We start from the raw sequence: 55762 nt of genomic DNA on the forward strand, positions 1-55762 counted from the left end.
CCAGCCGCCGGTGAGCTCCACCGGCTTCTCGGTGACTCGTCGCTGACCGACCCGGCTGGCGATCTCGGCCAGCCCGAACACACCCAGCGCGACCGAACCCCTGTCGACCTCCCCGTCGTAGGTTCGGGATCACGCCATCCGAATCAGCCGCGCGCCTGACGGTCGTATGCCGCGTAGCTCCGCTGCGTAGCGATGTGGCCGGCGACGTGCTTGGCGTCGTGCCATACGCCCCAGATGAAGCTCGAGCCGCGGCGGGAGAGCCAGGGGAGGCCGACGAAGTAGACGCCGGGCTCGGTGGAGACGCCTCGGCGGTGGGCCGGGCGGCCGTTCTTGTCGAGCGCGTCGACCTGGAGCCAGCCGTAGTCGGTCGCGAAGCCGGTCGCCCAGATCACCGTGGTGATGCCGGCCTCGGCCAGGTCCAGGGAGAGCAGGGGCGTGGTCGCAGCTGAAGGGCTGGGGCCGAGGTCGCGGGCCGAGGGCTCCTCGGGCAGGTCGATGCCGTTGCGGGTGACGTACTCGTCGGCGGCGTCGAGGAGGGCGAGGTAGTTGGCGTCGCCTTGGGCGATGTTCTCGGCCAGGTCCTCGCGGAAGGTGAGCGTGCCGGCGTCGTAGGTGTCGGTCATGCCGACGAGCTGGATCCCGCTCGCCTCGAGGGATCGGAAGTCGACGGTGTGGCCGCCGCGCGCGCCGCTGACGGCAATGGTGACGTGCTCCGCGCCGGCCGCCGGGGTCTCCAGGTCCCAGAGACCGAGGACGCCGAGCCACCAGCAGAAGTCGCGGCCGCGGTAGCTGCGCGGGGGACGGTCGTGCGGACCGACCGAGAGGTGGACCTGGCGGCCGGAGCGCTGCAGCTCGTCGGCGATCTGGACGCCGGAGGAGCCGGCGCCGACGACGAGGACGTTGCCTTCGGGAAGCTGGTCGGGGTTGCGGTAGTCGCTCGAGTGCATCTGCACGGCGACCGCGCCGTCGGGGACGATCGGCGGGTAGACCGGCCGCTGGAACGGGCCGGTCGCAGCGACGACGTACCGCGCGTCGATGACGCCGTCGGAGGTCTCGACCCGGAAGCCCGGCCGGCCCTGGTTGCGGGTCACCGAGGTGACCTCGACACCGGTCCTGATCGGGGCGGCGATCTTCTCGGCGTACGCCTCGAAGTAGGCGGCGACCTGGTCCTTGGTGGCGAACGCTTCCGCGTCGACGTCCTGGAACTCCAGGCCCGGGAACCGGTCGTGCCAGGCCGGGCCGTTGGCGACGAGCGAGTCCCAGCGCATCGTGCGCCACCGCTCCGCGATCCGGTCACGCTCCAGCACGAGATGGGGGACGCCGTTGTCGCTCAGGTGCTCGCTCATCGCCACGCCGGCCTGACCGGCGCCGACGACGAGGACCTCGATCTGTTCGTTGGACATACTCAGATCCTGAGCCGCCGCGTTGCCCGTGTCCAACAGATGTTGTTGGCCTTACCCATCGGATCGACCGATGCAATCCCAGCCTGCGCCACTGCATCTGTTTCATTGGTGATAGTCCTTGGAAACATCTGTTGGACACATGCTCTCTGACGAGGTGGACTGGTCGTCGTGGAGACCAACAAACCCAGCAGCATCGTCGTCGGCGGGCACACCCGGATCCGCCCGTTCAACACCAGCGTCACCTACCCGGAGCAGAACCTCGACAACGACCTGTGCCAGGCCGTCGTCGCGGGCAACACGGTCTACGTACGCGGTCAGATCGGGCAGGACCTGGACACCAGCGAGTCGGTCGGCATCGGCGACGTCGAGGCGCAGACCGAGCAGGCGATGGCCAACATCAAGATGCTGCTCGAGGAGGCCGGTGCCGAGATGGAGCACCTGGTCAAGCTCACCATCTACATCGTCGACCCGCGCTACCGCGAGACCGTCTACCGGACGATCGGCCGCTGGACGAAGGGCGTGCACCCGATCTCCACCGGCATCGTGATCTCCGCCCTGGCCCGCCCGGAGTGGCTGGTCGAGGTCGACGCGATCGCGGTCATTCCCGAGGTGGCGAAGTGACCTTCTCCGTCCTCGCCACCGACGGCAAGGGGGCCGTCGGCATCGCCGTCACCTCCTCCAGCCCGGCTGTCGCCGCGCGCTGCATCCACCTGCGTCCCGGCGTCGGCGGCGCCTCGTCGCAGAACATCACCGACCCGCGCCTGGGCACCGAGCTGCTCGACGCGCTCGCCTCGGGGCTCGACGCCCGGGCCGCGCTCGCGTCGGTCACCCAGGGCCGCGAGCACATCGACCACCGCCAGCTGACCGTGCTCGGCCTCGACGGCGCCGGTGCGGCGTACAGCGGGTCCGGGTCGCTCGGTATCCACCACCACGCCGTCGCGCCACAGGTGGTCGCCGCAGGCAACCTGCTGGCCGGCACCGAGGTTGTCGACGCCGTCGTCGCCGGCTTCGAGGCCGCGACCGGGGACCTCGAGGAGCGGCTGCTGGCCGCCCTCGAGGCCGGGCTGGCCGCCGGCGGCGAGGCCGGACCGCTGCACTCGGCGGGCCTCTCGGTCGTACGCGACGTCGCCTGGCGGGTCACCGACCTCCGCGTCGACTGGAGCGAGCGCCCGGTCGAGGAGCTCCGCGACCTGCTGAAGGTCTGGATGCCGCAGCGTGACGACTACGTGACCCGCGGCCTCGACCCCACCGTCGCCCCGTCCTACGGCGTGCCCGGGGACGAGTGAGTCGATGACCACTTCGAAGCAGTACGCCGCGACCACCGTCAGCAGCGACGCCGAGCGCCTCATCAGGCTCTCCGAGCAGCTGCACGCGAACCCCGAGACCGGCTGGGAGGAGCACAGCTCCTCGCGCTGGGTCGCGGAGTCCCTCGAGGAGGCCGGATTCACCGTCACCCCGGCCTACCTCGGTCTGGAGACAGCCTTTCTGGCGACCTTCGGCAGCGGCCCGTTCCGCCTCGGCCTGTGCGCCGAGTACGACGCCCTCCCCGGCCTCGGCCACGCCTGCGGCCACAACCTGATCTCCGCGATCACCGTCGGCGCGGCCCGCGCGCTCGCCCCGCTGGCCGACGCCGCAGGGCTCACGATCGAGGTCTACGGCACCCCTGCCGAGGAGGGCGGTGGCGGCAAGATCGAGCTGCTCGAGCGTGGCGCCTTCGCCGGGCTGGACCTGGCCATGATGGCCCACCCGGCTCCCGTCGATGTCGCCGAGGCCGAACCGTTCGCGGTGTCCCACTCGCACGTCGAGTACCGCGGCAAGGCGGCCCACGCGGCCGCCTATCCCGAGCAGGGCGTCAACGCCGCCGACGCCTTCACCATCGCCCAGGTCGCGATCGGCCTGCTCCGCCAGCAGCTGCCGCCGACCGTGCGGGTGCACGGCGTGATGACCAACGGGGGAGAGGCGCCCAACGCCATCCCCGCGCGGACCGAGGGCCGCTGGTACGTCCGCGCCGAGAGCCTCGCCCAGCTCGCCGAGACGGAGGAGAAGGTCTGGCGCTGCTTCGAGGCCGGTGCCCTCGCCACCGGCGCGAAGCTCACCGTCGAACCGGAGAGCAAGCCGTACGCCGAGTTCCGCACCTTCGCGCCCGCGCTGGCGGCGTACCGGCGCAATGCCGAGGAGATCGGCCGGGTCTTCGACCCAGGAACCCCCGCTCGCCGGATGAACCGCGCCTCCACCGACATGGGCAACGTCTCCCAGGTCGTGAACGCGATCCACCCCTACGTCGGCATCAACTCCGGGACCGCCCTCAACCACCAGCCCGAGTTCGCCGCGCACTGCGTCGGCGGGGACGCCGAGAAGGCGCTCCTCGATGCCGCCACCGCGCTGGCCTGGACCGCGCTCGACGTCGCCGAGGAGGCGACCGCACGATGACCACCGTCGACGCCCCGCCGACCCGCACCGAGCACGACTCCCTCGGCGCGTTCGAGGTCCCGGCGACCGCCTACTGGGGTGTTCACACCGCCCGCGCGCTGCGGAACTTCCCGGTCAGCGGCACGACGGTCGGGAGCCACCGCTCGCTCGTCGCGGCCCTCGGTGCGGTCAAGCTCGCCGCCGTCCGCGCCAACCACGAGCTTGGGCTGCTCGACGACCGTCGCCACGACGCCATCGCCGCCGCCGCGCAGGAGGTCCGCGACGGCGACCTCGACGACCAGTTCGTCGTCGACGTGATCCAGGGCGGCGCCGGCACCTCGACCAACATGAACGCCAACGAGGTCGTCGCCAACCGGGCGCTCGAGATCCTCGGGCTGCCGTTCGGCAGCTACGACGAGATCCACCCGCTGGACCACGTGAACCGCTGCCAGTCGACCAACGACGTCTACCCGACCGCCGTCCGGCTCGCCCTGGTCGGCGCGATCGATCGCCTGGTCGAGTCCACCGAGGCCCTCGCCGACTCGTTCGCCCGCAAGGCGGCCGAGTTCCGCGCGGTCCCCAAGATCGGACGTACGCAGCTCCAGGACGCCGTCCCGATGACGGTCGGTCAGGAGCTCGGCGCCTTCGCGATCACGCTGCGCGAGGAGCTGGCCCGGCTGGCCGACTCGCGGGTGCTGCTGTGCGAGATCAACCTCGGCGCCACGGCGATCGGCACCGGGATCACCGCCCACCCCGACTACCGGCGGCTCGCCGTCCGGCACCTCGCCGAGATCACCGGACTTCCGGTGGTCGGCGCGGGCGACCTCGTCGAGGCGACCAGCGACACCGGCGCGTTCGTGCAGGTCTCCAGCGTGCTGAAGCGGATCGTCGTCAAGGCCTCCAAGATCTGCAACGACCTCCGGCTGCTCAGCTCCGGCCCGCAGGCCGGGCTCGGCGAGCTCCGGCTCCCCGCCCGCCAGGCCGGGTCGAGCATCATGCCCGGCAAGGTCAACCCGGTCATCCCGGAGATGGTCAACCAGGTCGCCTTCTGGGTGATCGGCAACGACCTGACCGTCACCATGGCGGCCGAGGGCGGCCAGCTCCAGCTCAACGCGTTCGAGCCGGTGATGGCACACGGCCTGCTCCAGGGCTTCACCTGGACCGCCGCCGCCTTCGACTCGCTGCGGGAGCTGTGCGTCGACGGGATCACCGTCGACGCCGCCAAGCTCGCCGCCGCTGCCGCCGGCAACGCCGGCCTCGCCACCGCCCTGACCCCGCTGCTCGGCTACGCGCGCTCCGCCGAGATCGCCAAGGCCGCGTTGAGCGGTGCGGGCGACGTACGGGACCTGGCTCTTGCCGCCGGTGGGCTCGACCCGGTCGTGCTCGACGCGCTGCTGCGTCCCGAGACGCTCGCGAACCTCGACCCAACCGGCGCCGACAGCGTCAACGGGGCCAAACGAGAGTGACTTCGGGCAGGATGGCTCGCATGGCCGAGCCGTCCTTCACCCTGACCCAGCTGCGCTACTTCGCCGCGGCTGCGGAGCTGGGCAGCATGACCGCCGCGTCGCGGCAGCTCGTGGTCTCGCAGTCGGCCGTCTCGACGGCCGTCGCCCAGCTCGAGAAGGAGCTGGGCGTCCAGCTGTTGCTGCGCCACCACGCGCGCGGGCTGACCCTGACGGCCGCCGGCGAGGAGTTCTACCGCGAGCTGCGCAGCTACCTCGTGCACACCAGCGAGCTGGTCGAAGTGGCGCGCTCCGCCGGCCAGGCGCTCGTCGGCGACCTCGCCATCGGCTGCTTCACCACCCTGGGCCCCTTCGAGCTGCCCCGGCTGCTGGCCGCCTGCGAGCAGGACCATCCCGGCATCCACGTCTCCGTCGTCGAGGACGAGCACGCCGCGCTCAAGCACGCGCTGCGCTCGGGCAGCTGCGAGCTGGCGCTCATGTACGGCTACGACCTCGACGACGACATCGACCACGTCCAGGTCGGCCTCGCGGCGCCGTACGTCCTCATCGGCAAGGGCCACCGGCTGGCTCGCCGCAAGAAGGTCGCGCTCGCCGAGCTCGAGGAGGAGCCGATGGTGCTCCTGGACCTGCCGCACAGCGGCCAGTACTTCGAGCGGCTCGTCGAGTCGGCCGGCTTCCGCCCGCGGATCCGCCACCGCAGCGCCGGCTTCGAGACCGTCCGGGCGATGGTCGCCAACGGCCAGGGATGGTCGGTCCTCAACCAGCGTCCGGCCAGCGACACGACGTACGACGGTGCGCAGATCGTGACCCTCGAGATCACCGACGAGGTCGAGCCCCTCGAGGTCGTGCTGGCCTCGATGAAGGGCGTACGCCTCACCGCCCGCGCCCAGGCGTTCGTCCGCTCCTCGGGCCGGGCAGCACGACGGCGGGAAGGCCGCTGACGCGACCTCCCCGCCGTGGGAGTGCTCGGTGCCTCAGGCGTGCGAGGCGAGCGCCAGCTCGCTCGGTGCGAGCTTGCGGCCGCGCGCCAGCAGGTAGTAGATCGGCGCGGTCGCGACCAGGCCGATGATCCAGCTCAGGTCGGCGCCGTTGAGCCTGTCCGCGACCGGCCCGGTGTAGAGCGGCGTCGCCATGAACGGGATCTGGACGACGATGCCGATCACGTAGGCGAGGATCGCCTGGCCGTTGAAGCGGCCGTAGATGCCGCCGTCGGCCGCGAAGATCGAGTCGAGGTCGTAGTTGCCGCGGTGGATCAGGTAGAAGTCGATCAGGTTGATCGCGGTCCACGGGACCAGCACGACGAGCAGCGCGAGCACGATGTCGACGAAGTGTGAGATGAAGTTGCCGGAGACGCCGATGGCGAAGTACGTCGAGGCGGCCATCACCACCAGCGAGAGCACCACGCGGCTGCGGGCGGTCGGGATCCAGCTGGCGACGAACGTCTGCACGCAGGTGATGACCGAGAGCACGGTGCCGTAGAGGTTGAGCGCGTTGTGGCTGATCACCGAGAGCAGGAACAGGATGAGCAGCGGCGTACCGAACGCGCCGGTGGTGTCGCGCACCCCGGTCATGACCTCGACGCCCGGCTTCATCGCCAGCGCCACGATCGCGCCGAAGACGAACGGCAGGATCGAGCCGAGGGTGCAGCCGAGGTAGGTGGCGGTGAAGGTCGCCTTCACCCCGACGCTCGCCGGCAGGTAGCGGGAGTAGTCCGAGACGTACGGCGCGAACGCGATCTGCCACAGAGCACCCAGCGAGACCGTCGCGAGGAACCCGGCGGTGCTGTAGCCACCCTGCGTCCAGAAGCCCGCGGGCACGCCGGAGACGAAGATCGCGACGGTGCCGAGCACGATCCCGATGCCGAGGACCCAGGTGGCGACCTTGTTGAGCGAGTGGATCACCTTGTAGCCGATCACGGCGATCAGGCCCGAGCCGAGCGCCCCCAGGACGATGCCCGCCTCGACCGGGATCGGGTCGGCGATGCCGTGCAGCGACTGGCCGGCGAGGACGATGTTGGAGGCGAAGAAGGCCAGGTACATGACCGCCGCGATCACCACGACGATCAGTGCCCCGTAGGAGCCGAACTGGCCGCGGCTCTGGATCATCTGCGGGATGCCCATCTGCGGGCCCTGGGCCGAGTGCAGTGCCATGAAGACACCGCCCACGAGGTGGCCGACCACGATGGCGACCACGCACCAGAACAGATCGAGGCCGAAGACGGTGACGCCGGCGGCACCGGTGACGACGGGCAGGGGCGCGATGTTGGTCCCGAACCACAGGGTGAAGAGGTCGCGCACCTTGCCATGGCGGTCCTCGGGTGGGACGTAGCCGATGGTGTGCTTCTCGACGACTGGCTGGTCAGACATGGTCATTCTCCAAAGGGTGTGAGGCGCCCCACCATGGTCGTGACTCGGCAGTTCCTCTGGCAAACGAATCCTTTTGGCGCAGAGCATCGGCAAAACCGATGCACGTCCGGATCAAGATCAAACGCGAACCAAAAGCGCCACATTCCCGTGCTCGCCTTCTTAGGTAAACCTTCCTAAGGTGAGGCTTACCAATTGAAAGGACGGCCGTGAAGCCTATCTCAGCTGTTGTGGTCTCGGTCTCTGTCGCCCTCCTCGGAGCGACGCTCACCTCGTGCTCCTCCGGCGACGCGCTCGTCGTCTACAACGCTCAGCACGAGCAGCTCATGGAGGAGCTGGTGCCGGCGTTCGAGAAGGAGACGGGGATCGACGTCGAACTGCGCAACGGCAAGGACCTCGAGCTCGCCGCACAGCTGGTCGCGGAGGGCGAGAAGTCGCCCGCCGACGTCTTCCTCACCGAGAACTCCCCGGCGATGGCCGCGGTCGAGCGTGAGGGCCTGCTGGCCACCCTGCCGGACGACGTGACCGCGCCGATCCCGCAGCAGTACCGTCCGGAGAGCAATGCCTGGACCGGGTTCGTGGCCCGCTCCACCGTTCTCGTCTACAACACCGACCAGATCACCGAGGCCGAGCTGCCGGCCTCGCTGCTCGACCTGGCCGAGCCGGAGTGGAAGGGCAAGATCTCCTTCTCGCCGACCGGCGCCGACTTCCAGGCGATCGTCGCCGGCGTCCTGGCCCTCGAGGGCGAGGCGGCCACGAAGGCATGGCTCGAGGGGATCAAGGCCAACGGCACCGTCTACGACGGCAACAACGTCGTGCTGGAGTCGGTCAACGCGGGCGAGGTGCCGGTGGGGATCATCTACCACTACTACTGGTACCGCGACCAGGCCGAGTCCGGCGAGGTCAGCGACAGCTCCGAGCTCCACTTCTTCGGTAACCAGGACCCCGGCGCCTTCGTGAGCGTCTCCGGTGCGGGCGTGCTGGCCTCGGCCGAGCACAAGACGGATGCCGAGGAGTTCATCGGCTATCTCACCGGCAAGACCGGGCAGCAGGGGCTGGCCGACAGCTACGCGCTGGAGTACCCGCTGAACCCCGCGGTGCAGCTCGACCCGCCGGTCAAGCCCTTCTCCGAGCTCGATCCGCCCGCCGTCTCGGTCTCCGAGCTCGACAGCGACGCCGTGGTCGAGATGATGACGGAAGTCGGGTTCCTCTGAGCAGCGTGCATCTCGGCACGTTTCCGGCCGCCTCCTCAGGAAGGTGGCTGATGCCGGCGGTGGCCGGCGCGATCGCCGCCGTCTGTCTGCTCCCGGTGGCGTACGTCGTGTGGTCGACCGCCTCGCTGGGGCCGGCGGAGGCGTACGACTTCCTGGTCCGGCCGCGCATCGGTGAGCTGCTGTGGAACACCGGCCGGCTGCTCGTCGGCGGGGTACTGCTCTCCGTCGTCTTCGGGGTCAGCGGGGCATGGGTGGTCGAGCGGACCTCCCTGCCTCTGGCCGGCTGGTGGCACGGAGCGCTGTGCGCGCCGCTGGCCATCCCGGCCTTCGTGAACGGCTATGCCTGGGTCGCCACGACCCACGCGGTCCAGTCCTATCTCGGGGCCGTGCTGGTCGTCTCGCTCTCCTACTATCCGCTGGTCTACCTGCCCGCGGTGGCGGCGCTGCGACGCCTCGACCCGTCGCTGGAGGAGGTCGCCGCTTCCCTCGGGCGGCGGCCACGGGAGGTGTTCCTCCGCGTGGTCCTGCCTACCGTCGCACCGGCGGTGCTCGGTGGTGCGCTGCTGGTGGGGCTGCACCTGCTGGCCGAGTACGGCGCGCTCCAGCTGCTCAACTACCCGACCCTCACGACCGCGATCCTGCAGCAGTACGGCGCCGCCTTCAACGGTCCGGCAGCCACCCTGCTGGCTGGCGTGCTGCTGCTCGCCTGTCTCGGGCTGCTGGCCCTGGAGATGCTGATCCGCGGTCCTGTCCGGCGCGCCCGCGTCGGGAGCGGCACCGCCCGCCCTTCCCCCCGGCTGCGGCTCGGGCGGGGGACCGCGCCGGTGGTCGTCGCCCTCGGGATCTTCGTCGCGCTGGCCGTCGGTCTGCCGGCCGCGAGCCTGGTGCGCTGGTTGGTCCGGGGTGCCTCGGCCGAGCTCGACCTGAGCCGCCTGCTGCCTGCCGCCGGCACCAGCATCGCGCTGGCCGCGGTCGCCGGAGTCGTCGCGACGGCCGCCGCGGTGCCGGTCGTCTGGCAGGCCGTCCGCCGTCGGACGAGCTGGTCGCTGGGCGTCGAGCGGGTCGCGTACGTCACCAGCGCGCTGCCCGGTGTGGTGGTCGCGCTCGCCCTGGTCACCGTCGCCATCGGCTGGGTGCCCGGGCTCTACCAGACGCTGCCGCTGCTGGTGGCGGCGTACGTCATCCTGTTCCTGCCACGCGCGCTCGTCGCCGTGCGCGGGGTGCTGGAGCTGGTGCCGCCGCGGCTGGAGGAGGTCGCGCTCAGCCTGGGGCTGAGCCGGGCCGCCGCGATGCGCCGGGTGACCTTGCCGCTGCTCCTGCCCGGGCTGGCGACGGCGACCGCGATGGTCGCGCTCGCGGTCTCCACGGAGCTGACTGCGACGCTGCTGCTGGCCCCGATCGGGACCACGACGCTGGCCACGGAGTTCTGGAGCGAGGCGTCCTCGGTCGCGTACGGCGCCGCGGCGCCCTATGCGCTGGCGCTGGTGCTCCTCGCGATGCCGGCGACGATCCTGCTGGGTCGCTCGTCGAGAGGGGAGGCCCGATGAACGCGGCGTTGGAGATCAGTGGGCTGCGGGCCGGACACGGTCGGCGCGAGGTGCTCGACGGGCTCGACCTGACCGTCGAGGGCGGCGTGACCGCCGTCCTCGGTGCCTCGGGCTGCGGCAAGACCACGCTGCTGCGGTGCGTGGCGGGGTTCATGACGCCGACCGCGGGGGAGATCAGGATCGGTGGCCGCTCGGTCGCCGGGCTGGCGCCGCGCCGCCGCGGGATCGGGTACGTCCCGCAGGAGGGCGCCCTCTTCCCGCATCTCGACGTCGGCGGCAACATCGCCTTCGGGCTGCGCCGGAACGTGGGCCGTGCCGAGCGGCAGGACCGTGTCGCCGAGCTGCTCCGGCTGCTCGAGCTGCCGGCCGAGCTGGCCGATCGGCATCCCCACGAGCTCTCCGGCGGCCAGCAGCAGCGCGTCGCCGTGGCTCGCGCGCTCGCGCCCCGGCCGCACCTGGTGCTCCTCGACGAGCCCTTCTCCTCGCTCGACGCGGGGCTGCGCGAGGAGTCCGGGCGTGCGGTCGTGCGGGCGCTGCGTACGGCCGGCGCGGCAGCGCTGCTGGTCACCCACGACCAGGGCGAGGCGCTCTCGCTGGCCGACCAGGTGGCCGTGATGGCCGCCGGGCGCTTCCTGCAGGTCGGCTCGGCGGTGGACGTCTACCTGACCCCTGAGCATCCCGGGGTCGCGGCCTTCCTCGGCTCGGCGACGCTGCTTGCCGGTGAGGTGGGCGGCGACGGGCGGGTCGACTCGCCGCTCGGCGAGGTCGCGCTCACCACGCCGCGGCCCGCCGGGGCGGTGACGCTGGTCGTCCGCGCGGAGCAGGTGCAGGTCTCGGCCGACGCCACCTCCGGCACCAAGGGCGTCGTCGAGGAGGTCTCCTTCTTCGGCCACGACGCCACCATCCGGGTGCGGCTGAGCGATGACGTACGCGTCACCGCCCGGGTCCCGGGCACCGGGATCCCCGACATCGGAGCCACGGTCGCGCTCGAGGTCGTCGGGCCGCTGGTCGGCTACGCCGGGGACGCGCGATGAGCTCGACCTTCGCGACCGGTGCGCACCTGCTCCGGAACGGGCGGCCCGGGGACCCGGCGGTCATCACCGACGAGACGACGCTGACCTACGCGGAGCTGGAGCAGGCGGTGATGGACCGGGCGGCTGCCTATGGTCCCCACGGGGTCGTGCTGCTCGAGGCGGGCAACGACCTGGACTCGGTGATCGGCTACCTGGCCGCCCTCGCCGCTCGTCGGCCGGTGCTGCTGACGCCGCCGGGTGGTGATCATGCCGAGCTGCGGACGCGCTACCGGGCGGCGTTCGACGGCCGGGCAGATCTCCATCCCGACCTCGCGCTGCTGCTGTCGACCTCGGGGTCGACCGGGTCGCCGAAGCTGGTCCGGCTCTCCCGGGACAACCTGACCGCCAATGCGGCCAGCATCGCGGCGTACCTCGGGCTCACCTCCGCCGACCGGGCGATGAGCTCGCTGCCGCTGCACTACTGCTACGGCCTCTCGGTCCTCAACTCCCACCTGAGCGTGGGAGCCGCGGTGATCCTCACCGACCTCTCGGTCGCCGACGAGTGCTTCTGGGACGTCGCGGCGCGTCACGGCGCCACCTCGTTCGCCGGCGTTCCCTACACCTTCGACGTGCTCGACACCTCGGGGTTCGCCGACCGCTCGTTGCCGTCGCTGCGCTACATCACCCAGGCCGGCGGCAAGATGCCGGCCGAGACCGTCCGTCGCTACGCCGCGCTGGGGGAGTCGCGTGGGTGGGACCTGGTCGTGATGTACGGCCAGACCGAGGCCACCGCCCGGATGGCCTACCTCCCACCCGCCCTCGCCGCGAGCCGGCCCGAGGCGATCGGCATCCCGATCCCGGGCGGGCACTTCCGCCTCGATCCCGTCGACGGTCCCGTAGGCGAGCTGGTCTACACCGGGCCGAACGTGATGATGGGGTACGCCGAGAGCGTCGCCGACCTCGCCCGCGGACCCGAGCTCACCGAGCTCCGCACCGGCGACCTGGCCCGTCAGGCCGACGACGGGCTGTGGGAGATCACCGGCCGGCGCAGCCGGTTCGGCAAGATCCTCGGACTGCGCGTCGACCTCGACCGGATCGAGTCCGAGCTCGGGTCTGCGCGTGCCGTCGCTCCGGGTGGCCGGCTGCACCTGTACACCGACGATCCTGGGTCCGCCGACCGGTTGCCGGAGCTCGTGGACGGAATCGTGGCCCTGCCGCGCGCTGCGGTCCAGGTCCACCGGATCGATGAGGTGCCGCGTACGCCGAACGGCAAGGTCGACTACGCCACCCTCAACGCCTGGGCCAGCGTGGCGGACGCGGCCGGGCCACCAGATGCGGGGCTGGCGGAGGGTGCGGACGCCGAGGCGCTGCGTTCGGTCTATGCCACGGTGCTGCGGCGTCCCGATGCGACGGTGGCCGACAGCTTCGTCTCGCTCGGCGGCGACTCGCTCTCCTTCGTCGAGATCGCCACCCAGCTCGGCGAGCGGCTCGGCACCCTGCCCTCGGGCTGGCAGCACCGGAGCATCGCCGAGCTCGCCGCGAGCGCGCGGAGCCCGCGGCGCTGGCTGCGGCCCGTCGAGATCCCGGTGCTGCTGCGCGCGGTGGCCATCGTCGCGATCGTGGGCAGCCATGCGGACGTGTGGACCCTGCTCGGCGGCGCGCACATCCTGCTCGCGGTGGCCGGGTTCAACCTCGCCCGCTTCGGGCTCACCGCTCCCACCCGGACCCTGCGCGCGCGCCGCCTGCTCCGGGGCGCTGCCGCGGTCGCGCTCCCGGCGGGGCTCTGGGTGGCCGCGGTGGCTCTGGTCAGCGACCGCTACCACTGGCCGACCGCACTCGGGCTCAACCAGGCGCTGGGCAGCGACGAGTGGACCCGCGACTGGCAGCTGTGGTTCCTGGAGGTCATCACCTGGTCCTTCGCCGGTCTCGCCCTCCTGCTGCTGGTGCCCGTCCTCGATCGGTGGCAGCGGCGCCACCGGTTCGGTGCGGCTGTCGTGGTGGTGGGTGCGACCCTCGCGGTGCGGTATCTGTGGGTCGGCATCGAAGCCGGCGTGACCGAGCGCTACACGATCGGCTGCGTCCTGTGGTGCCTCGCGCTGGGCTGGGCGGCGGCCGAGGCACAGCGGCCCTGGCAGCGTGTGCTCGTCGCGGTCACGGTCGTGGTCGCGACGTACGGCTTCTTCGGTGACCCCGTCCGGGAGGCCACGGTCGCCCTCGGCATCCTCGTCCTGCTGGTCCCGTGGCCGCCTCTGCTGCCCTGGCCGCTGGCCCGGCTCGCCGCCGTGCTCGCCGCGGCGTCGCTGTGGATCTACCTCGTCCACTGGCAGATCTATCCGGGTCTCGAGGCCGCCGGGCTGGGGTGGCTGGGCGTCCTCGCCTCCATCGCGGCCGGCGTCGCCGCCGCCCTCGGCCCGGCGGCCTGGGTCGCCCGAGCCCGGGTGGCTAGATTGACCGCGTGAGGATCACGGTCGTACGCGGGGACATCACCGAACAACAGGTCGACGCGGTCGTGAACGCCGCCAACTCCTCGCTGCTGGGCGGGGGAGGGGTGGACGGGGCGATCCACCGGCGCGGCGGCCCGGCGATCCTCGAGGAGTGCCGGCGGCTGCGGGCCGGACATCTCGGCGGCGGTCTACCTGTGGGGCAGGCGGTCGCGACGACCGCCGGCGACCTTTCTGCGAGGTGGGTGATCCACACGGTCGGGCCGGTCTACACCGACGGCCAGGACAACAGTGCCCCGCTGACCTCGTGTTTCCGTGAGTCGCTCCGGGTGGCCGACGAGCTCGGGGCGCACACGGTTGCGTTCCCGGCGATCTCGACCGGCGTCTACCGCTACCCGCTCGAGGAGGCCGCGTACGTCTCCCTGTGGACCCTCGCCCGGACCCCGACCTCTGTCGACGAGGTGCGTGTCGTGCTCTTCGACCAGAAGGCGTACGACACCTTCGACCGCGCCCGCGAGGCCCTCGATCCTTCCGATGCCCAGGTCGAGGCTGAGCTGCGGAGCGTGCCGGAGTCGAGGTGGCGTGAGGCCTTCGAGGCCGCCGATGCGCTGACCGCTGAGGACCGTGACTTCGCCTGGGGTGGCGGGCAGAAGACCGAGAGCGGCGCGATCCAGATGCCGTATCCCGCCTACAGCGACCAAGTCCGTCAGCTCTATCGCTCGCTCCCTGGTGCTTCTATCGACTGGATGAAATGGATGCGCGGCAACCCGCATCTCTCCGACCCCTCGCTGCTCGCTGCCGCGCCGGTCGCGGACGCTGCTCGGCTCGCTACGGTCTACGTTCGTGGTGAGCGGTTCAACGACGGTGTCTTCGGGCGTGCACTTCAGGACGGGGCCATCGACGCGATCGTCGCTCGGTTGCGTACGTGGTCCGAGAGCGAGCGCTGAGCAGCGATGACCCATATCTCGGGACCGAAGGGAAGCTTTGTGAGCACTCGCACTGTCGTCATGGCGCTCGCCATCGCGCTGATGGCGTCGTCGTGCGCGGCCAACCGGGGCGACCAGCTGGCCGATGAGCTGAGCGAGCGGCTCGAGGGTGTCGATGGCATCGTGCGGGTGGAGGTCGGGGGCAACAACGTGCTGCCGTTTGCGGGTGACGCCAGCGGAACCATCGTCCTGGAGGACGGGATCAGCACGGCGCGGGCCGCTGAGATCGCCGCGATCCTCGAGCCCTACGTGTCCGGGGAGAGTCCCGACTACGAGCTCACTCTCGGGATAGACCGCGTCGATCTCCAGGTGAGCCCATCGGAGGAGAGCAACGCGAGCGGGTTGCGGTTGCTCGACGAGGTGCGGCAGCGCACCGATCTGGGCAGCGCGACGATCGCCTACGGTGCCGGGTCACAGGCCTGTGTCGTCGAGGCGCAGGCGAGTACGGATCCGGTGGCTGTCTATGAGGGCCTGGTTGCGCTCCGGGCCGCGACGCCGGGCTGTGAGCGCGCCGGTGTGCTAGTGGCCCACGGAAAGGATCAGAGCGTCACCGACGCGGCCGACTACTGGGAGCACGTCGACACGTTGCCTGAAGCGGTTTCGATGACGGACCCGATCGCTGGCCTCCGCGAGATCCGGGATCGGCTCGACGTCGTGAGCTATGCGATCAGGCCGGGCTCGCTGGTGCTGGAGATGAGTCGCGGCGAGGATGTGGTTGCGGCCGACGAGCTCGCGCGCCAGACGCCCGGTCAACGCGTCAGCGTCAGCGGCGGCAAGATCAACGCTTGGAGCCGGGACGTCCCCGCTGCTCAGCTCGTCCTCGATCTCGCTGCGCTCTCGTCGGTGGGGTCGGTCAGCAGCGATGCTCGCGGTCTCCAGATCGGTGGCGTCGAGCTGGACGATGTCGTCGCCATCCATCAGCAGGTTGCACGGGAGCCCGAGGCCGCCGGTCTCAGCCGGATCTCGATATCCGGCACCGTCGCCGGGGATGAGCGATACCAGATTGCCGGACCCCCGGACGTGGTCGCTGAGCGGGTTGCTGCGGCTCCGCGGCTGGCTGCGTACGCGCCGTTCGCTTTGGCTGATGACGACCTCTCGGTGACCGTGGCCGTCGATGAGGTGCCCGACATGGTTCGGGTGATCAAGCCGCTCGCTGGTTTCGGGACGCTGGTCACCGTCCGTGACGACCAGGGGCGGGAGGTCACCTTCCGCAGCGCCGGAGACAAAATCGAGGTGTCCGACGCGGAACGGCGCGAGGAGGTTCGGGCTTTGCTGGACGCGATCTGGAGGGCTTGGGAAGGGTGATCGGGCGCTTGCTCCGGACTTTCTTCGGGGTTGGGGTGGGCCGCCGACCCGTTCTTGGAGGATCTTCTCGATCCGATCCGGCGTCAAGGACGGGCCTTCGGCCCGCCGGCTTCGCCGGCCGCTTCGCGGTCCTGGACTCCGGACCAGATCGAGAAAAGATTTGGCTGGCTATCGGGGCGGCGGCCGGGGTGTGGCGCGGAGATAATCTTGCGCGTTCGGGTTGGCGTTGATGGGGCGTGAGGGTGGCCCTTCGGGCCACTTACCATCCACAGATGCGAGGCCGTTCGCTCACCGCGAAAACGGTGGTTGACCAGGGAAAATAGATGGCCAGAGCCGGGCGGGCGGCGTAGAATCGGACCCATCACAGCACACCTCTGAAAGGGGAGGACGGCGATGAGTCTCGGCCGCTCGATCGACCACTGGGGCACCAACCCCGGCGACGCGATCGACGCTGCGTTGAAGGCCATCGAGACCGCCCTCCAAGAGCTGCTGGCCACCGACCCCGCCTACTGGCGCACGGGCCAGAAGAAGGACCTGCTGGAGCGGTTGGAGAAGCTCCAGGCCCAGCAAGCCGCGTTGAAACTGCGGGTGCTCGCGTCTGCCAGCGATATCGCCGAGGAGACCGGCGCCAAAGACGCCTCCGCGTGGATGCGCGCTGAGCTACTGGTCGACAAGGCCACCGCGCGGTCGCAGATCAAGCTCGCAACTGGTGTCGCGAAGTACGACCTCGTCGCCGCCGGTCTCGCCGACGGTGTCGTATCTGAGGACAAGGCGAAGGTGATCACCAAGGCGCTCGACAAGATCGAGACCGACCCGGTCGCCAGTGCCGAGGACCTGGTCCTGGCCGAGAAGCTGCTGGTCGACTACGCCACCCACCTGACCTCCAACGAACTCCACATCGTCGGCATGCGGATCCTGGCCGAGGTTGACCCGGTCCGCTTCGAAGACGCCGAAGCCAAAGCACTGTTGGCTGAGGAAGAGCGTGCCCAGCAGAAGACCGCGTTGCGGGTGTGGGACAACCACGACGGGACCGTTGGGTTCGATGGTGTGTTGCCGGTCTCGATCGGGATGAGGTTCAAGCGGCTGGTCGAGGCTTGGGCTCAACCCCGCAAGCAGCAACTCGTCGGCAAGGGTGCGCCCTTGCCCCCGTGGGAGCGGCTCATGGGCCAGGGCTTCGCCCGGCTCCTGGAGACCATCGACCCGGCCTCGCTGCCTAGGCACGGCGGTGACGCCACCACCATCAACGTGGTGATCAGCCTCGAGGAGCTCCGCAAAGACCTCGGCATCGCCACCCTGGGCTACGACGAGAACAACGGCACCACCATCTCCGCGGCCGAGGCCCGGAGGATGGCGTGCAACGCCACCATCATCCCCTGGGTCCTCGGCGGCGACAGCGAAGTGCTCGACGCCGGCCGAGGCAGCAGGTTCTTCCAGCCCATCCAACGCAAAGCACTTCGGCTGCAGCAGAAGTGCTGCCAAGCCGAGGGCTGCGACATGCCGCCGGAATGGTGCGACGCGCATCATCTAGAACCCTGGGCCGCCGGCGGAAAAACAGATCTCAAAGACGGCGCATTGTTGTGTCCCCACCATCACCGCCTGGCGCACAACCCGGCGTACGTCCATGAGCGACTACCCGATGGCACGATTCGATTCACTCGCCGTCCCTGACTGCGTCGTCGGATACCCGCCGGAAGTCGCCGATTAGGCGTTCTAGTTTCGAGGCATGAGTACGCATGTCGACATCGATCCGGCCATCCTCTACTTCGGTACGCCGGTGGTATTGCTCTCCACTCTCAACGAGGACGGCACCACGAACCTGATGCCGATGTCGTCGGTCTTCTGGCTGGGACGTACGGCGGTCCTCGGGATCGGCGGGTCATCGCAGACGGCGCGCAACGTGAGGGAGCGGCCTGAGATCGTGCTCAACCTCCCCAGCGTCGACCTGGTCACCCAGGTCGACCGGCTCGCGCTGACCACGGGCAATGCGGCGATGTCGGCGGCGAAGGCCGAGCGCGGGTATGTGCACGTGTCCGACAAGTACGCGCACGCCGGGTTGACGGCGTACGGATCCGACACGGTGCTGCCGACGTCGGTGGCGGAATGCCCGGTGCACATCGAGGGGACGGTGGCGGCGCTCCACGAGCTCGGTGAGCCGAAGCTGCTCGCCGTCGAGGTCGCGGTGACCGCGGTGCGGGTCGCCCGGGAGCTGCGTCTCGATGGCCATGAGCACCGGATCGATCCTGATCGCTGGCGGCCGTTGGTGATGAGCTTTCAGCAGTTCTACGGGCTGGGGGAGCGGGTCCACCCGTCGCGGCTGGCGAGCATCGACGAGGAGCTCTACCGGTGACCGGCGCCGGATCGACACGTCCGTGCACCGGATTGTGGTCCGCGTCGACATAGACCTGTGGCGGGCGTCACATCTACGGTCGGTCTGCCTGCCGGGAGGCGGCGGGCTGGTCTCGCTCAGGAGGATCGGTCATGGGTCTCGGGTTTCGGATCTCGTCCAGGCTTCGGCAGCAACGGATCGGCGCCGCGCTCGCGGGCCTCGGCCTGGTGCTGGCCGCCGGAGCAGCCATCGCGGTAGCGCCACCCGTCGAACCCGCGGCCGCCGCCGGCACGTGGTCGGCGAGGACGGCGGGCGGGATGACGACCCAACTGTACGTTCCCAGCACCGCTCCGACGCTCGGCACCGGGCGTGCCCTCATGGTCAACCTGCACGGCTGCGTCCAGACCTCGGCCGCCCTGCGCGACGGCGGCAACTGGGCCGCGACCGCGGACGCCCGCGGGATGGTCGTGGCGGTCCCCGCGGCACCTAACGGCGGCGTACTCCTCGGCTGCTGGGACTACTACGACAGCAACCACTCCCGGACCTCGCCGGGGCGGCACGACGACAACCTCCTCCAGCTGGTCAGCGACCTGCTCGCCGATCCGGCCCTGGACATCGATCCCGACCAGGTCTATCTGTCCGGGCTGTCCTCGGGCGGCGGCGAGACGATGGTGATGGGCTGTCTCGCGCCCGACGTGTTCGCCGGGATCGGGATCAACGCCGGCCCTTCGGTCGGGACGACCTCGGGGCAGATCGGCTCGGTGGCGGTGACTCAGTCGCAGGTCACCAACACCTGCCGTACGTTCGCCGGCTCCGCCTCCTCGGGGTTCGGCAGCCAGCTCACCTCGGTGATCTACGGCTCCAACGATCCCACCGTCGCGCCCGGCTACAACACCCTGAACGCGCAGGTCATGGCCGGGATCTACGGCGCCGGGTCGCAGTCGTCGTTCTCGCTGTCGGGACTGGCCGGCAACAACACAGCCGGCTCCGGCACGCTGTGGTCGGACGGCACCGGTCCGCGCGTATCCCTGATCCAGAACACCGGGATGGGACACAACTGGCCGGCCGGTGGCGGCCCCGGTGGCTCGTACGTCACGACGAACTCGATCGACTACCCGGCGTACGTCACGGACTTCTTCTTCGACAACAACCGCCGCGTCGAGCGGGGCACCGAGCCGACCGACCCGCCGACGGAGGAGCCCACCGACCCGCCGACCGAGCCGGGCCTCTACTGCGGCTCGGCGACCAACGCCCAGCACGAGGCCGCCGGGCGCGCGCACTCCTACGGCACCAACCCCTACAACCCGTTCTACGCGAAGGTGTCGGAGGACTATCTGGGACAGGGCGACGCCACCGTGACGACCCTGCAGGAGTCGGCGGGCGGCCGCTTCGACGTGGTCACCGCCTGCTGACCGGTCACGACTCGCGGAGTCTGAGGCGGCCGAAGATGCGGTTCAGCCAGGGCGGCAGGTACCAGTTGGCGTTGCCGCCCAGGCGCATGGCCACCGGGACGAGGACACCGCGGATGATCGTGGCGTCGACGAGGATGGCTACGGCCGTACCGATGCCGATCATCTTCAGATACATGACCTCGCCGGAGGCGTAGACGGCGAAGGATGCCGCGAGAGTGACGGCGGCTGCCGTGATCAGTGGGGCGGAGCGTTGCAGGCCGAGTAGCACGGCTTGCCGATTGTCGCCGGTTCGGTCGTACTCCTCGCGGATGCGGGAGACCATGAACACCTCGTAGTCCATCGACAGCCCGTAGACGACGCAGAACATGAGTATCGGGAACGCGGGGTCGAGGGTGCCGATCGGGGTGAAGCCGAGGAGATCGGCGAACATCCCGTTCTGGAAGACGACGGTGAGCACCGCGAACATCACGGCGATGCTCACCATGTTCAGGAGCACTGCCTTCAGCGGGATCAGCAGGCTGCCGCTGAACAGGAACAGCAGCACGAACGTGACCATCAGGATCAAGACGCCGGCCAGCGGGAGCCGCTCCATCAGTGCGTCACGGAAGTCGACCAGCTCCGCCGGGTCACCCCCGACCACCTGCTCGGTGAAGGGGCTGTCCAGGGAACGCACCTGGTCGACGAGCTCGGACGGGACGCCGGCGTCGAGCGCAGCGCGTGACGGGACCACCTCGAGACGCTGCCCGCCGGCCTGGTCGAGGCGGTCGGGTGCAGCGGCGATGCGGGTGCCGTCGGCGAAGACCCCGGCGGGGGAGTTGACCTGCACGATCCCGTCCACGGTGGAGAGTTCGATCGCGTACTCGACGATGTCCTGGGGGCCCACGGCGGGGCCGGTATTGATGACCTGAAGAGCGTCGTTGGGTTCGGCCGAGAAACCTGCCCGCAGCTCGTCGTACGTGTCGCGTACGGAATGACCTGGAGGAAGCACGCGGTCGTCGGGCACTCCGATCTGCACCCCGGCAGCGGGCGCAGCGAGCGCGATCAGGCAGATCAGCGCGATCCCGCCCCAGGCGAGCGGACGATCCATCACCCGTTGCCCCAGCCGGTACCAGCGCCCGGACTCGATCGGCCTCGCGGCCGGCAGAGTGCGACCGCGCCGGGTCATTCGCGCGCCGATGACGGCGAGCGCGGCGGGCAGAACGACGATGGCACCGATGCCCGCCGCGAGGACGGTGAGGACGCCGGCCCATGCGAAGGATCGCAGGAAGTCGTACGGCAGGAAGAACAGCATCGACATCGCTGCCGCGACCGTCAGGCCGCTGAAGATCACCGTACGTCCGGCGGTGTCCAGGGTCTCGGCCAGAGCCTCCGGAACCGACCGCCCTGCGCCGAGGGCCTCGCGGAATCGGGAGATCACGAACAGGCTGTAGTCGACGCCCAAGCCGATGCCCATGACCAGGGTGATGTTCGCGGCGAACGAGGCTATCTCGGTCACGCCGGTCAGGGCGCGGAGTCCGGCCAGCGCGCCGACCACGGCGAAGACACCGACAGCGAGAGTGAGCAGCGCAAAGCTGAGCCGGCGGTAGATGATCAGCAGCAGTACGAACATCAGCGGAAGGATGATCAGCTCGGCGCGCACGAAGTCGAGCGCCGCCTGCTCGCTGATCTGAGTCGAGGCTGCCTCTCCGCCGGCCACGCGTACCTTGATCGCCTCACCGTCGACTGTGTAGGCGGGGATCAACTCGGCGATCACCTCGCGCGCACTCGTGGCGTCGCCGGCGACGTGGGCGAGAACGACCGCGGAGCCAGCGTCGTCGCTGCGCATGGAAGGGTCCCGTCCGTTCGACCAGTACGACCAGACCTCCGCCACTCGCGACTCATCGGCGAGGTCGGCGGAGACTGCCATGGCCTCCCGCTCGACCAAGGGATCATCGACCGATCCGCCGGTCGCCTCGACGAGCAGGATGACGTTCGCGGTGCCGGTGCCCAAGCGCTCGGTGAGCTCGTCCTGTGCTGCCACCGACTCGGTGCCGGGCACCTCCCAGCGAGACAGTACGAACGATGACATCGCCCCGGAGGCGATGAACCCGAGAACGAGCAACGCGCTGATCGCGATGCCGAGGATCCATCCGGGACGACGGGCGACAAGGCGGCCCAGCTTCGCCAGCCAGGTCGAGCGGAATGCCGGCGCGGTGGGGGTGGGGGCGGAGGTGGGGGTCAATTCGCGGATCGGCTCGACCATTGTCGCGCTCTCCCTGCTAGTTTTACGAGTAGGTGCTCGCGATAAATATACGAGCATCTACTCGTATATTTCAAGGAAGGGCGACGATGACCGATCCTGCGGCTCCGATCCGGACACGCCGCAAGCGGCAGGCGCGCGGGGAAGAGCGCATGCGCGAGATCGTGCGTGCAGCTGCGGTGGTCTTCGCCGAACGCGGACCGGATGGGGCGACGACGAACGCGATCGCGGCCGAGGCCGGGATCTCGCCGGGCTCGCTCTATCAGTTCTTCAGCAGCAAGGCCGACATCGCCCGCGTGCTCAGCGAGCACTACGCCGCAGAGCTTTCCGGTGTGCGCCAGACGATCATGGACGTCGGCAAGGAGGCGTCGATCGAGGCCTCGATCGACGCCGTGGTCGGTCCGCTGGTCGAGTTCAACCTCGCTCACCCCGGGTTCAAAGCCCTCTTCGCACGATCCGACCTTCCGGCCGACATGCGCGAGGCCGTCGCTCCGGTCCAGCAGGCCATGCACCAGACGGTCGCGACATTGATCGCACGGTTCATGACCGAGCGTGAGCCGGCAGATGTCGATCGCATCGCCACCGTCGCGATCCAGATCGTCCGCGGGATGATGCCGCTGATCACCGAGGCTCCCGACCCGGCAACCCGGGATGCGCTCACGGCCGAGCTCCGCACTGCGTTGGCCGGCTATCTCACTCGCGCCTGAACCCCACGTCGCGCAGACTCCGAGGCGAACTGTCCGGCGCGGCTGACGTAGGCTTCGTCTCCCGATCAGAACGAGGTGCAGCATGACAGCGAGCAGGTCCGCTCGTGAGCGGAAGGCAGCCTCGCAGGCCGGGCCCCTGGCCACGGTGAGGATCGACCTCGACGCGCAGGAGCACTTCGTCTACAAGATCACCTGCACGGAGTGCGTCGTCAGGGACAGGATCAAGTGGGCGACCTACCGTGCCGGTGAGGACAACGGCTTCATGGCAGCCATGGACCGATGGATCTTCCACCTCACGCAGAAGCACCCCGAGGCGGACGCACCGTGCCTGAAGTTCCTGCCCGAGGCACAGCAGCGGCTCGAGGATCGGCGGCAGGGGCGACCCGTCGACTGACGGCCTCAGCCCTGCATGGCGGCGGCCTTGATCTCCTCGAACTGCTCGCCCATCCGGGTGGCAAGGGCTTCGGCGGCACGCAGCGGGCGGACCATCACCTTGAAGTCGACGATCCGGCCCTCGTCGTCGTAGGTGAGGAAGTCGCAGCCGTTGAGCTCGAGGCCGTCGACCTTGGCGGTGAACTCGTAGGCGTGGTGGACGCCGTCGTGGATCTCACGCACGTAGGTGAAGTCCTCGAACACCTTCACCACGGCGCGCAGGATCGCAGCGGTGATCGCTCGGCCGGGGTAGGGCTTGAACGCGACCGGGCTGGTGAACACGACGTCGTCGGCGAGCATCGCCTCCACGACGTCCATGTCCTTGGCCTCGATCGCCTCACGGAAGGTGGTCATCTGGGCTCCTCCTGGGTCGGTTGCTGGGGAGAGCCTAGAGGGACGTGTGGTGCGGCGTGCTCCGCGTGAGCCTCCTACCGCTGTTGAGGGCGTAGCCGATGCCGATCCCGACCGCCGCGGGAGCGAGGACGAGGCCGGCGAGGAACGGGGTCAGGCTCCACAGGTCGCTCCACAGCACACCGAAGTCGCGACCCTCCTCGAACCAGATCCGGAACGGGCCGCTGAGCCCGACCACGCCGGCGATCAGCGCCCAGCGGACGAAGACGGGAGGGAGGGCCTTCGCGTGGTGGCCGTCCCACAGCCCCCAGATTCCCGAGACGGTGAGCAGCAGCGCGAAGTAGATCAGGCCGGCGCCGATGTTCGCGTCCTCGGTCGGGAAGAGGTTGGTCATCACGATCGAGAACAGGAGGCTGCCGCCGAGGATCACGGCGAGGCGTACGAGGAGCTTCATGTCTCCAGCCTCGCTGATCGGGCTGCGGGGCGCATGAGTGCGAGTACTCAGACGTGCGGGAACGGCTCGACCCTTGACACTGATCAGCTATGCCTCGATCGTGCTCGACAACGATTTCGAAGGAGTTCGTCATGACTGTCATCCAGGACCCCGGGTTCGTGCCGGGAGGCGCGGTCCGTCCGACGTCAACGCCGCTCGCCGCCGCCAGGGGCACCGGCAACGTTGCCGCCCTCACCTTCGACGACGGCCCGAACCCCGGCGAGACGGATCGCTTGCTGGAGATCCTGGCGGCTCACCAGGTCACCGCGGTGTTCTGCGTCATCGGCCAGAACATCACCGCTCCCGGCGGCGCCGAGCTCCTGAGACGCATCGTCACCGCGGGCCACACGCTGTGCAACCACTCCACGTCGTACGCCGACATGGGCAGCTGGTCGCACGCCCAGGTCGAGCGGGATCTCAGGGCCAACCTCGCGACGATCCGAGAGGCGCTGGGAAACCCGGCTCAGAAGGTGCCCTACTTCCGGGCTCCCAACGGCAGCTGGGGCAACACCGGAGGGGTCGCCGCATCCCTCGGCATGCAGCCGCTCGGGCTGGGCAACGTGATCTTCGACTGGGACGGCAACGACCTGTCCGAGGAGACGCTCGCGAGCAATCTCCGCGCGGCGATCCAGCCCGGTGCGGTGGCTCTGGCCCACGACGGTGGTGGCGACCGCGAGAACACCGTCGACGCGGTCGAGACGGTGCTCCCGGAGAAGCTCGCCGAGGGATACACCTTCACCTTGCCGCAGGGCGGCATCCCGGGCGCAGACTGGACGCCCAGGGTGCAGTAGAGACGTACGAGCTCGTCGGCCCGGGCCGAGGTCGGCGACGTCGGCTAGATTCGCGTCGTGAATGGATCGACGAGCAGCCGGAGTGCCCTGGTGGTCGGTGCGGGGATCGGCGGGCTCACGACGGCGCTCGCGCTGTCCCGGGTGGGGTGGCAGGTGACCGTGCTGGAGCGCGCGCCGGAGCTGGGCGAGGTCGGCGCCGGCCTCTCGATCTGGCCGCGGGCATGGAAGATCCTCGCCGACCTCGGGGTCGCGGATCGGCTCGTGGGCGGAACCCGGCCGGCGATCCAGGCGGGGTTGCGGCGGCCCGACGGGCGCTGGCTGGCGAAGGTGGGTGCCGACGCCGCCGAGCGGACCCCGGTGATGGTGCATCGGGCGCGGCTGCACGAGGCGCTGGTGAGCGAGCTGGAGGCGCGAGACGGGATCGAGGTACGCACCGGGGTGACCGTCACCTGTCTGGCTGATCTCGACGACATCGAAGACATCGACGGTCGCGGTCCGGCCGACGTCGTGGTCGCCGCCGACGGGATCCGCAGCACGATCAGGAACGAGCTGCACCAGCGCGAGGACGTACGTTATGCCGGCTACACCGCCTACCGCGGGGTCACCGCGGAGCCGGTGCCGGGTGAGGCGTCGACCACGGGAGGCGAGACCTGGGGGACCGGGGTGCGCGTCGGCTATGTCCCGCTGGTGGATGGGCGGACGTACTGGTTCGTGACCGCCAACCGGCCGGCGGGGGAGACCGGCAGGGACCACCACGCCGACGTCACCGCGCTCGTCGGCGACTGGCACGAGCCGATCCCGCAGCTGCTGGCGGCGACGCCGCCGAGCGCTGTCCTCCGCGGAGACATCTGTGACCTGCGGCTGCCGCTGAAGCGGTTCGACCACGGGCGGGTCGTGCTCCTCGGTGACGCCGCGCACGCGACCACCCCCAACCTCGGCCAGGGCGCCTGCGCCGCCATCGAGGACGCTGCCGTCCTGGCCGCGCAGCTCGCCGGCCACGCCCGCATCGAGAGTGCGCTGGTGGCGTACGACCGCACCCGGCGGCCCGCGACCCAGCGGCTGGTGCGGGCCTCCCGGCTGGTCGGGGTGCTCGGCCAGGTCGACAACGGCCCGGTGGTGGCGGTCCGTGACGCCGGGCTCGCGGGGCTCGGCGCGATCGCGAGGCTGCTGAGCAGGTAGGTCAGCGTCACAGCCGCGGCGCCGCCGGTGTCTGGATGGCCATGACGGCTACCTATCTCACCCTGACCCTCGTCGCCTCGATCGCCGCGCTCGGCGGGGCGGTGCTCAACCTGACCGGTCACCGGATACCGGTGACCGAGGCCCAACGGCTCTCGGTGCCGCTGGAGTGGTTGAGGTTCCCGATCGGGGCGTCCTACGCGCTGGGCTTCCTGGGCCTGCTCGTCGGGCTGGCGGTCCCGGCGGTCGGGATCGTCGCGGCCGCCGGGTTCGTGGTCTTCTTCGTGCTCGCGATCGGGGCGCACCTGCGGGCGGGGGACCGGAGCCTGGGCCGTGCGGCCGGTGGTCTCGCGCTCTCGCTGGCCACCCTTGTCGCCACCGGGATGTACGCGGCAGGACAAGAGGATCTCGGCGGGGTCGTCGAGGCGTACGTCAACGATCTTCCGGACCCGTGGTGGCCGGTCGTGCTGCTCGCGGTGATCCAGATCGGCGACGCGGCGATGTGCTTCAAACCGGTCGGCTTCATCGCCAAGTGCTTCACCGACGTCGGGCTGCCGCGGGAGCTGTGGCCGGTGATGCCGTGGGTCAAGGTCGCCGCCACCGCCGGTCTGGTCGCCGGGCTGTGGGTGCCGTACGTCGGGGCGCTGACCAGCGCGGCGCTGGTGGTCTACTTCGTGCTCGCCGTCTCGGCCCACGTCCGGGCTCGCGACTTCGGCCGCAACTTCGTCCTCAACGCAACGGGGTCGCTGGTCCTGTGCGTGGCCGTCTTCGTCTTCTGCTTCCTCGGTTGAGCCGGCCTACGCGGCGCCGAACAGGGGCAGGCACGGCTCCAGACCGCTGACCTCGATCTCGCTGCGGTCGTTGAGCTCCCACCGTTCCCGGCCGAGCCGGAGGCGGTGGGAGACGAGCACCTCGCCGTCGCGTACGTCGCGGGAGATGCCGTCGGGCTCGTAGCCGAGCTTGGTCGACACCCCGACGGAGGCGGCGTTGTCGGGGAAGGCCTCGGAGGTGGCGTAGGCGCCGCCGAGGTGGTCGAAGACCAGGGTGAGGGCGCCGAGGCGGGCCTCGGTGCCGAAACCGCGGCGGTGGTGTCGGATGCCGAGCCAGGAAGCGGTGCTGACCTCGCGTCGGGTGGCGAACTCGCTCGCCGAGACCCACACGACCCCGATCGGGTCGCCGTCGAGGAAGGCGGCCAGCCCCAGGCTCCAGTCCTCGGGCTTCCACTCGCCCCGGCTGGACCAGGCGCCGCGCATCACGTGGCGGGCCCGCTCCAGCGGGGGCCGCTCGGCCCACGGGGTCAGGAACGGCCGCTGGGTCGGCTCGTGCACGCCGTCTGCGGCGACCTGTGCCAGCCGCGCGAGCTCGACGTCGGTCGGCAGCCGCAGCTCCAGGCGCGGGGTCCGGATCACCAGGCCGAACAGGGGCCACACCTCGGTCGGAGTCATCCGACCATCATTCGAGAACGCGTACGCCGCGGGCAACCGGTTATCACTCCTCGGAGTGACTCCTCACGTGGTCGAGCAGGTCGGGCGCCGCCGAGGTGTAGCGGTCGACCTCCTCGCCGCTGTCGCAGGTGCACAGCACGATGGTCACCTCACCGGCGCGCGGCCAGATCGCCTCCCAGGTCGCGCCGGCCTGCTCCCAGCGGAGCAGTCGCTCGAGGTCGTACGTCATCTCGTGATCCCTGTGGTCAGCCGAGGACGGCGTCGACGGACTGGGCCCAGAGGCCGACGGCCTCGTCGATGGCCGCGGAGTCGACGACGAGGGCGGGGATGAACCGCACGACCTGGCCCCAGGCGCCGCAGGTGAGCAGCAGCAGGCCGCGCCGGGCAGCCTCCTGCTGGGCCGCGGCGGCGGTGGCGCCGTCGGGCTCACCGTCAGGCGTGCGGAACTCGTTGCCGAGCATGAGCCCCAGGCCGCGTACGTCGGTGATCGCCTCGTGCTTGCTCGCGACCTGCTCCAAGGCGGAGCGGAGCTCGGCGCCGCGCTCGGCGGCGTTCTTCACCAGGCCCTCCTCCTCGATGACGTCGAGGGTCGCCAGCGCCGCGGCACAGGCGACGGCGTTGGCGCCGTAGGTGCCGCCCTGCGAGCCGGGCCAGGCCTTCGACATCAGCGCCTCGTTCGCCGCGATCGCGGACAGCGGGAACCCGGAGGCCAGGCCCTTGGCGGTCATGATGATGTCGGGACGTACGCCGAAGTGGTCGTGGCCCCAGAACTCGCCGGTGCGGCCGAGGCCGGTCTGGACCTCGTCGATGATGAGCAGGATGCCGTGCCGGTCGGCGCGTTCGCGCAGGCCGTTGAGGAAGGTCTCGTCGGCAGGCACGTAGCCGCCCTCGCCGAGGACCGGTTCCACGAGGAACGCGGCTGTGTCGGCCGGGGCGCTCTGGGTCTGCAACGTGTAGTCGAGCTGGCGCAGCGCGAACTCGGTCGCCTGCTCCTGCGGCCAGCCGAAGTGGGGTGCGTCGGGGAAGGGAGAGACCGCGACGCCGGCCATCAGCGGGCTGAAGCCGGCACGGAACTTGGTGCCCGAGGTGGTCATCGAGGCGGCCGCGACGGTCCGGCCGTGGAAGCCGCCGTGGAAGACGACGATGTTGGGGCGGCCGGTGGCCTGGCGGGCCAGCCGGATCGCGGCCTCGGCGGCCTCCGAGCCGGAGTTGGCGAAGAAGAGACTGTCGAGGCCGGTGGGGAGGACAGGGCCGAGGCGGTCGACAAGGTCGAGGAGCGGGCGGTGCCTGACCGTCGTGTACTGCCCGTGGACCAGGTTGGCGATCTGACGCTGGGTGGCCTCGACGACCTTCGGGTGGCTGTGGCCGGTGCTGGTCACGCCGATGCCGGCGGTGAAGTCGAGATAGCGGCGGTCGTCCTCGTCGAAGAGCTGGACGCCTTCGCCGCGAGCCGCCACGACCGGAGTTGCCTGCTTGAGGATGGGGGAGAGCTTGGCCACCGTGAACTCCTGTTGATTGTCGACAATCCGACTGGCTACTACAGTAGGCGAGCGTCCGACGGCTGTCAGTAGGACAGTCGAATGCTGACCTTGGAGGCTGATGCGGGATGGGCGGAGAACCGAACGAGGCACGGGTCGTGGCAGAGGTGCCGAAGGGGCTTCTTGTCGCAGGTCAGTGGGTGGATGCCGGCGACGGAGCGACCTTCGACGTGCTCGACCCGTCGACGGGGGAGGTGCTCTGTGCCATCGCCGACGCGACCGCCGAGGACGGCCGCCGTGCGCTCGACGCCGCGGCGGGCGCACAGAAGGAGTTCGCCGCCACCGCGCCGCGCGCCCGCGCGGACATGCTCATGGCCGCCTTCGACCTGCTGCACGAGCGGATCGACGACCTCGCGCTGCTGATGACTCTCGAGATGGGCAAGCCGCTGGCCGAGGCGCGGGGCGAGATCGCGTACGCCGCGGAGTTCTTCCGGCACTTCGCCGAGGAGGCGGTGCGGATCGAGGGTGGCTACCAGACCGCGCCCGCCGGTGGCTCCCGGTTCCTGATCACGAAGCAGCCGGTCGGGCCGGCGCTGCTGATCACGCCATGGAACTTCCCGATGGCGATGGGGACCCGCAAGATCGGACCGGCGATCGCGGCCGGCTGCACCAGCATCATCAAGCCCGCCCAGCAGACGCCGCTCTCGATGCTGGCGCTGGGGGAGATCCTGCGTGAGGCCGGCGTGCCCGAGGGCGTTGTCAACATTCTGCCGACGACCCGGCCAGGTGAGCTGACCGAGCCGCTGCTGCGCTCCGGTGTGATCCGCAAGCTCTCCTTCACCGGCTCCACGGCGGTCGGGCGGGCGCTGCTCGCCCAGAGCGCGGAGCAGGTGCTGCGTACGTCCATGGAGCTCGGCGGCAACGCCGGCTTCGTCGTCTTCGAGGACGCCGACATCGACGAGGCGGTCGCGGGCGCGATGGCCGCGAAGATGCGCAACACGGGGGAGGCGTGCACGGCCGCCAACCGGATCTTCGTACAGCGCTCGGTCATCGAGGAGTTCGGCGACCGGCTCGCCAAGGCGATGTCCGAGCTGCCCGTCGGCCGTGGCGTCGAGGAGGGCGTACGCGTAGGGCCGCTCATCGACGAGGCGGCCAGGGAGAAGGTGCAGACCCTCGTGGACGACGCGGTGGCCGGCGGCGCGCGGGTGCTGACCGGCGGCACCGCTCCTGACGGGCCCGGATACTTCTACCCGCCGACCGTGCTCACCGGCGTCCCCGCCTCCGCGAAGATGGGCAGCGAGGAGATCTTCGGGCCGGTCGCGCCGCTGACGCCGTTCGACACCGAGGACGAGGTGGTCGAGGCGGTCAACGACACCGAGTGCGGTCTGGTCAACTACGTCTTCACCAACGACCTGCGCCGCGGCCTGCGGGTCGCCGAGGCGCTCGAGTCCGGCATGGTCGGGCTCAACCAGGGCGTGGTCTCCAACCCCGCGGCCCCCTTCGGCGGCGTCAAGGCCTCGGGACTGGGGCGGGAGGGCGGGCGTACCGGGATCGAGGAGTTCCTCGAGACCAAGTACGTCGGGGTCGCGATGTGAGCCGAGGACTGGCCGACGCCCGCGCCCCGGAACCGGGGCGCGGGCGCGGCCACGTCAGAGCAGGATCGCCTTCAGCTCGGTGAACTCCTCGATCCCGGCCTTGCCCATCTCTCGGCCGGTCCCGGACTGCTTGCGTCCACCGAAGGGCGCCAACGGCGTGAACGCCCCGCCGTTGACATGGACCTGGCCGACCTCGAGCCGCCGTGCGACCGAGAGAGCTCGGTCGGGACTCCCGAACACCGCCGCCGTGAGGCCGTACGGCGTGCCGTTGGCGATACGCACCGCATCGTCGTCGTTGGAGTAGTCGATGACGACGAGCACCGGTCCGAAGATCTCCTCCTGGGCGATCGTCGAGTCCGGGTCGACGTTCGCGAAGATCGTCGGGCGGATGAACGCACCGCCTTCCAGGCCGGGAACCCGTCCGGGCCCGCCGACGAGGAGCTCGGCTCCCTCCGCGAGTCCCGTCTCGATGTAGCCGTTCACCCGTTGCCACTGGGCCTCGGACGCAACCGGTCCCAGTCGGGTCGCCTCATCGGCAGGGTCGCCTACCGTGTACTCGGCAGCGGCCTCGCGCAGCTTCGCCACGATCTCATCGCGTCGTGCGGCGGGGACGAGCAGCCGCGTCCAGGCGCCGCAGGCCTGACCGCTGTTGCTCCAGGCGTACTGCAGGGTCTCCGCGACCACCTCGTCGAAGTCGGCGTCGTCGAGCGCGATGCTGGCGGTCTTGCCGCCGAGCTCGAGCCCCACCCTCTTGACCGTGTCGGCCGCGACCGCTGCGACACGCCTGCCCGCGGCCGTCGAGCCCGTGAACGACACCATGTCGATGCCAGGGTGCGCCGCGATGGCTTCGCCGACGACGCTTCCGGTGCCGTAGACGATGTTCAACACACCAGCGGGGATCCCGGCGGCCGCTGCTGCCTCGGCCAGGATCGGTCCGGTCAGCGGGGCGGTCTCGGCTGGCTTGAGGACCACCGTGTTGCCGGCCAGCAGTGCCGGGACGACCTTCGTCACGACCTGCTGGAGCGGGAAGTTCCACGGGGTGATGGCGCCGACGACACCGACGGGCTCACGGACGAGCATTGCGTTGCCGGCCCGCTCCTCCCACGAGATCTCGGCGGCCAGGGCGGCGACTGCCTTGGTCACCAACGGCGGGAACGCCGCCTGCGCGAGCCGGGAGAACACGATCGGCACGCCGATCTCGGTCGAGATGGCGTGAGCGATCCGCTCGCTGCGAGCCGTCAGCTCGTCCGCGAGGGCTCCCAGTACATCAACTCGGGCGGCGGGGTCGAGGACGGCCCAACCCGGAAGTGCCGTACGAGCGGCCTCGACCGCCCGGTCGACATCGGCGGCGGTGCCGAGCGGAGCGGTGGCGACCACTCGCCCGTCAACAGGGCTGACGATCTCCATCGTGGTGGTCGCGGGGACGACGGTGCCGGCCACCCAGTGGCCGGGAACGTCATAGGTCAGGTCGATGCTTGTCATGCCACTACGGTGCTTCGCCCGAAGGACCCCATCCATGCCCGATCATGACAAGGCTGGCGGGGAGTAAGAGGTCGCCTGCCGTTGTTGGGACGACGTGAATCGCGTACGACTCGCAGAGTTTCTGCGCACGCGCCGCGAGGCGCTTCAACCAGAGGACGTCGGACTTCCCCAGGGAGGTCGCCGCCGGACGCCAGGACTCCGGCGCGACGAGGTCGCAGAGCTCAGTGGCATCTCGACGCACTACTACACCCGCATCGAGCAGCCGCGTGGTCCGGTGCCGTCAGCACAGGTGCTCGCGGCCATCGCCCGAGGGCTGCAGCTCGACTCCGACGAGCTCGATCACCTTCAGCGCCTGGCGGGCCATGCAGCCGTACGTCCGGCGGACCCGCAACCCGGGATCAGCCCGGGCCTGCGGCGGATCTTCGACCGGCTCCAGGACGAGACGGCCCTCATCGTCGACGAGGTCGGCGAGACCCTCCTGCAGACTCCCGCGGCGGTCGCCCTGCTCGGGGACGAGACCCGCTACACCGGGATGATGCGCAGCCGCGCCTATCGGTGGTTCACAGACCCTGCGGCCCGCCGGCACACGCCCACCGAGGATCATCCCGCGCACAGCCGTGCACTGGTTGCCCAGCTCGCGCACACCGCCGCGTCCAACAGGTGTCCCCGCGCCGACGCGATGATCACCGAGCTGCGGCGCTCGAGCCCCGAGTTCGAGGAGCTGTGGAGCCAACATCCGGTGGTCGGGCCCTACTGCGATGCGAAACGCCTGATCCACGACGAGGTCGGCGAGCTCGTGCTGCACGGCCAGACTCTGCACGACCCCGAGCGACCTCAGGCTCTGACAGTGTTCACGGCCGAGCCCGGGAGCGAGAGCGAGCGTCGACTCCGGATGCTGTCACGGGTCTAGACGTAGCCCTCGTCGTTGTCCTCGGCGTGGATCAGGCGCCGCAGCGCCTCGTCCATGTGCAGCTCGACGCGCTTGAGGGTCAGCTTCACATCGCCCGCCTCGATGGCGTCGACGATCTGGTTGTGCTCCTCGACCAGCTCGAGCGGCTGCTGGTAGGTGCCCTCCAGTGCGGTCAGGCACATCCTTGTCTCGACGATCAGGGTCTGGTGCATCCGGGCCAGGCGCCGGCTCCCGGAGCACTGCACGAGCACGTCGTGGAAATGGAAGTCGGCGTCGCTGAGCGCCGCCGGATCGCCGAGCTCGAGGGCGTTGGTCATCGCGTCGCAGGCGGTGCGGAGCTCGCGCAGCGCCGCGGGGACCCGTGCCTTGGCGATCATCGTGGCGGCGGCACCTTCGACGGCAGCCCTGGCCACGTAGATGTCTCGGATGTCGGCCTCGTCGAGCTCGATCACGAAGAGCCCGCGGTTGGGCTCGCTGCGGAGCAGGCCCTCCTGGACCAGGCGCTGCATCGCCTCGCGCAGCGGGCCGCGGCTGACGCCGAACTGGGCCGAGAGCGCGGTCTCGCTCAGCTGTGCACCGGGCTGCAGGGTGCGCTCCATGATCGCCGTACGCAGCTGGCGAGCGATGACCGAGGCCGTCGACTCCCTGTGCACGCGCTCGAAGCTCGATGTCACTGTCAACGTGGTCTCCGATAGGTCACCGAGAAAGAGTTTGATTGTTGACAATCATTGCATGTGGCCGGGCTGGCGGTGAGCGGATCGACCGAGCGTGCCGGGTACTCGGGACGCACCCGGCACGCTCGTTCGCGGGCGTCGCTCAGACGGTCTTGTCGAGACTGTCGAGCTCGGCGAGCTCCGCCTCGGACTCCGGCGTACCCGGGATCTCGGTGCCCCGGATCGACTTGCCGGCCGTCTCGACGACGAAGAACAGCGCGATCAGACCGACCACGGATCCGGCGATCATGTAGTACGCCGGCATCAGCACGTCGCCTGTGGCGCCGATCAGTGCGTTGTTGACGTACAGCGCCGTGCCGCCGAAGGCGGCGGTGGAGATGTTGTAGCCGATCGCCATGCCGCCGTAGCGCACCTGCGAGGGGAACATCGCCGGGAAGGTCGCCGAGATCGTCGCGAGCTGGGCGACGTAGACGATGCCCAGCACGGTGAACCCGAGGACCGCCGGCCAGAAGCCCTGACCGATCAGCAGGAACATCGGGACCGACAGCACGATCAGCCCGATGAAGGAGCCGCCCCACATCGGCTTGCGGCCGACCCTGTCCGAGAGCGCTCCGGCGATCGGCAGGAAGACCAGCATCGCGACCTGTCCGAAGATGACCAGCAGGTCGGCGTCGGAGCTGCTGAAGCCGGCTTCCTCCTGCAGGTAGGTCGCCATGTAGGCGAGCAGCGTGTAGTTGGCGATGTTGAGCGCGGCGACCAGGCCGATCAGGGTGAGGATCGGCTTGTAGAACAGCGCGAAGAGGTCCTTCAGGGCGGCGCCGGCGCCACCCTCGACGGCGTCCTGCGCCTCGAGCTCCTGGAAGACAGGTGTCTCCTCGAGCTTGGTCCGGATGTAGAGGCCGATGAGGCCGATCGGACCACCGATCAGGAACGGGATGCGCCAACCCCACTCGGTCATCGCCGCGTCACCGATGATCGACTCGGTGGTGAAGACGACGGCGATGGCGGCGGTGAAGCCGACGATGGTGCCGAACTCCAGGAAGCTGCCGTAGAAGCCACGCTTCTTGTCGGGGGCGACCTCGGCCATGTACGTCGCAGCCCCGCCGTACTCGCCGCCGGTCGAGAATCCCTGGATCACCCGGAGCAGCACGAGCAGGACCACGGCCCAGACGCCGATCGAGTCGTACGTCGGGAGCAGGCCGACACAGAATGTGGCAGCCGCCATCAGGATGATCGTCATCGCAAGGACGCGTTGGCGCCCGATGCGGTCGCCGAGCGGGCCCCAGAAGAGGCCGCCGAGCGGGCGGAGGATGAAGGAGATCGCGAAGGTCAGAGCCGTGCCCGTGAAGCCCTGCTCCGGGAAGAAGTTGGCGGTGATCTCGGTCGCGACGTAGGCGAAGGCGCCGTAGTCGAACCACTCTGTCGCATTGCCGACCGCTGAGCCGGTGATGGCTCTTCGGAGCTTTGATTTGTCGGGCTGTGCCTCGTTGGAGGGGATGGTTGGGGTTCCTGACATTTCTTCTCACCTGCTCGGTGTGATTGATGGCTGGGGACCGCGTTTGACCCGCAGTGTCGACTGTAGGTTTGTCAACAATTCGCGCCACGTTAGCGCTCTCTGTGCGACGTGGCTAGGTGGCGTGGGGTGTGACGGGAGGTTTATGTAAAGCCGCGACTTTACCTGAAGAGCGCCCCGAGCCCGGGCAGGGGGCGGGGCGCCCCGGCGAGGCGCAGGCCCTCCCAGACGGTCACCTGGTTGGCCGTCAGCACGGGTTTCCCGACGGCTTTCTCCAACGTATCGATGCAGGTCAGCGTGTGCAGTGCGGTGTCGGGGACGAGGACGGCCTCGGCCTCGGGAACGTCGACGGCCACGGCCATTTCCAGGACCGCGTCCGGACCCAGGCGGCCGGCGTCGACGGCGGTGAAGATCCCGCTGGCGCCGAAGGAGACCACGTCGATTCCGCCGGCGGCCAGAAATGAGCTGAAGTGTCCGGCCAGCTCCTCGGGGTAGGAGGCGGCGACGGCGACCTTCCCGAGCCCGAGCGCTACGGCCGCCTCGATGAAGGCGATCGAGGTCGACGAGGCGGGGACGCCCAGTCGCTCGCTGATCGCGGCCGCCTGGTCCGCGGCGCCGTCCAGGCCGTAGACGAAGCTGCCCGACGTGCACGCCCACATCACCGCGTCGGGGGAGTGGGCGGCGATCGCGTCGGCGCCCGCGGCGAGCCTGTCTGCGGAGCCGGTGTCGAGGAGAGCCTCGACGGTGTGCTCGTCGCGGCCCATGGAGGTGTGGACCAGCGGCAGCCAGATCGCACCACCGAGCGCGTTCTCGAGCGCCGGGAAGTCGTCCTCGGCCGCGTAGCCGGGATAGAGCAGCCCCACGACCGGTGGCCGGGTCATGAGGCATGTCCCCACAGATCCTCGGCGGCCGGCGGGGTGCGTCCGACCATCCGGAGCGCGGCCTCCATGGTCGCGCGGTTCGCGGAGATCACCGGCTTCCCGAGCTCGGCCTCGAGCCGGCCGATGATGTCGTACGTCGCCAGGTTCGTGCACGAGACGACGACCGCCTCGGCGGCGTCGGTGTCGGCGGCCCGCACCAGGTCGAGCGTGGTCTCGTACGGAACCTCCCAGATGTGGTGGCCCAGCCCGAGGTCGCCGGCGCTCACCACGGTGATTCCGGCCTCTGCCAGGAAGCTGCCGAACCGGGCGGCGAGCGCGACGTCGTAGGGGGTCGCGACCGCGACCCGGGAGACGCCGAGAGCGGAGAGCGACTCCAGCACCGCGCCGGAGGTGGTGATCGCGGGTGCGCCGCCGGCTCGGCTCATCGCCGCGGCCAGCCGCCGCTCGCCGTGCCGTCCGTGGACGAAGCTGCCGGAGGTGCAGGCGTAGACATAGAGGAGGGGATCGGCGGCCGAGAGGTCGCGCGCGGCCTGCTCGACGACCGCGGTCTCGCTGATCTCCTCGGCCATCTCGAGGGTGACCGCACGATCGGTGAAGGCCGTCCGGTTGAAGAGCAGGCAGGTGTCGGCCGGGGCCCACCGCCACAGCTCGTGGTCGAGCACCATGTCATGGGGAACGACCACGGCGATGCGTACCGTCGGAGACATCGCACCTCGCTAGGATTGTTGACAATCTTCAATCTGCCCTCCTAGCGTAGTCTCGGATTATTGCGGAGGTGTGTCGATGCGACGGAGGATTTTTTCTTGGAGACGTCCCGGCGCCCCGCGATCACGATCCTCTGTCCGCCTGACGGCGGCAGACCCGCCGGGATGGATCGGCTCGCGGCGGATGCCGAGCTCACCTACACCGATGCCGCGGGCCTGGCTGAAACGCTTCGCGGAGCCGAGGCGCTGCTGCTGTGGGACTACTTCTCCGAGGCCGTCCGTGACGCCTGGCCGAGCGCCGGCTCGCTGCGCTGGCTCCATGTCGCGGCCGCCGGGGTCGACAAGCTGCTCTTCCCGGAGCTGGTCGCCTCCGACGTGGTCGTCACCAACGCCCGCGGGATCTTCGACCGGGCGATGGCGGAGTTCGTGCTCGGCTCGATCCTGGCCGTGGCCAAGGGCATCCACCTCAGCCACGACCTGCAGTCGGCCCGGAAGTGGCTGCGCCGCGAGACTCGGCTGATCAGCGCCGAGACCGCGCTCGTGGTCGGCACCGGCGCGATCGGTCGCGAGACGGCCCGGGTGCTGCGCGCGGCCGGGATGGACGTACGCGGCGCCGGCCGCACTGCCCGCAGTAGCGATCCCGACTTCAGTGAGGTCCTCGCCAGCGCCGATCTGGCCGCCCACGTCGGCTGGGCCGACCACGTCGTCATCACGGCGCCGCTGACCGACGAGACCCGCGGTCTGATCAGCGAGGACGTGCTCGCGGCGATGAAACCGGGCAGCCATCTGGTCAACGTCGGCCGCGGGCAGATCGTCGACGAGGCCGCGCTCGTCTCCGTGCTCCGTGACGGCCCGGTCGAGGCGGCGTCCTTGGACGTCTTCGAGGTCGAGCCGCTGCCGGCTGAGAGCCCGTTGTGGACCATGCCGGGGGTGGCGGTCTCGGCACACATGTCGGGCGACTACGAGGGCTGGCGGGAGGCGCTTGCGAACCAGTTCGTCGACAACGCCCGGCGCTGGCTGAGCGGCGAGCCGCTGCTGAACGTCGTCGACAAGCAGCGCGGCTTCGTCGTCGAGGATCAGGGGGAGCGGACCCGATGACCGCCTCCGGTTGCGAGCTGAGCGCCTTGACCGCCACCGAGCTCGTGGCCGGCTATCGCTCGGGCGCCTTCACCCCGCTCGACGCGACGCGGTCGGTGCTCGACACGATCGAGGAGCGCGACGGCGCGGTGAACGCGTTCGTCCGGGTCGACCCCGATGGTGCACTGGCGCAGGCGACCGCGTCCACGGAAAGATGGCGGGCCGGGCACCCGCTCGGCAGCGCCGACGGCGTACCGACCTCGGTCAAGGACATCCTGTGGACTGCAGGATTGCCGACAATCCGCGGCACCTGGCTCATCGACGAGGCCGGCCCGTGGCCCGAGGACGCTCCCGCGGTCGCACGGTTGCGCGAGTCCGGCGCCGTGATCACCGGGAAGACGACGACCCCCGAGTTCGCCTGGAAGGGCGTCACCGACTCGCTCCGCTACGGCTCCACCGGCAACCCCTGGAACCCGGGCCTGACCTCGGGCGGCTCCAGCGGCGGCGCTGCGGCGGCGGTTGGTCTCGGCATGGGCCCGTGGGCGCTCGGCACCGACGGCGGCGGCTCGGTCCGGATCCCGGCTTCCTTCACCGGCACGGTGACGATCAAGCCGACCTACGGACTGATCCCGCTCTATCCCGCCAGCCCGTTCGGCACCCTCTCCCACGCCGGCCCGATGACCAGGACCGTCACCGACGCGGCAGCGCTGCTCGACGTGATCGCCGGCTTCGACTCCCGCGACTGGTCGGCGATGCCGACGCCGGGAGCGTCCTTCCTGGCCGGCCTGGACGACGGCGTCGACGGGCTGAGGATCGGGTTCTCGCCCACGCTCGGGTACGTCGAGAACGACCCGGAGGTCGAGCGGCTGGTCCGCGAGGCGGTCGGCGTGCTCGGCTCCGAGGGCGCCCAGGTCGAGGAGATCGATCCCGGTTTCACCGACCCGGTCGAGGCGTTCGAGGTGCTCTGGTTCTGCGGTGCGGCGAAGGTGCTCGACGCCTATCCTCCTGGCGCGATCGACAAGATCGACCCGCTGCTGCGCGAAGGCATCGAGACCAAGGGCCGCGGCTCCGCGGCCGACTACCTGGACGCCACGGCGGTCCGTATGGACCTCGGCCGGTTGATTGGGCGGTTCCACGAGACGTACGACCTGCTGATCACCCCGACCATGCCGATCACCGCCTTCGAGCGGGAGCTGCAGGCGCCCAAGGGCTGGCCCTCGCAGTGGTGGCCGAGCTGGACGCCCTACACCTACCCGTTCAACATGACCCAGCAGCCGGCGGCGAGCGTGCCCTGCGGCACCACCAAGGCGGGGCTGCCCGTCGGCCTCCAGATCGTCGGCGCCCGGCACGACGACGCCCGGGTGCTGCGCGCGGCGCGGGCGTATGAGCGGGCCAGCGGTGAGCTGTTCGTCCGACCTGTCGACAATCCTCGAGGAGCCCGATGAGCCGCTACATCACCGTCACCCTGGAGCGCCGCGGTGTCTCCTGCCTCGCCCGCCTGCTCGACGAGGAGGCGCCACGCACCGCCGGCGCCGTCTGGGACGCACTGCCGCTGAGCGGCCAGGTCTTCCACGGCAAGTACGCCCGCAACGAGATCTACAACCTCGTGCCCGCCTTCGCCGCGAAGGAGCCGGGCAAGGAGAACACGACGGTCACCCCGATCCCCGGCGACCTGTGCTACTTCGCCTTCTCCTCCGACGACCTCGGCAACCCGTCCTACGGCTACCCGGAGGACCGCGGACCGGGAGAGATGACCGAGATCGTCGACCTCGCCCTCTTCTACGGCCGCAACAACCTGCTGATCAACGGCGACCAGGGATGGGTGCCGGGCAACGTCTTCGGCACGGTCGTCGACGGCCTCGACGAGATGGCGCAGGCCTGCCAGGACGTCTGGATGAACGGCGCCACCGACGAGATCCTCACCTTCGCGCGCTCGCACGACGACGCGCAGTAGCGACGGCTGGGAACCGGACGGATCGGGTATCGGTCCGGTGTTCGAGGACACCGTCGATAGGGTTTGGACATGTCGTGGTCGGAGAGCAACACCCATCACTGGGACGACTGGTCGCTGGCCGACCTCGTCGCGGCCAAGCAGGGACAGCGGGTGAGCCTCGTGGTGCCGGCGCGCAACGAGGCCGCGACCGTCGGCGGCCTGGTCGACAAGCTGCGTACCAGCCTGATGGAGACCTCCGACCTGGTCGACGAGCTCGTCGTCATCGACTCCGACTCCTCCGACGACACTGCGCGGATCGCCGCCGACGCCGGCGCCGATGTCTACGCCTCGGCCGCGATCCGGCCCGAGCTCGGCTCCTACCCGGGCAAGGGTGAGGCGATGTGGAAGTCGCAGTTCGTGACCACAGGCGAGCTGATCGTCTTCATGGACGCCGACCTGACCGACTGGGACACCCACTTCGTACGCGGCCTGGTGGGCCCCCTTGTCAACAATCCGACGATCGAGCTGGTCAAGGGCTTCTACCGGCGCCCGGGGGAGCACGGTCTCGACGGCGGCCGGGTCACCGAGCTCGTCGCCCGGCCGCTGCTGGCCCTCCATCGCAGGCCGCTGCGCGACCTGATCCAACCGCTGGCGGGGGAGTGGTCGATCCGGCGCTCGCTGTTCGAACGACTGCGGGTCCCGACCGGCTACGGCGTGGAGCTCGCCGCCCTCGTCGACACGCTGGACATGCGAGGGATGGACGCGATCGCCCAGGTCGATCTCGGTCAGCGCGACCACAGCCACCAGGACCTCTTCGATCTCGGCCTGATGGCCACCCAGATCGTGGGCATGATGTCGCGCCGCCTCGGCACCGGACCGGCGGGCGACGACGTCGAGATGCGGCAGTACATCCCGATCGACGGCTCGACCAAGGTCGTCGACCGGTCCGTGAGCCTCCTGGAGCGGCCGCCGGTGCGCGACGGCTCGGGCGGTATGGTCGCCTGATGCTGCGCCTGGGACGACATGCCTTCGGTGATGACGAGGCGCTGATGATGGCGATCGTCAACCGCACCCCGGACTCGTTCTTCGACAAGGGAGCGACCTGGGCCGAGGACGCGGCCTTCGAGCGCGTACGCCTGGTGGCCTCCCAAGGCGCGGAGATCGTCGACATCGGCGGGATCAAGGCGGCCCCCGGGGCCGAGATCGGTGCCGCGGAGGAGAAGGCCCGCGTGGTCGACTTCGTCGCCAGGGTGCGCGAGGAGTTCCCGGCGCTGGTGATCTCGGTGGACACCTGGCGCGCCGAGGTCGGCGACGCGGTGTGCGCGGCCGGCGCCGACGTCATCAACGACGCCTGGGGCGGGGCCGACCCGGAGCTCGTCGACGTCGCCGCGGCCCACGGCGCCGCGATCGTGTGCACCCACACCGGAGGCGTGACGCCGCGGACGCGGCCCTACCGGATCGAGTACGACGACGTGGTCCGCGACGCGATCGACTCGACGCTCGGCTACGCCCAGCGTGCCCTGGATGCCGGCGTCGCGAAGGACTCGATCGTGATCGACCCGGCCCATGACTTCGGGAAGAACACCTTCCACTCCCTCGAGATCACCCGCCGGCTCGGCGAGATGGTCGCCACCGGCTGGCCGGTACTGGTCTCACTCTCCAACAAGGACTTCGTGGGGGAGACGCTCGACGTGCCGGTTGGAGAGCGCCTCCTCGGCACCCTGGCCGCGACTTCCGTCTGCGCGCTGGCCGGCGCCCGCATCTACCGCGTCCACCAGGTCCCGGAGACCCGGCAGACCGTCGACATGGTCTGGACGATCGCCGGCCGGCGACGCCCGAAGCGAGCGATCAGGGGGCTGCAGTGACTCGAGTGGCGCTGATTCCCGGGTGCCTGGCCCTGCTGCCGGAGTACGCCTCGCTCGACGACCCGGTCCACGAGCTCCGCTCGGCCTGCCTGGCCGCGGTGGCCTGGCTGGGCGAGGACGTACGCGTCATCGCGGGTGCGCAGGGTGCCCGGGTGGCCTCCTCGCTGCTGGCCGAGGTCGGCACGGCTCCGGTGACCAGCGGCGAAGCGGCGTACCTCATCGTCGGCAACGGATCGGCCCGCCGCAGCGAGAAGGCGCCGGGCCACCTCGACCCGCGGGCCGTCGAGTTCGATGAGGTGCTGGACAGATCGCTCGCGAAGCCCGACCCCGACGCGCTCGGCGCGCTCGAGCTCGGGCTGGCCGACGAGCTCTGGGCCGACGTCGGCCCGATCGTGGAGGCGGCCGACCTGCTGCGCAGCGTCGGCACGGTGGCGGTCGACTACGACGACGACCCCTACGGCGTGCGTTACTGGGTCGCTCGCTGGGAGTAGCCGAGCAGGTCGGTGAGCCCCGCCGCGTAGACCTTCGGGGTGACATCGCCCAGCATGAGCCGCTGCAGGATGAAGCCGGGCAGCAGGCCGGTGAGGACCATCGCGATCCTCTCGGGATCGGCGTCGCGGGGGAACCGGCCGGCCTCGATGGCGCCTTCGGCGTAGGTGCGCCAGGCGGCCCGGATGCGGCGCGCCTCGGGTGCCATCAGCTCACGGACCTCCGGGTCACGGGCGGCCTCGGCCCAGGTCTGCAGGGCGATCCGGGGGAGGTCGACGCCGAGCTCGGCGGAGAGGTCGAGGAGGTGCTGGGTCGCGGCCTCGATCGCCCGCTCGGGCGGGGGAGTGTCCTCACCGGAGCTCGGGTCGGGAGTGAAGCTGGTGATGGCCTCGGCGATGGTCGTCAGACCCGACTCGGCGATCACGCGGATGATGTCGCTCTTCCCGCGGAAGTAGGTGTAGACCGAGCCGGCGGACAGGCCGGACTCCTTGACCACCGCGGCCATAGTCGTCTTGTGGAAGCCGTCGCGCTCCACGCAGCGCAGCGTCGCCGCGATGATCTGCTGGCGCTTCTCGGCGCGGTGCTCCTCGCTGATCTTCGGCATACAGGAAGCATACCTCAAAAGAAAACGAATATTCATTCTTGATAAATCCGACGGGACGGAGGAGAGTGTCTGTCAAAGAGAATGAACATTCGTTTTTTTGGAGAGGGAACCCACCATGTCCCAGTCAGTGAAAGCCGTGATCGGGGTCAGCCTCGGCCTGGTCACCTTGCTCACGTTGCTCATCTCCGCGTTCGCCTGGCCCACCAGCGAGCTGGAGCCCAGGTCGCTGCCGCTGGTCGTCGCCGGCCCCGAGGCCGCGGTCACCCAGATCGAGACCCAGCTCGCCGCCAACGCGGGGGAGGACGCCTTCGAGATCACCGCCGTCGCGGACCGCGAGGAGGCGGTCGAGGCGATCGAGGACCGGGAGGCGTACGGCGCGATCGTGGTCGGCCCCCAGGGTTCGGAGTTCCTGGTCGCCTCCGCGGCCAGCGCCAATGTCGCTCAGCAGCTCACTCAGATGGCCACCGCCATGGGTGCCGAGACCGGCACCCAGCCCCAGGTGACCGACGTCGTCGCGAGCGCGGAGGACGACCCGCGCGGCATCGTCTTCGGTGCGTCCGCGCTGCCGCTGGTGATCGGCGGCATCATGGCCGGCGCCATCACCTCGCTGGTGCTGACCCGTACCCGGGACCGGGTCGCGGCCGCCTTCCTGATCGCGATCGGCGGCGGTCTCGCGATGACCGGCGTCGTGCAGGGCTGGCTCGGAGCCCTTGAGGGCAACTACCTGGCCAACGCCGGAGTCGTCGCTCTCGGCATCCTCGCTGTCGCGCTCCCGATCATCGGCCTGCGCCACCTCATCGGCCCCGCAGGCGTCGGCATCGTGGCGCTGCTGATCCTGCTAGTCGGCAACCCGCTCTCGGGGATCACCTCCGCGCCGGAGATGGTGCCGTTCGGTTGGCTCGGCCAGCTGATGCCCCCGGGCGCGGCCGGGTCGGCGCTTCGCGGCTTCTCCTTCTTCGACGGCGCCGGGACCACCGTGCCGCTCATCGTCCTCGCCTGCTGGGCCGGGTTCGGTCTGCTCCTGACCGTGCTCCCGCACCGCGAGAAGGTCAGCGCGGAGGACGCCGCAGCCGGACGAACCGAGCGTGACCTGGACGCCGTGGCACGGTAGAACAGTGGGGATGAGTCATCCACGCGAGCCGGTCGGCGAATGGTGGGGCGACCAGGTGGTGGCGCTCCACCGCTGGGGCCGGCTCGTGCTGCGTGACGAGGACGACTCGGTCCACCAGATGCGGGTGACCGTACGCAGGCTGCGCAGCGTCCTGGCGACGTACCGCCCGCTCCTCGACGCGGAGCGGTCCGAGCCGCTCCGGGCAGAGCTGAAGTGGCTGGGCGCCCTCCTCGGAGAGGTACGCGACGCAGAGGTGCTCCGCAAGCGGCTGACGCGCTGGGCGGCCCAGCACGGTCCGGGACCGACAGGTGTCGACGCATTGCGGGCGGCGCTTGCCGAGCGCCAGGCCCAGGGGCGCGCCAGGCTGCTGCCTGAGCTGGACAGCGACCGCTACCGTGCGCTGATCGCAGCCCTCGCCGACGGTGTGCCCTGGTCAGAGGCGGACCCGGGCAAGAAGGCTCTGCGCAAGCGGCTCCGCCGGAGCTGGCGACGGCTGGCGGCCGCGGCCGACGCGGCAGCGCAGACCGACGAGGAGGAAGAACGTCGCCGGCGGCTCCACGAGGTGCGCAAGAAGGCCAAGCGGGTCCGCTACGCGGCCGAGTCGCTGGGCGCGATCTTCGGCAAGGACACTGAGCGCCTCGGGAAGGCCGCCAAGTCGATCCAGTCGACCCTCGGCGACCTCAACGACGCCGCCGTCATGATTTCGACGATCGGGTTGGTCCCAGCGCCCGACGACGCCATCCGCGAGCTCCTCGAGGCGGAGGAGGCGGCCGCCGAAGACGCCGAGGAGCGGTTCGCCTCGGTCTGGAAGAAGGTGAACCGCTCGAAGGTCCACGGCTGGCTGAGTCCCTGAGCCCCCAGTCAGCGGATGGGGAAGTCGAAGTAGGTGTCCGGGAACGGCTCCTCGATCAGCGAGTAGTGCCACCACTCGTTCTCGTAGCGGCTGAACCCGCATGACTCCATCACCGAGCACAGGTGCGATCGATTGCGTGCCGCGACCTGGGAGACCCCGGCCGCGTCGTGGTGGGAGATCTCGTCCATCAGATCGTGGTCGCCGCCCATGTCCAGCAGCGCCCCCGTGGCCAAGGAGAAGAGCGTCAGGTCGACGGTGCTGCCGCGGCTGTGGCCGGACTTCGTGGCGACGTACCCCTTCTCGAACATCTCCGGGCGGGTGATCGAGGGGTAGTGCACCAGCTTGCGCTCGTCATCGTCCGGCGCCGGCTCCTCGGCCCAGCGCAGGAACGCGTCGACGGCGCGCTGGGGGCGGTAGCCGTCCCACAGCAGGATCCCGAACCCGAGAGCAGCGGCCTTGTCGCGCGCCTGGGCGAGCGCGGCGCACAGCTCGCGCGTCCCGACGATGCGGTTCACCAGGTAGCCGTCGACCGGCTTGCCGGTGAAGTTGTCCCAGGTGGCGTACTTGCTGTCCCAGCGGATGCCCGGCGCCAGCTCGTCGACGAAGCCGAAGCCGTCCCTCATCGCGGGGTCTCTTCGAGTGCCAGGGTGACCGCGCGGTCGAGGAACTCGGTCATCGAGATGCCCGCAGCGGCCATCATCCGCGGGTAGCGGCTGTATGAGGTGAGGCCGGGCAGGGTGTTGACCTCGTTGAGCACCACGGTTCCGTCCGCCTTGAGGAACATGTCGACCCGCGCCAGACCACGGCAGCCCAGCGCGCGGTAGACCCGTTGCGCCTCGGTCTTGACCAGCTCCTGGGCCTCGGCCGGGATGTCGGCGGGCACGATGAAGGTCGCGTTCTCCGAGCCGGTCTCGGGGGCGTCCTCCTGGTGGATCTTGAAGAAGCCGTGCGAGAGCGCGACGTGGTCGACCTCACCAGTGACCAGCTCGCCACCGTTGCCGAGGATCGCGCAGCCGATCTCCTCGGCGACGACCCCCTCTTCGACGAGCACCTTCTCGTCGTACTGCCGCGCAGTCGCCACCGCCTCGGCCAGCTCCCCAGCCGAGGTCACCTTGCTGACCCCGAACGAGGACCCGGAGCGGGCCGGCTTCACGAAGACCGGATAGGGGAGTACGCCGGGGTCGCCAAAAGTCTGCACGGCGTCGCCGGGGCCGAGGATCCAGAAGTTCGGCGTAGCGATCCCAGCCTCGCCGACGACCGTGTAGGCCAGCGACTTGTCCATGCACAGCGCCGAGCTCTGCACGTCGCAGCCGACGTACGGGATCCCGGAGAGCTCGAAGAGCCCCTGGATGGCGCCGTCCTCGCCGAGCTTGCCGTGCAGGACCGGGAGGACGACGTCGAGCCGGATCGTCTCGTAGCTGCCCTCATCGAGGACGAGCAGCCCGTGGACGCTGCGGTCGGGGGAGAGCACGACCGGACGGTGCGCGCCGTCCTCCCAGCTCGCCTCGGGGCCGTCGCACAGGCGCCAGTCACCGCTCTTGGTGATGCCGATCCAGTAGGCCTCGTACTTGTCGGCGTCGAGGTTCTTCGCGACCTCCTGTGCCGACTTCACCGAGACCGGGTGCTCCTCGAAGACGCCACCGAAGATGATGCCGACCTTGACCTTAGACATGCGGAAACCTGCTTTCGAATTCACGACAGTTGACGATGGAGTTCTCGACCGTGTCCATGAGGGCATGGTCGGTGAAGTACGCGATATGTGGGCTGACCAGCACATTCGGCATCTCCTGGAGCCGTGCCAGCCAGCGGCTGGGGATATCCCGCCCCCGGAGATCGGCGTAGAAGATGCCCTCCTCGCCCTCGATGACGTCGAGGGCCGCACCGCCCAGCCGGCCCTCCTCGAGAGCTTCGATGAGCGCCGGGGTCTCGATCAGCGCTCCGCGACCGGTGTTGATGACGTACGCACCGGGGTGCATCCGATCGATGCGCCGCCGGTCGAGGAGATGGTGCGACTCCGCGCTGAGCGGCGCGTGCAGCGTGACGATGTCGCTGCGCTCGACCAGCGTGTCCAGATCGACGTGCTCCACCCCCTCGGCCGCGGGCCGTGGCCGGATGTCATAGGCGAGTACGTCGCAGCCGAAGCCCCGCAGCCGGTCGATGACCGCCGCGCCGATCCGCCCGGTCCCGACCACGCCGACGGTCAGGTCGCGCAGCTCGCGGCCGCGCGTGGCCGCGGGGCGGTAGTCGTGGGCGTCGGTGCGCCGGATCATCGACTTCGCCTGGCGCACCGACATGAGCATCAGCATCAACGTGTAGTCGGCCACGGAGTCCGGTGAATAGGAGACGTTTCCGACCGTTATCCCGATGCTTTCCGCGAAGTCGATGTCGATGTGGTTGAAACCGACGCTTCGCGTCGAGATATATCGGACGCCGCTCTTGTGCAGCGCGAGAAGAGTCTCGTTCGATATCGGCGACTTATGGCTGACGCTGATGCACCGGTCTCCGATCGCGAGGGCGGCATTCTCCTCGGACACGGGCTCGGTCGTGGTCCTCAGGGAGACGCCGAGAACTCGCGCCAAGGAGTCGAAAAGCAGGCTCTCATCAGGGGCGCAGCCATAGACCGTGATCCCGACGGTCGGCGAGATCACGGTCTGCTCCATCGGCTCGGTCGGCGCCGTCAGGGTCGGCTCGTGGTAGATCATCGACGCCAGCAAACCTCAGGAGCAGTTGCGCGCCCGTATGGAATTTCCGATATGCCGACGATAGGTAGATCGCGGACCGGGGCAGAGTTATCGTCCGTATATCGATTAGCGGATACACGCCGGCAACGTGGGATTTCGAAGACTGAGGGGATGATTCCCCTCAGCTTGGACGAAATCGCCTCGTTGGTCGGCGGGAAGGTCGTCGGCGACGGCTCGGTGACCGTGAGCGCCCCGGCCGTGATCGACGGCCGCGAGGCCGACCCGGGCGGCCTCTTCGTGGCGTTCGCGGGTGAGCACACCGACGGCCACGAGTACGCACCACAGGCCGCCGAGGCCGGTGCCGTCGCGGTGCTCGGCTCCCGCCCGACGGCGCTCCCGACGGTCGTCGTCGACGACGCACAGGCCGCGCTCCAGCGCCTGGCCGCCCACGTCGTAGCGCTGCTGCGCGACGAGATGACCGTCGTCGCGGTCACCGGCTCCCAGGGCAAGACCAGCACCAAGGACATGATCGAGGCGGTGCTGGCCAGCGAGGCACCGACCGTCGCGACCTCCGGCTCGTTCAACAACGAGCTCGGCGTACCGCTCACCATGCTGCGCGCCGACGCGACCACCAGGTTCCTCGTCCTGGAGATGGGGGCCCGGCACATCGGCGACATCGCCGAGCTGACCGGCCTGGTCGAGCCGGACATCGCCGTCGTGACCAACGTCGGCCAGGCCCACCTGGGCGAGTTCGGGTCGCGCGAGGCAATCGCTGTGGCCAAGAGCGAGCTGGTGCGTGGGCTGGCGACCGGCGGCACGGCGGTGCTCCATGCCGACGACCCGCGGGTGCTGGCGATGGGCGAGCTCACCGACGGTCCGGTGCTGGCCTTCGGCGCCGGCGAGCGGGCGAGCGTACGCGTGCGCGACCTCGCCCTGGACCGGCTCGGCCGGCCCACCTTCACCCTTCATCACGCAGAGGCCGAGGCCGTCGTGACGCTCCCCTTCGTCGGTGCCCACTGGACGCTCAACGCCGCGGCCGCCGCAGCGGCGGGGCTGGCCACCGGGGTCCCGCTCGAGCAGGCCGCGGCCGCGCTGAACACCGCCTCGATCTCGAAGTGGCGCATGGAGCTGCGCGCCCTCGCCAGAGGCGCGACCCTCCTCAACGACTCCTACAACGCCAACCCCGAGTCCACCCGCGCCGGACTGGACGCGCTCGCCTCGATCGACGCCAGGCGCCGCATCGCCGTGCTCGGCGAGATGCTCGAGCTCGGCGAGGCGAGCCGCGACGCGCACCACGAGATCGGGACGTACGCCGCCACCCGGGCCGACCTGGTCCTCACCGTGGGCGAAGCCGCCGCCGTTATCGCGGACGGCGCGGGGCAGCGGGCCGTGGCCCTGCCCGACAACGCCGCCGCGATCGACTGGCTGCGGAGCCACCTCGCACCCGGCGACGTGGTGCTGGTCAAGGCCTCACGCGGAGCCCGCCTCGACCAGGTCGCCGCGGCGCTGGTCTGAGCTTGGCGGAAGCGGTCGCCGGCGGCGCCACCACGGCCACGACACGATCGCGGCCAGGGCGGCGCCGCCGGCATTGAGGAGTACGTCGTCGATGGAGGAGACCCGGTCCAGCCGCAGGGTGTACTGCAGAGTCTCGATCGTCACCGAGCCAGCCACGCCCAAGGCCAGGACCCGCCCCACCGAGCGCAGCGCCCGGAAGCGGATCGGGCCGAAGAAGCCGGCCGCGGCGAAGAGCAGCAGGTTGCCGACGACTCCGACGGTCGTCATGGTCGGCAGGTCCTCGAGCGGCACCAGGCTCACGCTGCCGTCGACCAGTCCGGCCATCGGGCCGGGGACCATCGTCAGCAGTACGAACGGCACGGTGCCGTAGACGATCGCGACCTCGGCCAGCGACGTACGCCATGCCCGGCCCGGCGCGAGACCGAGCGCCCGGCGCAACATCGCCAGGACCGGCACCGCCAGCACCGCCACGGGCAGCGCCAGGATGGTGAGCAGGGCGATGCCCGTGAAGGTGAGTGAGCCCGATTCGTTCACCATCACTGGCCCCGCCTCCTCATGTAGAGGTCGAAGGCTCGGTAGACGATCGGCCGCAGCGGCAGGTCCCACTCTCCGACGTACCTCACCGCCTGCCCGCCGGTGCCGACCTTGAACTGGATCAGCCCGACGTGGGAGTCGTCGGTGGAGAGGGTCGGGGTGATCCCGCGCAGGTCGTAGACGTCGCAGCCGGCGGCCAGGGAGTCGCGGATCATCGCCCACTGGCAGGCGTTGGAGCCGCGTACGTCCCGCTTCTCGGTGGACGAGGCGCCGTAGACGTACCAGGCGTGGGCGCCGACGCGGACGTAGATCGTCGCGGCCACCAGGTCGCCGTCGTGGCGGGCCAGATAGAGCTTGATCCGCTCGTCATCCTCGGCGGTGAGCGCCGCGAACATCTTCTCGAAGTAGGCCAGCGGCCGCGGGGTGAAGTGGTCGCGCTCGGCGGTGTGGACGTAGAGGTCGTGGAACGCCTTCAGGTCCTCGCCGCCGGCGGAGGTGGTGACCTCGACACCGGCCTTGGCGGCCTTCTTGATGTTGCGCCGCCAGAGCTGGTTCATCCCCGCGAGCACCTCGTCCTCGGACCGGGCGGTTCCGTCCGGGTGGCGCAGCGGGATCTCGTACGTGAACTGGGGCTGCCCCGCCCCGAACCCGTCCTCAGGGTTCTGCGGGATCCAGCCGGAGTCGCTGAGATAGCGCGTCACCTCGGCGCCGACCGGGTCGGGCCGCCCCGGGATGTCGGTGAGGCGCACGACCTCCGTGTCGGCGATGCCCTCCTTGACCTGCGCGGCGTTCCAGGTGTCGGTGGGCACCGGGGGAGCGACCCGGATCGCGAACGCGCCCTGCGCTCGGAGGTAGGAGACCAGCGGCGGGAACCAGACGGTGAGCCCGCCGGCCCAGTCGATGTCGGGGCCCCACGGCAGGTAGGCCAGCGTGTAGCCCAGCCGGGGCACCGGCCGGTGCAGCACCAGCCCGGTCCCGGCGAGCCGGTCGCCGGCGTACCAACCCAGCGACTCGCTGCGCCACTCGGTCTTCACGTCGGCCCAGGCGGGGGTCTGCAGGAAGCTGACCGATCGCCGCGACCGGACGTGGTCGAGGTGCTCGGCGGGGCTGATCGGTCGGACAGTGAAGGTCACCGTGCCAGTAAACCCGCGCGGATGTCGTCAGGGCGTATGGCATTTCGGATACGTCGGCGATATGTCCTCAACCTAGGATCAGAGCATGCGGGTGCTGGTGGTCGAGGACGAGCCGTTGATGGCTGGAGCGATCAGGGACGGGTTGCGGCTGGAGGCGATCGCCGCCGACATCGCCGGTGACGGCGACACGGCGCTGGAGCTGTTGAGCGTCAACGCCTACGACATCGCCGTGCTCGACCGCGACATCCCCGGGCCCTCAGGTGACGAGGTCGCCAAGCGCATCGTCGCCTCCGGCACCGGGATGCCCATCCTGATGCTCACCGCGGCCGACCGGCTCGACGACAAGGCCTCCGGCTTCGAGCTCGGCGCCGACGACTATCTGACCAAGCCGTTCGAGCTGCGCGAGCTGGTGCTGCGGCTGCGCGCGCTCGACCGGCGGCGTGCCTACAACCGCCCGCCGGTGCGCGAGATCGCCGGCCTGCGGGTCGACCCGTTCCGACGTGAGGTCTACCGCGACGGCCGCTACGTGGCGCTGACCCGCAAGCAGTTCGCGGTGCTCGAGGTGCTCGCCGCCGCCGAGGGCGGCGTGGTCAGCGCCGAGGAGCTGCTGGAGCGGGCCTGGGACGAGAACGCCGACCCCTTCACCAATGCCGTACGCATCACCGTCTCCGCCCTGCGCAAACGTCTCGGCGAGCCCGCGATCATCGCCACCGTGCCGGGCGTCGGATACCGGATCGATGTCGATTCCTAGACGCCCGGGGATGAGCGTCAGGCTCAAGCTGACACTCAGCTACGCCGGGGTCATCGTGGTCACCGGGGTGCTGCTGCTCGCGGTTGTCTGGGTCTTCCTGCTGCGCTACGTCCCCGACGGGGTGTGGATGCAGTGGCCGCAGGAGCCGGGGAGACCGAATGCTCCCTTCGTCCCGAACCGCTCGGACCTGGAGCGCGCCTTCGTGCCACGGGCGGCCACGATGATGGGCTTCCTGCTCGTGTTCGGGCTGGTAGGAGGCTGGATCCTCGCCGGCCGGATGCTCGCGCCGCTGCGGAAGATCACCGAGGCCACGCGTACGGCAGCGGGCGGCTCGCTCTCGCACCGGATCGGGCTCGAGGGTCCCGGCGACGAGTTCCGGGAGCTCGCCGACGGCTTCGACGACATGCTCGCGAAGCTCGAGGCGCAGGTCGCCGAGCAGCAGCGGTTCGCGGCCAACGCCTCCCACGAGCTGCGTACCCCGCTCGCGATCACGCAGACGCTCCTCGACGTCGCGGGCAAGGACCCGAACCGGGACGTCGACGAGCTCATCGACCGGCTGCGCCTGATCAACTCCCGTGCGATCGACCTCACCGAGGCTCTGCTCGTGCTCAGCCGCGCCGACCAGCGCTCCTTCGCCCGTGAGCCGGTCGACCTGTCGCTGGTCGCCGAGGAGGCGGTCGAGACGCTGCTGCCGCTGGCCGAGCAGCGTGGCGTGCGGATCGAGACCTCCGGAGACCAGGCGTCGGTCAGTGGCTCGCCGGCCCTGCTGCTGCAGGTCGCGACCAACCTGATTCACAACGCGATCGTCCACAACCTGCCCGAGAACGGGTCGGTGTCGGTCACCATCGCCGCCAACGAGAAGAGCGTGGTCCTCACCGTCGCGAACACCGGCGAGGAGCTCTCTCGCGAGCTCGTCGCCACGCTCACCGAGCCGTTCCAGCGAGGCACCCAGCGCATCCACGCCGACCACGCCGGCGTCGGCCTGGGGCTGGCGATCGTCAAGAGCATCACCCGCGCCCACGATGGCAACCTCGCCGTCCTCGCCCGTTCCGGCGGTGGGCTCCGGGTCTCGGTGGAGCTGCCCAGAGCCTCCTGAGCCGTCGGTCAGCGCGGTGTGGCTCCGGTGCGCAGCAGGTCGAGGGTGCGCGGCTCGATCAGGGTGGAGAGGGTGACCACGCTCGTCGAGCGGACGACGGCGTGGGACTGGTCGATGCGTACGAGCACCTCCTGGAGCTTCGCGTGCGAGCCGGTCGCCACCTTGCAGAAGACGTCGAAGGAGCCCGTGGTGACGTACGCCTCCAGCACCTCCGGGATCTCGGCGAGGTCGCGACGTACGTCCTCGAGGGCTCCCTGGGAGATCTCCAGGGTCACGAACGCCTGCACCGTGTGGCCGGCGGCGGCCGGGTCGACCGTCGGTGCCCAGTCGCGGATCACGCCCGCCTCGGTCATCTTGCGCAGCCGGCTCTGCACGGTGGCGCGGGCGACGCCGGCGACCCGGGAGAGCTCGAGGTCACCCACTCGCGGGTGGGCGTGCAGGGTCTCCAGCAGGGTGACGTCGAGGTCATCGAGGTTCATGTGTCGATGGTAGTCAGATTGCCTAGCAAAGCGCGGTTAGGACTGGTCGGTTCTGACAGATTGACCAGTGCTCGCTGGTCAACTTGTTTGGTGTGACTCGGCCCACTTGACTTGCCCGCATGACGCTTGCAGACACCCTGACCAACCAAGAGAAGCTCGCCGGACTCGGGCTGGCCGAGCTGGAGCAGCTCGTCGGCCTGGTGGCCTACGACGACACCTCCGACCCGTTCCCGGTCACCGGCTGGGACGCGGTCGTGTGGGCTGTCGGCAACGCCACCCAGACCGCCCACTTCTTCCAGAGCGCCTTCGGCATGGAGCTGGTCGCCTACTCCGGTCCCGAGACCGGCAACCGTGACCACCACGCCTACGTGCTGCGCAGCGGGGGAGTGCGGTTCGTGATCAAGGGCGGCGTCGCGCCCGAGAGCGAGATCATCGCCCACCACGCCCGCCACGGTGATGGCGTCATCGACATCGCCCTCGAGGTTCCCGACGTCGACCGCTGCATCGAGCACGCTCGCAAGCAGGGCGCCCGCGTCCTGGAGGAGCCCCACGACGTGAGCGACGAGCACGGCACCGTACGCATCGCCGCCATCGCCACCTACGGCGAGACCCGCCACACGCTGGTCGACCGGTCCGGCTACGACGGCCCCTACCTGCCCGGTTATGTCGCCCGCACCTCGACGCTGAAGAAGCCTGAGGGCGCCCCCAAGCGCCTCTTCCAAGCGCTCGACCACGTCGTCGGCAATGTGGAGCTCGGCAAGATGGACGAGTGGGTCGACTTCTACGGCCGCGTCATGGGCTTCACCAACATGGCCGAGTTCATCGGCGACGACATCGCCACCGACTACTCCGCGCTGATGTCGAAGGTCGTCGCCAACGGCAACCACCGGGTGAAGTTCCCGCTCAACGAGCCGGCCATCGCCAAGAAGAAGTCGCAGATCGACGAGTACCTGGAGTTCTACCAGGGCCCTGGCGCCCAGCACCTCGCGCTGGCCACCGGCGACATCCTGGCCACCGTCGACGCGCTGCGCGACGCCGGCATCGAGTTCCTCAACACCCCCGACTCCTACTACGAGGACCCCGAGCTGCGCGCCCGGATCGGTGAGGTGCGCGTGCCGATCGAGGAGCTGCAGAAGCGCGGCATCCTGGTCGACCGCGACGAGGACGGCTACCTGCTGCAGATCTTCACCAAGCCGATCGGCGACCGCCCCACCGTCTTCTTCGAGATGATCGAGCGCCACGGCTCCCTCGGCTTCGGCAAGGGCAACTTCAAGGCCCTCTTCGAGGCCATCGAGCGCGAGCAGGAGCGCCGCGGCAACTTCTGACCCCGCTGGTCGAGCCGGATTCGTGAGGAACGAGCGAATCCGTGTCGAGACCAACACAGTCGCGTACGAACTGTGTTGGTTTCGACACCGGCTCGCTGGCGCTCGCCGGGCTCAACCAGCGGTCGCCTGGCTGGCTAGGCGTACGGGGGCGTTGCCGGCGCCGTAGCCGGCGTAGCGCTCGCGGCGCTCGACGAGCTCGAAGAAGACCTCGCCGACGGTCTCGGTGTAGCAGTGCAGGTATTCACCGTCGGCGTCGCGGTCGTAGAGCAGGTCGAGATCGCGCAGGGTGGTGACGAGCTCGTCGGCGAGGCCGAAACGGGCGACGAGGTCGTCGTAGTAGTTGCCCGGGACCTCGAGCGGACGCAGGCCGCGTTCCCGGGCGGCCGTGACGACCCCGATGATGTCGTTGCAGGCGAGCGCGATGTGCTGGGCGTGGCCCTGCTGGTCGTTGGGGAGCTGCCCGCTCGGGAGCAGGTTGAGCGGAAGGCGTACGCCGCCGGCCGGTGAGCTCATCACCTGGCTGCGTACGAGACCGGCCGGGCCGGCGACCTCCTGGGTCGGCTGCGGGGTCAGCGACAGCACGCTGGTGTAGAAGAGGACCGCCTCGTCGAAGCTGTGCCAGGGCTGGACCAGGTTGACGTGGTCGATCCGGGCGCCGCGTCCGGTGCTCGACACCCCGCCGTCGAACTCGCCGATCCAGTCCTCCGCGTGCGAGAGGAAGACCTCGGTGCCGTCGGGGGACGTGAAGGCGCGCAGGGCCTGCTCGCCGGCGTACGTCCGCCGGTGGACGGGCGGTGCCATCAGCCGGGCGGCACGCTCGGCAGCCGGGTCCGAGTCGGCGACGTCGAAGCCGACGGCCGCGATACGCGGCTCGGGCGAGGCGCTGGGCACGTCGTTGCACACGACGCGAGCCGCGCCCCAGGTCCACAGGCGCACCTGCTTGCTGCGGTGGCGGCCGCCGAAGTCGAAGCCGAGCTGCTCGAGCAGCACCTCGACGCCGGAGGTGTCCGGTGCCTTGATCTCGACGAAGTCGAAGGCCTCGGGCGCGGCCACCTGGGGCAGCCGGGGGAGTGGACGCCCCTCGCGGCCGGCCTCCTCGCCGAGCAGGTCGGCGGTGCGGTCGGCGAGCCAGCGCAGCGAGCGCTGGGCCTGACGGGCGGTGCGGACCGGGTCGGTCTGGCGGAAGGTGTCGTTGAAGACCTCCAGCGACAGCGGGCCATCGTAGCCCGCGCGCAGGACGTGACCGAGGAAGGCCGGCAGGTCGAAGCTGCCCTCGCCGGGGAAGAGCCGGTGATGACGGCTCCAGGAGAGCACGTCCATGCTGAGCGCCGGGGCGTCGGCGAGCTGCAGGAAGAAGATCTTCTCGGCCGGGATCTCCTCGATCTGCTTGGGGTCGTGACCGCGGGAGAGGATGTGGAAGCTGTCCAGGCAGATCCCGACGTTGGGGTGGTCGGCGAGCTCGACGATGCGCCACGAGCGCCGGTAGTCGTCGACGAACCGTCCCCAGGCGAGCGCCTCGTAGGCGAGCCGGATGTCGTACGTCGCAGCCAGATCACCCAGCCG

Annotated in this window: 54 protein-coding genes and 1 pseudogene (1 of these 55 cut by a window edge); 34 read left to right on the forward strand and 21 right to left on the reverse strand. The window is 70.0% G+C overall.

What is annotated here, in order from left to right:
• Positions 1-143: 143 nt before the first annotated feature.
• Positions 144-1403, reverse strand: coding sequence for an NAD(P)/FAD-dependent oxidoreductase (locus tag ABZY89_RS21890; protein WP_355230580.1), 1260 nt, complete (start codon positions 1401-1403; stop codon positions 144-146).
• Between the two features lie 168 nt (positions 1404-1571).
• On the opposite strand from ABZY89_RS21890, the gene ABZY89_RS21895 reads away from it, so the two are divergent.
• Genes ABZY89_RS21895 through ABZY89_RS21915 form a run of 5 tightly spaced genes read left to right on the forward strand, consistent with a single transcriptional unit; the run spans position 1572 to position 6216 of the window.
• Positions 1572-2024 carry a RidA family protein gene (locus ABZY89_RS21895; RefSeq protein ID WP_186349213.1) on the forward strand — a complete coding sequence of 151 codons (453 nt, stop codon included), beginning with the start codon at positions 1572-1574 and terminating at the stop codon, positions 2022-2024.
• On the forward strand, positions 2021-2689 hold the full coding sequence (locus tag ABZY89_RS21900; protein WP_355016913.1) for a DUF1028 domain-containing protein: 669 nt from the start codon (positions 2021-2023) through the stop codon (positions 2687-2689). The genes ABZY89_RS21895 and ABZY89_RS21900 overlap by 4 nt, the downstream gene beginning before the upstream one ends.
• A gap of 4 nt (positions 2690-2693) precedes the next feature.
• The gene (locus ABZY89_RS21905) at positions 2694-3833 is read left to right on the forward strand and encodes a M20 family metallopeptidase (RefSeq protein WP_355230582.1); all 1140 of its coding nucleotides are present in this window, start codon (positions 2694-2696) and stop codon (positions 3831-3833) included.
• Positions 3830-5278 carry an aspartate ammonia-lyase gene (locus tag ABZY89_RS21910; RefSeq protein WP_355230584.1) on the forward strand — a complete coding sequence of 483 codons (1449 nt, stop codon included), beginning with the start codon at positions 3830-3832 and terminating at the stop codon, positions 5276-5278. Before ABZY89_RS21905 ends, ABZY89_RS21910 begins: the two co-directional genes overlap by 4 nt.
• A gap of 20 nt (positions 5279-5298) precedes the next feature.
• A complete protein-coding gene (locus ABZY89_RS21915; RefSeq protein ID WP_355230585.1) occupies positions 5299-6216 on the forward strand; it encodes a LysR family transcriptional regulator in 918 nt (305 codons plus the stop codon).
• A gap of 33 nt (positions 6217-6249) precedes the next feature.
• Here ABZY89_RS21915 and ABZY89_RS21920 read toward each other — a convergent pair whose 3' ends face one another.
• Complete coding sequence (locus tag ABZY89_RS21920; protein ID WP_355230586.1) at positions 6250-7641, reverse strand: cytosine permease; 1392 nt, start codon at positions 7639-7641, stop codon at positions 6250-6252.
• 206 nt (positions 7642-7847) lie between these two features.
• Here ABZY89_RS21920 and ABZY89_RS21925 point away from each other — a divergent pair, with 206 nt between their 5' ends.
• The 10 genes and pseudogenes from ABZY89_RS21925 (at position 7848) to ABZY89_RS21970 (ending at position 19882) form a co-directional block, all read left to right on the forward strand.
• Positions 7848-8852, forward strand: a complete 1005-nt coding sequence (locus tag ABZY89_RS21925; protein WP_355230588.1) for an iron ABC transporter substrate-binding protein — start codon at positions 7848-7850, stop codon at positions 8850-8852.
• Between the two features lie 5 nt (positions 8853-8857).
• The gene (locus ABZY89_RS21930; protein WP_355230589.1) at positions 8858-10399 is read left to right on the forward strand and encodes an iron ABC transporter permease; all 1542 of its coding nucleotides are present in this window, start codon (positions 8858-8860) and stop codon (positions 10397-10399) included.
• Entirely contained in the window at positions 10396-11433 is a 1038-nt protein-coding gene (locus tag ABZY89_RS21935; RefSeq protein WP_355230591.1) for an ABC transporter ATP-binding protein, read from the forward strand. The genes ABZY89_RS21930 and ABZY89_RS21935 overlap by 4 nt, the downstream gene beginning before the upstream one ends.
• Positions 11430-13871, forward strand: coding sequence for a non-ribosomal peptide synthetase (locus ABZY89_RS21940; protein WP_355230593.1), 2442 nt, complete (start codon positions 11430-11432; stop codon positions 13869-13871). The genes ABZY89_RS21935 and ABZY89_RS21940 overlap by 4 nt, the downstream gene beginning before the upstream one ends.
• Positions 13868-14344 (forward strand): annotated as a pseudogene (locus ABZY89_RS21945) (O-acetyl-ADP-ribose deacetylase); the annotation flags it as partial. The gene ABZY89_RS21940 and the pseudogene ABZY89_RS21945, both read left to right, overlap by 4 nt.
• A 72-nt stretch (positions 14345-14416) precedes the next feature.
• Complete coding sequence (locus ABZY89_RS21950) at positions 14417-14800, forward strand: DUF6508 domain-containing protein (RefSeq protein ID WP_355230672.1); 384 nt, start codon at positions 14417-14419, stop codon at positions 14798-14800.
• A 39-nt stretch (positions 14801-14839) separates the two neighbouring features.
• Positions 14840-16144, forward strand: a complete 1305-nt coding sequence (locus ABZY89_RS21955; protein ID WP_355230595.1) for a hypothetical protein — start codon at positions 14840-14842, stop codon at positions 16142-16144.
• Between the two features lie 393 nt (positions 16145-16537).
• Positions 16538-17812 carry a DUF222 domain-containing protein gene (locus tag ABZY89_RS21960; RefSeq protein WP_355230597.1) on the forward strand — a complete coding sequence of 425 codons (1275 nt, stop codon included), beginning with the start codon at positions 16538-16540 and terminating at the stop codon, positions 17810-17812.
• Positions 17813-17867: 55 nt separating this feature from the next.
• The gene (locus ABZY89_RS21965) at positions 17868-18491 is read left to right on the forward strand and encodes a flavin reductase family protein (RefSeq protein WP_355230599.1); all 624 of its coding nucleotides are present in this window, start codon (positions 17868-17870) and stop codon (positions 18489-18491) included.
• A 131-nt stretch (positions 18492-18622) separates the two neighbouring features.
• The gene (locus ABZY89_RS21970; protein WP_355230601.1) at positions 18623-19882 is read left to right on the forward strand and encodes a PHB depolymerase family esterase; all 1260 of its coding nucleotides are present in this window, start codon (positions 18623-18625) and stop codon (positions 19880-19882) included.
• A gap of 4 nt (positions 19883-19886) precedes the next feature.
• On the opposite strand, the gene ABZY89_RS21975 is transcribed toward ABZY89_RS21970, so the two are convergent.
• Entirely contained in the window at positions 19887-22124 is a 2238-nt protein-coding gene (locus ABZY89_RS21975) for an MMPL family transporter (protein WP_355230603.1), read from the reverse strand.
• Positions 22125-22210: 86 nt separating this feature from the next.
• Here ABZY89_RS21975 and ABZY89_RS21980 point away from each other — a divergent pair, with 86 nt between their 5' ends.
• A complete protein-coding gene (locus ABZY89_RS21980; RefSeq protein WP_355230605.1) occupies positions 22211-22828 on the forward strand; it encodes a TetR/AcrR family transcriptional regulator in 618 nt (205 codons plus the stop codon).
• Positions 22829-22910: 82 nt separating this feature from the next.
• Positions 22911-23222, forward strand: a complete 312-nt coding sequence (locus tag ABZY89_RS21985) for a hypothetical protein (RefSeq protein ID WP_355230607.1) — start codon at positions 22911-22913, stop codon at positions 23220-23222.
• A 5-nt stretch (positions 23223-23227) separates the two neighbouring features.
• Here the strand turns inward: ABZY89_RS21985 and ABZY89_RS21990 are convergent, their stop codons facing one another.
• Together ABZY89_RS21990 and ABZY89_RS21995 are read right to left on the reverse strand one after the other, a co-directional pair.
• Positions 23228-23614 (reverse strand): nuclear transport factor 2 family protein, encoded by a 387-nt coding sequence (locus tag ABZY89_RS21990; RefSeq protein WP_355230609.1) that lies wholly within the window; start codon positions 23612-23614, stop codon positions 23228-23230.
• 34 nt (positions 23615-23648) lie between these two features.
• Positions 23649-24065 (reverse strand): hypothetical protein, encoded by a 417-nt coding sequence (locus tag ABZY89_RS21995; RefSeq protein ID WP_355230610.1) that lies wholly within the window; start codon positions 24063-24065, stop codon positions 23649-23651.
• A 131-nt stretch (positions 24066-24196) separates the two neighbouring features.
• Here ABZY89_RS21995 and ABZY89_RS22000 point away from each other — a divergent pair, with 131 nt between their 5' ends.
• Genes ABZY89_RS22000 through ABZY89_RS22010 form a run of 3 tightly spaced genes read left to right on the forward strand, consistent with a single transcriptional unit; the run spans position 24197 to position 26862 of the window.
• Positions 24197-24895 (forward strand): polysaccharide deacetylase family protein, encoded by a 699-nt coding sequence (locus ABZY89_RS22000; RefSeq protein ID WP_355230612.1) that lies wholly within the window; start codon positions 24197-24199, stop codon positions 24893-24895.
• Between the two features lie 57 nt (positions 24896-24952).
• Positions 24953-26074 (forward strand): FAD-dependent oxidoreductase, encoded by a 1122-nt coding sequence (locus ABZY89_RS22005; protein WP_355230614.1) that lies wholly within the window; start codon positions 24953-24955, stop codon positions 26072-26074.
• Positions 26075-26115: 41 nt separating this feature from the next.
• Positions 26116-26862: a DoxX family protein gene (locus ABZY89_RS22010; RefSeq protein WP_355230616.1), complete on the forward strand. Its 747-nt coding sequence runs from the start codon at positions 26116-26118 to the stop codon at positions 26860-26862.
• A gap of 6 nt (positions 26863-26868) precedes the next feature.
• Here the strand turns inward: ABZY89_RS22010 and ABZY89_RS22015 are convergent, their stop codons facing one another.
• From ABZY89_RS22015 to ABZY89_RS22025, 3 genes are read right to left on the reverse strand one after another with little or no spacing between them, the layout of a single operon-like run.
• A complete protein-coding gene (locus ABZY89_RS22015) occupies positions 26869-27516 on the reverse strand; it encodes a GNAT family N-acetyltransferase (RefSeq protein ID WP_355230617.1) in 648 nt (215 codons plus the stop codon).
• A 43-nt stretch (positions 27517-27559) separates the two neighbouring features.
• Positions 27560-27745 (reverse strand): hypothetical protein, encoded by a 186-nt coding sequence (locus tag ABZY89_RS22020; RefSeq protein WP_355230618.1) that lies wholly within the window; start codon positions 27743-27745, stop codon positions 27560-27562.
• 16 nt (positions 27746-27761) lie between these two features.
• A complete protein-coding gene (locus tag ABZY89_RS22025) occupies positions 27762-29015 on the reverse strand; it encodes an aminotransferase class III-fold pyridoxal phosphate-dependent enzyme (protein WP_355230620.1) in 1254 nt (417 codons plus the stop codon).
• Positions 29016-29122: 107 nt separating this feature from the next.
• On the opposite strand from ABZY89_RS22025, the gene ABZY89_RS22030 reads away from it, so the two are divergent.
• Complete coding sequence (locus ABZY89_RS22030) at positions 29123-30589, forward strand: NAD-dependent succinate-semialdehyde dehydrogenase (protein ID WP_355230622.1); 1467 nt, start codon at positions 29123-29125, stop codon at positions 30587-30589.
• Positions 30590-30643: 54 nt separating this feature from the next.
• Here ABZY89_RS22030 and ABZY89_RS22035 read toward each other — a convergent pair whose 3' ends face one another.
• On the reverse strand, positions 30644-32071 hold the full coding sequence (locus ABZY89_RS22035) for an aldehyde dehydrogenase family protein (protein ID WP_355230623.1): 1428 nt from the start codon (positions 32069-32071) through the stop codon (positions 30644-30646).
• 94 nt (positions 32072-32165) lie between these two features.
• Between ABZY89_RS22035 and ABZY89_RS22040 the strand changes: the two genes are divergently transcribed.
• Entirely contained in the window at positions 32166-32981 is an 816-nt protein-coding gene (locus tag ABZY89_RS22040) for a helix-turn-helix transcriptional regulator (protein ID WP_355230625.1), read from the forward strand.
• Here the strand turns inward: ABZY89_RS22040 and ABZY89_RS22045 are convergent.
• From ABZY89_RS22045 to ABZY89_RS22060, 4 genes are all read right to left on the reverse strand, one after another.
• Positions 32978-33655 carry a GntR family transcriptional regulator gene (locus ABZY89_RS22045; RefSeq protein ID WP_355230674.1) on the reverse strand — a complete coding sequence of 226 codons (678 nt, stop codon included), beginning with the start codon at positions 33653-33655 and terminating at the stop codon, positions 32978-32980. The genes ABZY89_RS22040 and ABZY89_RS22045 overlap by 4 nt on opposite strands.
• 142 nt (positions 33656-33797) lie before the next feature.
• Complete coding sequence (locus tag ABZY89_RS22050; protein ID WP_355230627.1) at positions 33798-35171, reverse strand: MFS transporter; 1374 nt, start codon at positions 35169-35171, stop codon at positions 33798-33800.
• A 158-nt stretch (positions 35172-35329) separates the two neighbouring features.
• Positions 35330-36049, reverse strand: a complete 720-nt coding sequence (locus ABZY89_RS22055; protein ID WP_355230630.1) for a maleate cis-trans isomerase — start codon at positions 36047-36049, stop codon at positions 35330-35332.
• On the reverse strand, positions 36046-36756 hold the full coding sequence (locus ABZY89_RS22060; RefSeq protein ID WP_355230631.1) for an Asp/Glu/hydantoin racemase: 711 nt from the start codon (positions 36754-36756) through the stop codon (positions 36046-36048). The genes ABZY89_RS22055 and ABZY89_RS22060 overlap by 4 nt, the downstream gene beginning before the upstream one ends.
• Before the next feature lie 96 nt (positions 36757-36852).
• Between ABZY89_RS22060 and ABZY89_RS22065 the strand changes: the two genes are divergently transcribed.
• From ABZY89_RS22065 to ABZY89_RS22090, 6 genes are all read left to right on the forward strand, one after another.
• Entirely contained in the window at positions 36853-37851 is a 999-nt protein-coding gene (locus tag ABZY89_RS22065) for a D-2-hydroxyacid dehydrogenase (RefSeq protein WP_355230633.1), read from the forward strand.
• Positions 37848-39275 carry an amidase gene (locus ABZY89_RS22070; protein WP_355230635.1) on the forward strand — a complete coding sequence of 476 codons (1428 nt, stop codon included), beginning with the start codon at positions 37848-37850 and terminating at the stop codon, positions 39273-39275. The genes ABZY89_RS22065 and ABZY89_RS22070 overlap by 4 nt, the downstream gene beginning before the upstream one ends.
• Entirely contained in the window at positions 39272-39784 is a 513-nt protein-coding gene (locus tag ABZY89_RS22075) for a DUF3830 family protein (protein WP_355230637.1), read from the forward strand. The genes ABZY89_RS22070 and ABZY89_RS22075 overlap by 4 nt, the downstream gene beginning before the upstream one ends.
• 69 nt (positions 39785-39853) lie before the next feature.
• Positions 39854-40768 (forward strand): glucosyl-3-phosphoglycerate synthase, encoded by a 915-nt coding sequence (locus ABZY89_RS22080; protein ID WP_355230639.1) that lies wholly within the window; start codon positions 39854-39856, stop codon positions 40766-40768.
• Positions 40768-41628, forward strand: a complete 861-nt coding sequence (folP, locus tag ABZY89_RS22085; RefSeq protein WP_355230640.1) for a dihydropteroate synthase — start codon at positions 40768-40770, stop codon at positions 41626-41628. Before ABZY89_RS22080 ends, folP begins: the two co-directional genes overlap by 1 nt.
• Before the next feature lie 5 nt (positions 41629-41633).
• Entirely contained in the window at positions 41634-42119 is a 486-nt protein-coding gene (locus tag ABZY89_RS22090; protein ID WP_355230642.1) for a hypothetical protein, read from the forward strand.
• Here ABZY89_RS22090 and ABZY89_RS22095 read toward each other — a convergent pair.
• Positions 42095-42721, reverse strand: a complete 627-nt coding sequence (locus ABZY89_RS22095) for a TetR/AcrR family transcriptional regulator (RefSeq protein ID WP_355230644.1) — start codon at positions 42719-42721, stop codon at positions 42095-42097. The genes ABZY89_RS22090 and ABZY89_RS22095 overlap by 25 nt on opposite strands.
• A gap of 115 nt (positions 42722-42836) precedes the next feature.
• Between ABZY89_RS22095 and ABZY89_RS22100 the strand changes: the two genes are divergently transcribed.
• Both ABZY89_RS22100 and ABZY89_RS22105 read left to right on the forward strand, forming a co-directional pair.
• Positions 42837-43832 carry a hypothetical protein gene (locus tag ABZY89_RS22100; RefSeq protein ID WP_355230646.1) on the forward strand — a complete coding sequence of 332 codons (996 nt, stop codon included), beginning with the start codon at positions 42837-42839 and terminating at the stop codon, positions 43830-43832.
• Between the two features lie 10 nt (positions 43833-43842).
• Complete coding sequence (locus ABZY89_RS22105; protein ID WP_355230648.1) at positions 43843-44685, forward strand: CHAD domain-containing protein; 843 nt, start codon at positions 43843-43845, stop codon at positions 44683-44685.
• 8 nt (positions 44686-44693) lie between these two features.
• Here ABZY89_RS22105 and vanX read toward each other — a convergent pair whose 3' ends face one another.
• Genes vanX through ABZY89_RS22120 form a run of 3 tightly spaced genes read right to left on the reverse strand, consistent with a single transcriptional unit; the run spans position 44694 to position 47330 of the window.
• Positions 44694-45308: a D-Ala-D-Ala dipeptidase VanX gene (gene vanX, locus ABZY89_RS22110; RefSeq protein WP_355230650.1), complete on the reverse strand. Its 615-nt coding sequence runs from the start codon at positions 45306-45308 to the stop codon at positions 44694-44696.
• Positions 45305-46357 (reverse strand): D-alanine--(R)-lactate ligase, encoded by a 1053-nt coding sequence (gene vanA, locus ABZY89_RS22115; protein ID WP_355230652.1) that lies wholly within the window; start codon positions 46355-46357, stop codon positions 45305-45307. Before vanA ends, vanX begins: the two co-directional genes overlap by 4 nt.
• Positions 46350-47330: a D-isomer specific 2-hydroxyacid dehydrogenase family protein gene (locus tag ABZY89_RS22120; protein WP_355230676.1), complete on the reverse strand. Its 981-nt coding sequence runs from the start codon at positions 47328-47330 to the stop codon at positions 46350-46352. The genes vanA and ABZY89_RS22120 overlap by 8 nt, the downstream gene beginning before the upstream one ends.
• A gap of 207 nt (positions 47331-47537) precedes the next feature.
• On the opposite strand from ABZY89_RS22120, the gene murF reads away from it, so the two are divergent.
• Positions 47538-48881, forward strand: coding sequence for a UDP-N-acetylmuramoyl-tripeptide--D-alanyl-D-alanine ligase (gene murF / locus ABZY89_RS22125; protein ID WP_355230653.1), 1344 nt, complete (start codon positions 47538-47540; stop codon positions 48879-48881).
• Here murF and ABZY89_RS22130 read toward each other — a convergent pair.
• Positions 48837-49418: a VanZ family protein gene (locus tag ABZY89_RS22130; protein ID WP_355230655.1), complete on the reverse strand. Its 582-nt coding sequence runs from the start codon at positions 49416-49418 to the stop codon at positions 48837-48839. The two genes, murF and ABZY89_RS22130, sit on opposite strands and share 45 nt — an antisense overlap.
• The gene (locus tag ABZY89_RS22135; RefSeq protein ID WP_355230657.1) at positions 49418-50548 is read right to left on the reverse strand and encodes a peptidoglycan bridge formation glycyltransferase FemA/FemB family protein; all 1131 of its coding nucleotides are present in this window, start codon (positions 50546-50548) and stop codon (positions 49418-49420) included. Before ABZY89_RS22135 ends, ABZY89_RS22130 begins: the two co-directional genes overlap by 1 nt.
• Positions 50549-50633: 85 nt before the next feature.
• On the opposite strand from ABZY89_RS22135, the gene ABZY89_RS22140 reads away from it, so the two are divergent.
• On the forward strand, positions 50634-51299 hold the full coding sequence (locus tag ABZY89_RS22140; protein ID WP_141804182.1) for a response regulator transcription factor: 666 nt from the start codon (positions 50634-50636) through the stop codon (positions 51297-51299).
• A 10-nt stretch (positions 51300-51309) separates the two neighbouring features.
• Positions 51310-52395: a HAMP domain-containing sensor histidine kinase gene (locus tag ABZY89_RS22145; RefSeq protein WP_355230659.1), complete on the forward strand. Its 1086-nt coding sequence runs from the start codon at positions 51310-51312 to the stop codon at positions 52393-52395.
• Positions 52396-52403: 8 nt separating this feature from the next.
• Here ABZY89_RS22145 and ABZY89_RS22150 read toward each other — a convergent pair whose 3' ends face one another.
• Positions 52404-52874 carry an Lrp/AsnC family transcriptional regulator gene (locus ABZY89_RS22150; RefSeq protein ID WP_355230661.1) on the reverse strand — a complete coding sequence of 157 codons (471 nt, stop codon included), beginning with the start codon at positions 52872-52874 and terminating at the stop codon, positions 52404-52406.
• Positions 52875-52993: 119 nt separating this feature from the next.
• On the opposite strand from ABZY89_RS22150, the gene hppD reads away from it, so the two are divergent.
• A complete protein-coding gene (gene hppD, locus ABZY89_RS22155) occupies positions 52994-54199 on the forward strand; it encodes a 4-hydroxyphenylpyruvate dioxygenase (protein WP_355230663.1) in 1206 nt (401 codons plus the stop codon).
• 111 nt (positions 54200-54310) lie between these two features.
• Here the strand turns inward: hppD and ABZY89_RS22160 are convergent, their stop codons facing one another.
• Positions 54311-55762: the 3' portion of a TIM barrel protein gene (locus tag ABZY89_RS22160; RefSeq protein WP_355230665.1), read on the reverse strand. The gene runs 354 nt beyond the window's last position; the window shows 1452 of its 1806 coding nt (coding positions 355-1806); its start codon lies off the right edge, out of view; it ends in the stop codon at positions 54311-54313.

The organism is Nocardioides sp. NPDC006303 (assembly GCF_040613175.1).
In the GTDB taxonomy this organism is placed as follows: domain Bacteria; phylum Actinomycetota; class Actinomycetes; order Propionibacteriales; family Nocardioidaceae; genus Nocardioides.

Excerpts from the sequence above, each read along its gene's own strand:
- ABZY89_RS21915 (WP_355230585.1), top strand. The coding sequence starts at position 5,299 with ATGGCCGAGCCGTCCTTCACCCTGACCCAGCTGCGCTACTTCGCCGCG.
- ABZY89_RS22035 (WP_355230623.1), bottom strand. The coding sequence starts at position 32,071 with ATGACAAGCATCGACCTGACCTATGACGTTCCCGGCCACTGGGTGGCC.
- ABZY89_RS22060 (WP_355230631.1), bottom strand. The coding sequence starts at position 36,756 with ATGTCTCCGACGGTACGCATCGCCGTGGTCGTTCCCCATGACATGGTG.
- ABZY89_RS22055 (WP_355230630.1), bottom strand. The coding sequence starts at position 36,049 with ATGACCCGGCCACCGGTCGTGGGGCTGCTCTATCCCGGCTACGCGGCC.
- ABZY89_RS22080 (WP_355230639.1), top strand. The coding sequence starts at position 39,854 with ATGTCGTGGTCGGAGAGCAACACCCATCACTGGGACGACTGGTCGCTG.
- ABZY89_RS22070 (WP_355230635.1), top strand. The coding sequence starts at position 37,848 with ATGACCGCCTCCGGTTGCGAGCTGAGCGCCTTGACCGCCACCGAGCTC.
- ABZY89_RS21990 (WP_355230609.1), bottom strand. The coding sequence starts at position 23,614 with ATGACCACCTTCCGTGAGGCGATCGAGGCCAAGGACATGGACGTCGTG.
- vanA (WP_355230652.1), bottom strand. The coding sequence starts at position 46,357 with ATGTCTAAGGTCAAGGTCGGCATCATCTTCGGTGGCGTCTTCGAGGAG.
- ABZY89_RS22140 (WP_141804182.1), top strand. The coding sequence starts at position 50,634 with ATGCGGGTGCTGGTGGTCGAGGACGAGCCGTTGATGGCTGGAGCGATC.
- ABZY89_RS22145 (WP_355230659.1), top strand. The coding sequence starts at position 51,310 with ATGAGCGTCAGGCTCAAGCTGACACTCAGCTACGCCGGGGTCATCGTG.
- folP (WP_355230640.1), top strand. The coding sequence starts at position 40,768 with ATGCTGCGCCTGGGACGACATGCCTTCGGTGATGACGAGGCGCTGATG.
- vanX (WP_355230650.1), bottom strand. The coding sequence starts at position 45,308 with ATGAGGGACGGCTTCGGCTTCGTCGACGAGCTGGCGCCGGGCATCCGC.
- ABZY89_RS22130 (WP_355230655.1), bottom strand. The coding sequence starts at position 49,418 with ATGGTGAACGAATCGGGCTCACTCACCTTCACGGGCATCGCCCTGCTC.
- ABZY89_RS21980 (WP_355230605.1), top strand. The coding sequence starts at position 22,211 with ATGACCGATCCTGCGGCTCCGATCCGGACACGCCGCAAGCGGCAGGCG.
- ABZY89_RS21960 (WP_355230597.1), top strand. The coding sequence starts at position 16,538 with ATGAGTCTCGGCCGCTCGATCGACCACTGGGGCACCAACCCCGGCGAC.
- ABZY89_RS21910 (WP_355230584.1), top strand. The coding sequence starts at position 3,830 with ATGACCACCGTCGACGCCCCGCCGACCCGCACCGAGCACGACTCCCTC.
- ABZY89_RS22150 (WP_355230661.1), bottom strand. The coding sequence starts at position 52,874 with ATGAACCTCGATGACCTCGACGTCACCCTGCTGGAGACCCTGCACGCC.
- ABZY89_RS22030 (WP_355230622.1), top strand. The coding sequence starts at position 29,123 with ATGGGCGGAGAACCGAACGAGGCACGGGTCGTGGCAGAGGTGCCGAAG.
- ABZY89_RS21995 (WP_355230610.1), bottom strand. The coding sequence starts at position 24,065 with ATGAAGCTCCTCGTACGCCTCGCCGTGATCCTCGGCGGCAGCCTCCTG.
- ABZY89_RS21905 (WP_355230582.1), top strand. The coding sequence starts at position 2,694 with ATGACCACTTCGAAGCAGTACGCCGCGACCACCGTCAGCAGCGACGCC.
- ABZY89_RS21970 (WP_355230601.1), top strand. The coding sequence starts at position 18,623 with ATGGGTCTCGGGTTTCGGATCTCGTCCAGGCTTCGGCAGCAACGGATC.
- ABZY89_RS22010 (WP_355230616.1), top strand. The coding sequence starts at position 26,116 with ATGACGGCTACCTATCTCACCCTGACCCTCGTCGCCTCGATCGCCGCG.
- ABZY89_RS22075 (WP_355230637.1), top strand. The coding sequence starts at position 39,272 with ATGAGCCGCTACATCACCGTCACCCTGGAGCGCCGCGGTGTCTCCTGC.
- ABZY89_RS22095 (WP_355230644.1), bottom strand. The coding sequence starts at position 42,721 with ATGCCGAAGATCAGCGAGGAGCACCGCGCCGAGAAGCGCCAGCAGATC.
- ABZY89_RS22105 (WP_355230648.1), top strand. The coding sequence starts at position 43,843 with ATGAGTCATCCACGCGAGCCGGTCGGCGAATGGTGGGGCGACCAGGTG.
- ABZY89_RS22020 (WP_355230618.1), bottom strand. The coding sequence starts at position 27,745 with ATGACGTACGACCTCGAGCGACTGCTCCGCTGGGAGCAGGCCGGCGCG.
- ABZY89_RS22015 (WP_355230617.1), bottom strand. The coding sequence starts at position 27,516 with ATGACTCCGACCGAGGTGTGGCCCCTGTTCGGCCTGGTGATCCGGACC.
- murF (WP_355230653.1), top strand. The coding sequence starts at position 47,538 with ATGATTCCCCTCAGCTTGGACGAAATCGCCTCGTTGGTCGGCGGGAAG.
- ABZY89_RS21920 (WP_355230586.1), bottom strand. The coding sequence starts at position 7,641 with ATGTCTGACCAGCCAGTCGTCGAGAAGCACACCATCGGCTACGTCCCA.
- ABZY89_RS21975 (WP_355230603.1), bottom strand. The coding sequence starts at position 22,124 with ATGGTCGAGCCGATCCGCGAATTGACCCCCACCTCCGCCCCCACCCCC.
- hppD (WP_355230663.1), top strand. The coding sequence starts at position 52,994 with ATGACGCTTGCAGACACCCTGACCAACCAAGAGAAGCTCGCCGGACTC.
- ABZY89_RS21985 (WP_355230607.1), top strand. The coding sequence starts at position 22,911 with ATGACAGCGAGCAGGTCCGCTCGTGAGCGGAAGGCAGCCTCGCAGGCC.
- ABZY89_RS22100 (WP_355230646.1), top strand. The coding sequence starts at position 42,837 with ATGTCCCAGTCAGTGAAAGCCGTGATCGGGGTCAGCCTCGGCCTGGTC.
- ABZY89_RS22000 (WP_355230612.1), top strand. The coding sequence starts at position 24,197 with ATGACTGTCATCCAGGACCCCGGGTTCGTGCCGGGAGGCGCGGTCCGT.
- ABZY89_RS21965 (WP_355230599.1), top strand. The coding sequence starts at position 17,868 with ATGAGTACGCATGTCGACATCGATCCGGCCATCCTCTACTTCGGTACG.
- ABZY89_RS21935 (WP_355230591.1), top strand. The coding sequence starts at position 10,396 with ATGAACGCGGCGTTGGAGATCAGTGGGCTGCGGGCCGGACACGGTCGG.
- ABZY89_RS21890 (WP_355230580.1), bottom strand. The coding sequence starts at position 1,403 with ATGTCCAACGAACAGATCGAGGTCCTCGTCGTCGGCGCCGGTCAGGCC.
- ABZY89_RS21940 (WP_355230593.1), top strand. The coding sequence starts at position 11,430 with ATGAGCTCGACCTTCGCGACCGGTGCGCACCTGCTCCGGAACGGGCGG.
- ABZY89_RS22050 (WP_355230627.1), bottom strand. The coding sequence starts at position 35,171 with ATGTCAGGAACCCCAACCATCCCCTCCAACGAGGCACAGCCCGACAAA.